Raw genomic sequence first — 57,671 nt, forward strand, 5'->3', positions numbered from 1 at the left:
CAATCAGACCCGCCATAATAATGCTGAAGGCAAGGAGCACAATGCTGAAGGACAAGCGGTTGCCCACCCGGCTCAGCTTCTGCTCAATTCCCTTCAGCTCGGGCAGCCCGATCTCCACTTTCAGCTTGCCCTTGCTGATCAGGGCAGATAATTGTCTGGCCTGGGCAGGCAGCTCCACCAGACTTTCCGCAAGATCAGCTACACCGCTGAGAATCTTGCGCTGAAGCCTGCTGCCGCTGAACCGCTGTCTAACCAGCCGTTTCCCGAAAGGCTCTGCCATCTGCACGATGCTGAAGGCTGGATCAAGGTTGCCGACGACACCCTCCAGCGTCAGCATCGTCTTGCCCAGCATCGCCAGGTCCGGCGGAATGACCAGCCGGTGCTTACGGGCAATGCCAAAGAGTTCGTTCAGCGCTTTGCCGATGCTTACCTGATTGAATGGAATATCATAATAGGCCTCACGCAGCCGATCCATGTCATCATGCAGCGCCATCCGGTCAGCCTCCTCGGGAATAACACCAAGCCGCAGAATGGCCCTAACCATAGAGTCCGTATTCTTCCGCATCAGAGCAATAACCAGAGCCGACAGGTTGTCCTTCATTTCTTCACTGAGTCGTCCTACCATGCCAAAATCAATCAGTGCCAGCTTCCCGTCTTCCATCCTCATGACATTCCCTGGATGGGGATCCGCATGAAAAAAGCCATGAATAAAGATCTGGTTCAGCATCATTTCGACAAGCTGCTGGGCAAGTGCCTTCAGCTTCACGCCTTTCAGCAGCAGCTTTTCACGGTGGTTCAGTGTGATGCCCTCAACATACTCCATAGTGAGTACACGGGTAGAACTATAATCCCAATAAATCGCCGGGATGTAGACCGGATCCTGGTCGGCGAGCTGACTTGCAATCCGTTCCGCATTGCGTCCTTCCTGACCATAATCCAGTTCGGCCAGCAAGGCCCGGGAGAATTCCTCGACCATCCGGGTAAGTCCATATTGCCTAGCCCAGTCCATTCTTCTCTCGGCCAGGGCACTGAGATCCTGAAGAATCTCCAGATCCCTTGTCATGGTCCTCATGACCCCGGGACGCTGTATCTTGACCGCTACACTCTGTCCTCCATGCAGGACAGCCCGGTGCACCTGACCGATGGAAGCTGCAGCGAGCGGGGCATTCTCAAAATAACTGAATATTTCATCAATGGACTGATCCAGCTCTTGCTCCAAAATATTACGCGCTGTTTCCGCCGAGAAGGGAGGGACACTGTCCTGAAGCTTCACCAGTTCCTGAATAATGGAATCGGGCAGCAGATCAGAGCGGGTGCTTGCCAATTGGCCCAGCTTCACAAAGGTTGGCCCCAAATCCTCCAGCACCCGGCGAATCCGCTCTCCGAGCGTCAGACTCTCGTGAACCTCCTGGGTAATCATCCGGCGCGGGAGAGATAGCAGATGGTAAAGGCCGAGCTCCTCCACCATATAGCCGAAGCCATGACGCATCAGCGCCATGGCAATAGACCGGTACCGTCCGGCATGTCTTATGCGTACCGCCATTTAATCCGTACGCGTTCCCGGCAATATCTCGCCAGGGGAAGAAGTGCCCTCCAGCTCGGCGACACGGCGTTCCAGGACTGCAATCCGTGCCTCCAGCCCGGCAACGTCACTCTGCACAGGGATCTTGAGGTCCTTCAGCACACGCTCAACCTGTTCATGAACCGCAGACTTGAACATTCCGCGCTCTTCCTCGCCCCGCTCTACGAGACGGTCGACCAGGGCCTTCGATTCGGACGGCGCAAGCTCGCCCCGCTTCACCAGCTCTTCAACTACCTTCTCTACCTTTTCCTTGCTGACAATGGTGAGGCCTACTCCTAAAGAGATTGCTTTCTTGAACAAATCACTCATGGCACTTTCCTCCCAAAGATTCCAGTTATGGATAAAGTATACCCTTTAGCGGGCCATTTCACAAAATTCAGGGCTGCTGAAGCCTGTTTGCAGGTTCATTAACGGGAATCCGCGCTGCCCAGGTGGCTGCCCGGAGGATCAGCTGGCGGATTGCAGGATGGGTGAAGGAAGGCTCATGATGCCCGGGCATCAGAAAAACCACCCGCCCAAGTCCAAAGCTATGGCACCAGGCCGCAGGCCGCATTTCACCTTCCGCTTCATATTCGAGCAATATAGTCTTATCTGTAAACGGATCGAAATCGAAGGTGTATGGCTCCTCATCGAGCTGGAAATCTTCAATACCCTCGGTAATATCATGCTCCAGCACTTTGAAGTTCAGCGGAGCATAAGGCGGATGCCCGGTAAATCTGCCGCCGATCAGCTGTGCCAGCTCATTGCGCTTGGCCAGTGAAATACCTGTATGCAGAACGATCAGTCCGCCGCCGCCGCTCACATAGCTCAGCAGACCGGCAGTCTGCTGTGGAGATACCGTCTCATTCCATAATTCATTATATGCGATGCATAGATCATAACCGGCCAGATGCTCGCTGAGCAGCAGCTTTTTATTCTCCGAACACTGAACAATCAGCAGATCATTCAGAATATCACTAACTTGTTTATCCACACCCTGCAGCGGATGGAAACGGGGATGGGTATAGTCACCCAACAGCAGACATTTTCTCTTGTCCATAGGGGGCCTCCTCCTTCTTTCTGTATCTGTAGTTGTCTTATTATTAGCGTTGTCCTGCGATGTATTTACCAAGCTCCACAAACATGCTGCCCATACGTTCATGCTCAGGCATCACAATTCGCGTTATTCCCTCTTCTTTCAGGGATTCCGAGGTAATCCGGCCTACAGAAACAGCCAGTACCTTGTCTTCAAAAGCCCGCACGAGCTCCGGCAGCTTGCCCTGCTCTCTGGCATACCCGGCCAGAAAACGGAATTGCGGAGCGCTAGTGAAGGCTACAGCGTCAACTCTTCCTGTAGTAATATCGTCAAATAGAAGGGCGAGCGCCCCCGGCTCAGGCGGTGTATGGCGATAAGGCTCTACCTGAAGAACAGAGGCTCCTGCATCCTTCAACCAGGCCACCAGATGAGGGGCTGGATCACCATGCAGCTGGAGTACAACTCGTTTGCCGCGCAGATCCCAGTCTTCGAGACCCCGGATTACTCCAGCAGTACTACCGTCATCATCGCGTACTTCAGGCTGGAGTCCCCGCTTCTTCAGCGCATTAACGGTCTTGTAGCCCCTTGCCGCTATCGGTGCTGCGGAGAGAACCTCAAGGAAGCGATCCTCTAGCTTCATTTGCGCTGCCATATCAAACAGAGCTTCTAGTCCCATCCCTGTCGTTAGAATAGCCAGATCCGGCGGATGGTCGGTCCAGGCTGTGATTCCCTCCCGCAGCGCCTCATCATCCAGAAACACGGTACCTTGTGCAGGCCGGTGTAATGCTGTGCCGCCCATATTCTGCACCAGCTTGGCCATTTCTTCAGCCTTACGCGGACCCGCAAGGGCCACGGTAATCCCCTGCAATTGCTCTCCCATATCCCTTTCCCCCTCATAAGCCCACACATTATTGCTTATCAGTATACTTGGAAAGGGTAGAAAAAGAAAAGATGCAACGCTATTCTAAGCTTACGGTTTTGTAGAATACAGCTTAAAACGTCCCACGAGCTTCTGCAATTCCTCCGCCAGATGACTAAGATCAGCCGATGAAGACGCGATCTCCTCCACCGAAGCTAACTGCTCCTCGGCAGCTGCAGAAATCGTCTCTGTATTGCCGGCTGCCTCCTGGGAGATCTCTTGAATCTCACTAATGGCTGCCTGCATGCTGACAGCTTCTGCTGTAAGCGTGTCAACGGCTCCTTCCATGGCTTCAATCTTCTCTGCCGCTCCCTTAACCGCTCTGCGGATGCGGGAAAAGGAACGCCCTGTTGAATCCACCGCCAGAATCCCCTCCGACACCTTGCTGCGGGCATCCTCTACCGTCACCGTTGCCTGCTGCATCTCTGTATTAATGGAAGAAATCTGCTCTGCAATCCGCTGCGCCGACTGCTCCGATTCCTCGGCCAGCTTGCGGACCTCGGATGCCACAACGGCGAAGCCTCTGCCCTGCTCACCGGCCCGGGCGGCTTCTATAGAAGCATTGAGTGCAAGTAGATTGGTCTGGCGTGCAATGCCGGTAATCACACCGACAATCCCGTCAATCTGGCCGGTACGGTCATTCAGCTTGTCGATCACACCGCTAAGCGCCTCCACCGTTTCATGAATGCCGTTAATTTTGTCTACCACGCTTATTACGGAGTCATTCCCCTCTGCTGCAGACAGCGAGGTTTTATCCATCATCGCCGATACCTGCTCCATGAACCCGGAGATTTGTGCCACTTCGTTTGCGGTTGCAGCAGTACTCTCAGTTCCTTTATGCACACTATTCACCTGACGCTCTGTGCCTGCGGCTACTTCCTGAATCGCTATCGTTACATGCTCAATGGCCTTCGTTGTCTGTTCCGCTCCGGCAGTCAGCTCTTCCGCGGAGGCAGATACATTGTCAGTCATCTCCTGCACACTGATAATCATCTCGCGCAGATTTACCACCATGGAACGGAAGTTATTCGCCAGAAGGCCGATTTCATCTCTATGAAACTCCCCAATATCCTCCGAAAGGTCGCCTTGGGCAATGATCTCCGTTGCTTTGCGCAGACGAATCAGCGGCTTCAAGATGGAGGATACATTGAAATAGATCAGCACCATGGCGAGCAGCACCGAGATAGAGATTACGATCAGAGCCTTATCACGAATCCCGCTCGTGGCAGCAGTGACCTCATTTTTGCTGATGGTACCTCCGATTCTCCAGCCTGTCAGCTCGTTGACCTGATAGGTCATCTTTTTGGGAGCGTCCTTGTAGGTATAATCAAATGAACCGCCCTCCCCTTCAAACATCACCTTCACAAAATCAAGCGACGATTCCTTCCCGATAGCTTCTGTGGGATGTACGAGAAACTTTTTGCTGCTGTCGATAATGAAAATGTAGCCTTGCTGCCCGACCTTAATATTGGTCAGATCCGCTAATTCGGCCAGGTTGAGGTTCAGCGTCATAACCCCTCCCCCGTCTTCAAGCATTGCAGAAACCGCCACTGCCGTTTCATTATTAACTGTCAGGAAAGCCGGTGAAATCACAGCTCCCTTGCCGTGCTTCAGCGCATTGACATAAGCATTTTCCGTTCGCGGATCATAGTCTTGCGGAAAATTGGTGTCGGCGGCATGCACCATCTTTGCCCGGCTAGTTGCAACATAAATATCCAGTACATCTGGATGAAGGACTACATACTCTTTCAATCTGTCTTTAATCGCAGCGCTTTTGTCTTGAGACAGTTCTCCATTTAGATCTGCGGAAGAAATCTGCTTGGAAAAATACTCAATATCATTTATTTTGGATTGAATATTTGCGTTAACGATCTCATTCACCACCGCCACACTTTCCGTGGCATTGTCTATAAGCTGGCCTTCCACTTTGCTGCTGGCCGAATCATAGGTTTGCCAACCTATAATAATGCTCGGCACCAGAAGGACAAGCAGATATGTGATAATCAGCTTCATACGGATTGTAAAACGGGACTTGATTTTCATATGCTTGCTCACACTCTCTCTCTTTTAGTTCTTAAGTACGACTTTTGCTTCAACTTAATATATAATTATATATCGGCCCATTAAACCCTTTTTTCTTTGCCAACTCTTCAGTATTATCATACTTATTTGTAGAATTTTCATATAAACGCAACAAAAAGACCGTTTCATGAAAACGGTCTTTTCTTATATATGCATTTCATTTTCCGGGACTGTTTCTTAATTCAAGTCCTCAGTTCAAGGCCGTTTGACCTTTTTGCTACTGCAGGATGGGCATACGCCTCCAAACACCACATGTGCATGGGTAATCGAATATCCCGTCTCCTCACTAACCTCGCCAATCCACTCCTGCGGAACCTGGGTCATGACCTCATCCACGGCTCCGCATACCTCGCAGAGGATATGCTGGTGATCATCGAGCCGGGCATCATATCGGCTGGCGGCTTCGCCCAGCTTCAGTTCGCGGATCATCTGTTTGTCCGACAGATAGCGCAAAGAGTTATATACGGTTCCATAGGCGAGATTGTGGCCCTGCTCCACCAGCCGGTTCATTACTTCTGCAGCGGTAGGGTGATCATGTGAACTCCGGACTATATCATACACGGCTTGACGCTGGGAGGTCAGATTCAGGGTTTTCATCTTTATCATCCTCTAGTTTATTTTTAGATCAAGTATAAATCCAGCAGGTACCATAGTCAATCCGAAAAGGGCAGCAGGCAGAAATCCCCCACGGAGTACCATTAGTCCTCCAGCTTCTCTTTCCGGGTTTCTTTTGGCGGGAGTGTGGTAATAAATGAGATGAGTCTTATAGTGATGGAGGAAATGAATATGGAGGAGAATAAGATGAACAGTACACCCCAGTTCTCACAGAGTCTTCCGCAATTCCCGCAATCCTTCTGGAGAGCCAGCAGTGAGATCCCTTCCTTTCCACGCCTGGCTGAAAATCATGATACAGATGTCGCCATTGTCGGCGGCGGAATTACCGGGATTACAACGGCCTATCTGCTGACCCAAGCAGGGTATAAGGTGACGCTGCTGGAAGCAGGTGAACTCTTTGCTGGCACTACGGGTTTTACCACAGCCAAAATCACTGCACAGCACGGACTGATCTATCACGATCTGGTCAAGGATTTTGGGGAAGAAGCGGCCCGGCTCTATTTCCAGTCCAACAGCGAGGCCTTGGAATGGATGAGACAGACGGCGGAAGAACTGCAATTGTCTTGCGGCCTTACACCGGAAGCAGCTTACCTCTATGCAGATAAAGACGATGAGAAAACGCTGAAGCAACTGGAGGCCGAGTACGAGGCTTATCGCAAGATTGGAATTCCAGGCGAGTGGCAGGAGCATATTTCGCTTCCCCTGATGGTCGATGGTGCCCTCAAGCTACCGGGACAAGCTCGCTTTCATCCGCTCCACTACCTTAAGGGACTACTGGACGTTATTGTGGATAAAGGCGGGATCATCTATGAGCATACAATGATTGGTGAGCAAGTGGACAAAAACGGCGGCATGCTTACACTGCATACGGAAGGCGGGAAGCATGCAATCCACTGCAGACATGCCGTGTCCGCTTCCCACTTTCCTTTTTATGACGGCGGAGCCCTATATTTCTCACGTCTGCATGCGGAACGTTCCTACTGTCTGGCTGTGGATCCGGAAACCGATTATGAGGGGGGAATGTATTTAAGCGCAGGAACCCCAGCCCGCTCGCTGCGTGCAGTGGAATGGAATGGCAAAAAACTCGTCATTGTCGGCGGTGACAGTCACAAAACCGGACAGGGCATCTGCACATTCGGCCACTATGAGAATCTGGAGAAATTCGCCGGGGAACTATTGGGCATTCGGGGTATTCCCTTCCGTTGGTCGACCCAGGACCTTGTCACTCTGGACCGTGTACCTTATATCGGCAAAACCGCCGAGGATGAGGAAATCTATATCGCCACCGGCTTCCGTAAATGGGGTATGACCACCGGGACGCTGGCAGCACACCTGATTTCGGACGGTATTCAGAAGCGCAGCAATCGATATACAGAACTATATGACCCTTCGCGCTTCAAAGCCCGGCCTTCGATCAAGAATTTCATTGTCCAGAACGCCAATGTCGCTAAGGAACTAGTCGCCGGCAAGGTAGAAATTGTGCACAAGAAGACACAGGATCTGAAGGCGGATCAAGGCGCAGTCGTCTTTCATGACGGGAAGCGCGTCGGGGCCTACCGTGATCCTGAAGGGCATCTGCATCTGGTGGACAGGACCTGCACCCATATGGGCTGTGAAACCGAGTGGAACGAGGGGGAACGCTCCTGGGACTGCCCTTGCCACGGTTCCCGCTTCTCTTATGAAGGAGAGGTGCTGGAAGGTCCGGCTACCCTTCCGCTCAACAGGCTGGAAGCTGAAGAATAAGCTGCAGCCTCTACCCCTCCTACCTGCGGCGTGATTCTCCTTTCGCGCTCGGGTATAATGGGAGCTGAATAGTTGTCTCATTAATAAGTATCGCAAAGGAGCGTGACGTTAGGTTATGGATTTGAGAGGAAAAAGTATTGTCATTACAGGCGCCGGCAAAGGGATCGGCAAAGCTCTGGCTATGGCACTGGCCAAAGAAGGTGCAAATCTGGGTCTGATCTCCAGAACTGCGGCTGATCTGGAGGCGCTGAAGTCAGCACTGACCGAAGTGTATGATGTAAAGGTAAGCATTGCAGTGGCAGACATCGCTGTCCGTGAGGAAGCGGAACGGGCTGTAGTTGCCCTGCAGAATGACCTTGGCGCGTTCGATGCGCTAATCAACAATGCCGGAATCGCCAAGTTCGGAACTTTATTGGAGATGGACCCTGCAGATTGGGAACGTCATATGCAGATCAACCTTTTCGGCAGTTACTATGTAACCCGGGCAGCTCTGCCTGCCATGATTGAGCGCAGCAGCGGCAATATCATTAACATCTCCTCCACAGCCGGAGAACGCGGCTTTGCTACCGGCTCAGCCTACTGCGCCTCCAAGTTCGCGCTCATGGGCATGACTGAGTCGCTGGCACAGGAAGTGCGCAAGCACAACATCCGTGTGGTTGCACTCACTCCAAGCACCGTTAATACCGGCCTGGCGGAGAATGCCGGCCTGAAGATCGGCGACGAGGACCGGATGATGCAGCCTGAGGATGTGGCCGAGCTTACGCTGGCCGCCTTGAAGCTGCCCGACCGCGTCTTCCTGAAAACTGCAGGATTATGGACTACTAATCCTCAATAAATGAGAGACACAGCCTATGAAGGAGGACTGGACATGATCGTAGTAACGAATACCATTCAGGTAAAAGAAGGCAACGGAGATGGCCTGGCCAGCCGTTTTGGCCAAACCAATGGCGTACAGGACATGCCTGGTTTCATCCGTCTGGAGGTATGGCAAGGCGCTCCCAAGGACGGCGTGGAAGAACTGAAAATATGTACTACTTGGGAGGATGAGGACGCCCTCAAGGGCTGGACCTCCAGCCCGGCCTTCCGCGAGTCCCACCGCGGTGCCGGCAAGAATGAGAATATTATCGCAGCCTCGCTCGACAAATACGAGTTGCTGTTCAGCCGTACGCCGGGTGAGTAGGCCTACGGACGATGCTAGGAGCGCGGGCATGCTGCTCAAGGCGCAGTAGCATCCGGCGGCACGCCCACCAACGGCATTTCTGCCGTTGGTGGCTTTCCACTAATTAAAAAGGGATGCCCAGTTGACCTATAACGGTTCAACTGGGCATCCCTATTTTGCATCCAGTAGTATGGGAAACTACGGGAGACTCCTTACCTAAGGCTCTCCAATACCATTCCTATTGTGATACTGCTCCTTATCAATCTTCACTCACAGACAGAGCCCGATCCAGCTCCTTATGCTTGCCCGGCCAGAAGGACCAGCGGCCCAAGAGTACCGTAATCGCCGGCACCAGGAATGGACGGACTACAAAGGTATCCAGCAGCACCCCAATAGCGGTGATGATGCCGAACTGCACCAGTACTTGAATTGGCAGGCTGGCGAGCACGGCAAAGGTTCCGGCCAGAATGAGCCCGGCGGAGGTGATAACCGATCCGGTCTCATTAACGCCTTCGGCGATGGCTTGCTTCAGCGGCATTACCTTACGCTTTTTCCAGATGTTCGAGATCATGAAAATGTTATAGTCCTCGCCCAGCGCAACCAGGAACACGAAGGAATATAGCGGGATCGAACCCTGGATGGCGTCTGCCCCCATAACATAATGAATAATAATCCAGCCCAGCCCAAGCGCAGAGAAGAAAGACAGGATTACGGTGGCCACCAGATAAACCGTCGCTACCAAAGACCGCAGATAGATTAACAGCAGGATGGTGATCATCCCGATGACAACAGGAATAATCAGATCGGTATCCCGCTCGCCAATTTCCTTAGTATCGTATTGCGTAGCTGTCTGCCCGCTGATCCATACACTATCCCCGGCATTGTCCAGACCGGATTCAGTCAGGGCCTGCTGTGTGGATGCCTGCAGCGCAGGGATATGATTCATGGTTTCCAGGGAATACGGATTGCTCTTGAATTCAATATCATAGCCAAGGATATTCTTGTTGACTGCCCCTTGCTGCGGATCGGACACCTTATCGATATACGAAATGCCGCTAAGGACAACTTTGATATCCTCCCCGTTCACCTTACCCTGTGTATCAATCATCAGCTTGGCCGGAGCCAGCTCACCAGGGGAGAACTGCTTGCCGATCAGGTCAAAGCCTTGACGCGATTCCATGTCCTTCGGAAAGGACGAGAGAATATCATAAGTAAACTTGATCCCGCTGGAAAAAGAGGCGAGTACGCCCAGAAGGACCACTGTTATGCCAACAATCGCCCATGGACGGGAAATGACGAGGTCACCGATCCCTCTTTTGCGTGTTGGATTGGGCTGCGGCGCCGGTTTGCCTTTGGCTTTGGCCCGGGCGGCTTCCATCTGCGGAGTACGCGGAATGAACGGGAAGAAGGAGGCCCGGCCAAAAATAGCCAGAAGAGCAGGCACCAGCGTCAGGCTCGCAATCCCCATAATCAGAATGGAGACGCTGAACGGAACCGCAAACCGGTGGTACGCACCGTATTTGGCCAGCAGCAGTGCAAACAGCGCAAGCACCACGGTAAATCCGCTCATGGCAATGGCACCGGAAGAATGGGTGATCGCACGTAGCAGCGCATGACCCTTATGTTCTTCAACCTTCAGCATCTGACGGAACCGGGAAATCAGGAACAGGCAATAGTCTGTACCCGCACCGAACAGCAGTACAGTCATTATGGAGATCGCCTGGGAATCTACGGTGATCCAGCCCTCCTGGGCCATTTTACCGAGCACTGGACTGGTAACTCCATAAGCAAAGCCCACCGCTATTAATGGGATCAAGGCCAGAATCGGCGAACGGTAAATTAGCAGCAGGAACACTAGCACCAGCACAACGGTTGCGATCAGCAGGGAGACGTCAGCGTTCTGAAACAGTCCTGTAGCATCAACAGAAATCCCTACCGGCCCGGTTACCCGAAGGCTGAGATCCTTACTGTCTGTCGTCGCCTTGACAGGATCGCCGCCTGTTTCTGTGGATATAATCTTTTTCAATTCCGTTAAAGCTTCACCGAGCTGATCACTGTCAGCCGTCTTATCAAACAGGACAGGTGTGACCAGTGTGCTGCCATCCTCGGATAACGAAGCCTTTAGCGCCTGCGGCGGCAGCTGCCCCAGTGGCGGAACATAGTTCTGATGTTCCAACGGCTGCTGCTCAAGCTTGCTGTAGACAGCAGTGATATGTACCAGATCTTCCTCGGACATTCCGCCTTCCCTATGCCATACAAGTAAAGCAGGAACGCCGCTGCCAGTCGGGAATTCCCGTTCTGCTACCACAGACGCACGCACCGATTGCGAGTTCTCAGGCAGGTTCGATACATTGTTCAGCTCCTGTGAGTTCACAGAAGGCCATAACATGGTGAGCGCTCCTATGACCGCAATCCAGACAATAAGAGTGATCCATTTGGTCTTGCTGCCTGCCACCCATTTTCCGTAGCCTGACATTCCTTTCATCCTCTCTTCGTACCCATCGATTTCAAAATGAACCGCGGGTCATTTTTATATCCTTATCATATATACCCTCAAAATTTTAATCAAACCTTTTTTTTCAAAAGATCATACCATCCATATATATATAGCCTATATTCTTTATACTTTACCGATTGACCTGTGCTGAATCACCTGTATTGTGCCATTTGTGTGCATAGCAAAAAACTCCCCATTCACAGCAAGGCTTAGCCTGCCGGAACAGAGGAGCTTTTCACGCGGCAACCGCCGCAACATAAGATATTACCTGCGTATATTAGAGTGCTGCTTAGCCTACATCCGGCAGACCTTCATCGGAGAACTGGCTGTTATACAGATCGGCGTAGAACCCGCCTGCTTCCAGCAGCTCCACATGAGTACCTTTTTCAATAACACTGCCGTGATTCATCACAAGGATCAGATCGGCGTCACGGATGGTGGACAGACGGTGGGCGATAACAAAGCTCGTTCTGCCTTTCATCAGCGTATTCATTGCTTTCTGAATTTGCACTTCGGTCCGTGTATCGACGCTGCTTGTCGCTTCATCAAGAATCAGGATAGAAGGATCGGCCAAAATTGCCCGGGCAATGGTCAGCAGCTGCTTCTGCCCCTGAGAGATATTAGACGCTTCTTCGTTCAGGATGGTGTTATAACCCAGCGGCAGCGTGCGGATAAAGTGATCTGCATGCGCGGCCTTGGCGGCCCGCACCACATCGGCCTCCGTAGCCCCTTCGCGTCCATATGCGATATTCTCGCTGATGGTCCCGTTGAACAGCCATGTATCCTGAAGCACCATACCGAATTTGCTGCGCAGCTCACTGCGCTTCATATTGGTAATATTGACACCGTCAATGATGATCTCTCCGCCGCTGATTTCATAGAACCGCATGAGCAGGTTAATCAGCGTGGTTTTGCCGGCACCGGTAGGTCCTACAATAGCAATGGTCTGTCCGGGGCTGACCTCAATATTCATATCCTCAATAAGAATTGCATCTTCTTTGTAGCCAAATTTCACGTGACGGAATTCAACCGAACCCTCTTCTGCATCCACAGGACGTTTCGCCAGGGAGGTAGTGACTTCCGGAATTTCCTCTTCTTCATCCAAAAGCTCAAATACACGTTCTGCGGAAGCAATGGTAGATTGGATAATGTTAGCAATGTTAGCCGTTTGGGTAACCGGCATGGTGAACTGGCGCGAATATTGGATAAAAGCCTGAATATCCCCGACATCGATGACTTTCTTGGTGACAAAAATACCGCCGACTACACAGACCAGCACATAACCCAAATTCCCGATGAACATCATCAGCGGCATGATAATACCGGAGATGAACTGTGCCCGCCAGCCGGAGTCATAGAGCGAGTCATTGATTTTATTAAATTCGCCCAGCGAGTGCTTCTCGCGGCCAAAAGCCTTGACGATGCGGTGACCGGTGTACATTTCCTCCACATGCCCGTTCAGCTGGCCTAAAGATTTCTGCTGGCCGATGAAGTAGGTCTGTGAACGTTTGCTGATGCCCATGATAACTACAAAACTCAGCGGTAAGGTGATTATGGTGATCAGGGTAAGCCAAGGACTGATGGTCAGCATCATGATAATGACCCCGATAATCGTCACGATAGCCGTAATAAGCTGCGTCAAGCTCTGCTGCAGGGTAGTGCTGATATTGTCCACGTCATTAGTCGCGCGGCTCAGAATTTCCCCGTGGGTCCTGGAATCAAAATATTTCAGCGGCAAACGTTCGAGCTTGCTGTTGATCTGCTCACGCATATCAAAAACAACCTTTTGCGCCACACCGGACATCACATACTGCTGTACATAGCTGAACAATGCGCTGAACAGGTACAGGCCGGCCAGAATAATCAGAATATCATTAATATAGCCAAAATCAATCTCAGCACCCGGCACGCCCATCATCTTGCCATAAGCGCCTTCGAACAGTTTGGTCGTTGCTTTACCCATTATCTTAGGACTGAAAATACTGAATACCGTACTTGCAATAGCCATAACAAATACGATAATAAGCTGCATCTGCCGCGGCCGGAGATAGCGGATCAGACGGCGCAGCGTCCCTTTAAAATCCTTGGCCTTTTCAGGGGGAAGCCCCATGCCAGGGCCACCCGGGCCACCATGACCGCGCCCGCCACCAAAACCGCCTTGCCGGCGCGGAGCCGAAGCTGCCTTACTCTGTGTGTTCTCTTCACTCATGCTATTTCCTCCTCTGACAGCTGCGAGGATACAATCTCGCGGTACACTTCACTATTGTCCATCAGCTCCCGGTGTGTGCCCATGCCGGCAATCTGGCCATCATCAAGCACAATGATCCGGTCGGCATCCATGACCGTGCTGACCCGCTGGGCTACAATCACAACAGTCGACTCTGTAGTCTCGCCTTTGAGCGCGGCCCGCAGCTTGGCATCGGTCTTGAAGTCAAGCGCAGAGAAACTGTCATCGAACAGATAAATCTCAGGTTTTCTTACCAGTGCACGCGCAATCGAGAGACGCTGCTTCTGGCCGCCGGAGACGTTGCCGCCACCTTGGGATATTTCCGATTGGAAGCCGTCTTTCATGGCAGAGATGAAATCGAAAGCCTGGGCCACCTTGGACGCATGGATGATTTCTTCTTCCGTAGCGTCTTCTTTGCCATAGCGGATATTCTCATTAATAGAACCCGTGAACAGTACTGCCTTTTGCGGGATATAGCCAATCTTGCTCCGCAGTTCCTCTTGTGTCATCTCGCGTACATCCACTCCATCCACCCGTACTGCACCTGTGTCAACATCGTAGAAACGCGGGATGAGGCTGAGCAGAGTAGATTTACCTGAACCTGTACCACCGATAATCGCCGTAATCTCACCGGGCTTCGCACTGAAGCTGATGCCTGAGAGTGCTGGCTGTTCGGCGCCCGGATAGGAGAACGACACGTTATCGAACTCTACAAAACCATGCATGCCATCGCGGCCGTCCTGGCGGGTCGCTGTAGCCGTGGTTTGAAGCTGGCCGGCGGTTGGATCTGTAATTTCAGGCTGCATATCCAGCACCTCGTTGATACGTAGCGCGGAAGCAGATGCGCGGGGAATCAGCACGAACATCATGGATACCATGATCAGGGAGAACATGATCTGCATCGCATATTGAATAAAGGCCATAAGCGACCCGACCTGCAAATCTCCGTCGCCGATCCGGATGCCGCCGTAATACAGAATGGCAATCATCGAGAAGTTCATGACAATCATCATCAGCGGCATCAGACCTGCCATGATTTTATTCACTTTGATAGCCGTATCCGTGAGATCCTTGTTGGCTTCCGTGAAGCGTTCGTTCTCATGATTGATCCGGTTGAAGGAACGGATAACGCGGATACCGGTCAGATGCTCGCGCAGCACACGGTTCAATTTGTCCAGCTTGACCTGAATCTGTTTGAAGAGCGGCAGCCCCTTCATCCCTATGAAGAGAATCGCACCCACCAGCAGTGGAATGACGACCACAAAAATCAGGGACAGCTTGGCATCCTCCGATACGGCCATGATGATCCCGCCGATCATCATCATCGGTGCACCGATCATCATGCGGAGCATCATTGTAAGTACGGTTTGTACTTGTGTAATATCATTGGTAGTACGTGTAATCAGCGATGCTGTTCCCAGCTTGTCAAATTCATGCAGAGTGAAATTCTCCACATGATTGAACATCCGTGAACGGGTATTCTTGCCGAATCCGGCGGCGACTCTAGCTGACAGATAACTGGCTATGATCGAGCATATAGCTCCGCCAGCGGCAACGAGCAGCATGAAACCGCCGATTCTCCAAATATAGCTGCGGTCCCCGTGTACAATCCCTTTGTCTACAATATCGCTCATCAGGGTAGGGAGATACAGATCACCCATCGATTGCAGGAATACAAGAATCAGCACGGCTGCGATAGCCAGCTTAAAGGGCTTCAATTGTTTCATTAATTTAATCAAGTTTCTCATCTCCGTTCATTTGTAACCGGTCCAAATTGGGCGGCGGATTGTCCTGGACGAATTGGCGCACCTTCATCAGCAGCTCCGCCAATTGGTTACTCTCATCTTCGCCGAGGTACTCCACCAGGTGGTTGAGCGTCTCGTTCATATGATCTTTTGCCCTGCAGGTAATCCTTTTACCCTGATCGGTCAGCTTGATCCGTACGACTCTCCTATCGGTTGCATCCGGCATTCGTTCCACCATTTGCTTGGCCTCAAGACTGTTAATCAGCTGTGTGACAGTTGGAGGAGTGAGTCCCAAGAACCGGCTGATTTCGGAAACCTTCAATCCTTCGGCATCTTCATGCGATCTTTTGGCTATACATATTAATAAAGTCATCTCACTTGGCTTATGGCCCTCTACCGTGTGCTGCCAATGTGTCTTACGCAACTGCCGGAGTGCGGCAAAAAGCTTGTGCGCGACTGGATTTTCAGAATTTATCCCAATGCTTCCACCTCACATTTAATTAGGTAACAAAATTATTAAACACTATACTAATTAGGTTACCTAATTATATTTTCGGTTCAGCACTTTGTCAATTCATGAATGCGTTATCAATTATTACGGAATAAAGAACGCTGCTAAATACCGCAAGTGAACATAAAAATTCCCCCGCCTGTTAAGCGAGGGAAAATGAAGCCATTGATTTAGTATGCTTTTAGTTAACGCCTATTCCGTGCTCTAATGTTGTAAATCCTCCACCATGGCTTGCTTCAACTGGTTGTCCAATAATTATGATGCTAAATAATGCCAGAATGCCGAACGCCGTTAACAGTGACTTCTTCATTTTGCCTCAGCTCCTTTATGGTTTCCCTATACTTCTTTTGCTGCTGATCAGTAGCATAATCCCTGTACGTCTCAAATAACGTTACACAATCTAGTATGCTGTTAGGACCATTCAGCCGGATGGCCAATTGAAGCGACTGCAGAATATAGTCCACCCCTTGATTATACTGTCCACGAGTCAGAAGGTACATCGAAATTTGATAACGAAGGCGAAATAAACGATCAATATTTATAGGGTCCATGAATTGTTCAAAGCGCACCATCTCCCGTGAGAACTGTGCGAGCACCTTTTCTATTGAGAACCCATACCGGTTAGCCGCCTCAACAATAACAACAAGTCCGGGCAATATCTCACCTGGGTTATCTGCCAGGAAGGTAATGTATGCGGGCAAAGCCTTTTCATTGCCTATCATCATTTCCAGTGTAAAATGGTTGGCTACGGCAAAAAGGGTGAAACCTTTCACAACATTCCATCCCTCATCATCAAGACCTTCGAACCAGCTCAGATCGGCATATCCAGCAGTATATTTCTTGGCTTCCTCATACTTTTCCAGCTTGGTGAGTGCGGTGGCTTTAATTAAATAGCCCTGACCATAATACATTACTAGCGGCCTGAATAAATCGAGGTCCTCACTCCGCCGGCTGCTCTTTTTGTTTATCTGTTCCCTATAAATCCCGTTGGCCAGCGCCCGCAATTCGTCGGCGTACTTCTCTACGTCCTTCCACTTATGGAGTGTGAAACAGACGTTAGCCAGCTTCAGCAGTCCATCGAGCTGCATATTCTCCGGAAGCCGCCCCCGATAAGGCTCGAAGGTAATGACCGCACGCAGTTGTTCCTCTTTATCCACTACCGATTCTAGCGACTTGAATATACGATATTGGCAAATAGCCATACGTTCGGAATAGCTATCCAGCTCGTTATCTACGATAATCCGGTAAAAAACCAGTGATTCCTGAACCTTCTCGTTAACATACAGCTTCTCAGCCACGGAGTACAGGATATCCAGCGGCCTTGGGTACTCCATAATCCGGTTCAGGACATCTTCAACACAATGCATTTTGCCGATTTCTGCACAGCGGATCAAAAAGGGTTCAATTCTTCTTCGGGAAATCCGTTCCTCAATAAAGCATTCATCCACATAGAGCGGATACAGCCAGCCTTCAGGAAATCCGAAAGCTCTGGTGACCGCGTCCAGTTGCCCCAGTGACATCGGTTTGGGCGGATTACCGTGCAGAATCGCACTGAGACTTCCGCGGTTCAGACCGGAAACCTTGGCAAACGAAGCAAGATTATGGCCCGAGCGGGACAGATGCTTCTCTATTTCGGAGCGTATGGTCTTCAATTTCGCCTCCACCCGGCACCTCCTCCGTCAATTTCAAGATGAAGCTTCTATTAATTGACATTATAGGTGAAGCTTATAGAAAGCACAACAAAATGACCCCAACAAAATGGGGCCATTCACTTTAGTCAGCTTTTTACCGGAGACAAGCTATTGCTGCAACGCTGCTTTGTTACGTATTCTCGGGCTGTTGGTGTTGTTTCCGAAGGTGGACCCAGCGTTCTTGCGGCTGCGTAGACTCTCCATCATTTTGTTCTGGGCCAGTACAATATACCCGTCCAGCCGTTGGCTGAGCTCCAGGACTGTGCGGTCACTGAGACTACGCTCCTGTGCAACCTCGAGCAATTCACACCTAAGACTCTCTATAGTAATAAACAACTCATCTTCTCTATACTCTTTTCCATACTCAGCCGGAGAATTCTGGTAAAGGTTCACAGTTACTCACCTTCTCTCTATCAACTTCTCCCTTATCATAATTCATGATGCCAAAAAACATATTTTGAAAAAAAAGAAAAATATGTCGATCATCACACAAATGAAATGTTCAAAGTTCAGAACGTCCGGACTCCCCGGGCGGAAGATAGCGCTCTCCCAGGACACCCATGGCAAAATGGATCCATTCGCGTGCCGCAAAGGACAAATAACGGTCTCGCCGCCAGATCATGCCCAGTTGCCAGGGAATCACAGGCTCCGTCAGAGGAACCACTGAAATCCTTGTGCGGTCCATGTCCCGGCAAATGGTCTCCGGCAGCAGAGCAATGCCCATTCCCGCTTCCACCATCCGGCTGATCAAATCCCATTGTGAGCTCTCGTAGACAACCTTTGGCTGAAAGCCCACCTTTACGCACTCCGTAATAATCCGGTCATGCAGCGCGAAATCCTCCCGGAACAGCACAAATTCCTCATCAGCCAGTTCCCGGAGCTGCACGGAGGCAGCCCCAGCCAGGCGGTGGCCTGCAGCCACTAAGAGCTCCAGCTTCTCCTCCACGAAGGTGAAACAGTGGAATATCGCTGTATTCACCGGCAGAACAATCGCACCGATATCCAGCAGCCCGGTCTCCACATCATCCTCTACCTTTTTGGCACCATCCTCATGCAGGCGGATGGTGACATCCGGGTAGCGGCGGTGAAATTCCCCGATAACTGCCGGGAAGAAGCTTGCACCCACCATGGGCGGCAGACCGATCCGGATATGTCCCTTCTTCAGATTGCGCAGACTATCCAGCTCCGATGACAGGTTCTCGAACGATTCCACAATATTCTGGGCTTTAGCCAGCAGGATCTCTCCAGCATCTGTCAGACGAATGCTTTTTCCTTCACGGTAAAAGAGATCCGCTCCTAGCTCGAGCTCCATTCCCCGGATCATTTTGCTAATGGTGGGCTGGGAGATGTACAGCGATTCTGCCGCTTTGGAGAAGCTGTTCAACCTGGCCACCTGGACGAAATACTGCAGTTGCCGGATATCCATATTTTATCGCCTCCATGTATAGACAAAAGGAATGTCACGTATTCAATCTATTCATTTTACCTATGAAAGAAAAGGATGTAAACTTTCAGTAACAAGAAAAACATTCGCTGTCCTCTGCAAGAGGCGGATGTCGTTTTGAAAGGAGCGAAGCCTTATGAAAAAGCTCGGTATAGGCTTGCTGCAGATAGCCGGACTCACCTTATTTTCAATGATGGTCAATTCCCTCACCCCATATCTCCATATTCCCATTCCCGGAAGCATCATCGGCATGATCCTTTTGTTCGCGCTGCTGGAATCCGGTATGATCCGTCTGAACTGGGTAGAAGTTGGCGCTTCCTGGCTGCTTGCCGAATTGCTGCTGTTCTTTATCCCTTCGGCAATAGGAGTAATGAATTATTCGAAACTGCTCGAAGCAGACGGCCTTCAAGTACTGGCAGTTGTGCTAGTCGGCACCTTTGCCGTAATGGCCAGCTCAGGGTTGCTGACGGGTGCAATATTTAAAGTAAAGGAGCGTAGAGGCTCATGATGACTGGACTGCTCCTGCTTGCACTGACTGTCGCTGTGTACCTGCTGGCAAAGCGGATCTACGCTTCCAGCAGCAAAATGTATGCTTCCCCGCTCATCATTACGCCACTGCTGATTATCAGCTTCCTGCTGATGACGGGAATTCCCTATGAATCCTACAATGCGGGAGGCAAATGGCTTACGGATCTGCTGCAGCCGGCAACCGTCGCCTTTGCAATCCCTCTTCATAAAAATTTCAAGGTACTCAAAAAGCACGCCGCCGAGATTGCGGCAGGCGTGCTGTCAGGAACGGTTATGGCCGTGCTCTCCTCGATGCTGCTGGCCAAATGGCTGCATCTAAGCGGCGATCTGGCCACCAGTCTGGTACCTCGTTCGGTGACTACACCGATCGCCATGAGTATCTCGCAAAGCATCGGCGGCGTTCCCAGTATTACGGCAGTCTTCGTGATTCTGACCGGTGTACTGGGTACACTGATGGGGCCTTCTGTCCTTCGCCTCTTCCGCATTGACAACGAAATAGCGCGCGGTGTATCGCTGGGAACCGCCGCGCACGGTACGGGCACCTCCAAGGCTTTCGAGCTGAGTTCGCTGACCGGCACCATCTCCAGTATCGCGATGATTCTGACGGCGCTGTTCTCTATAGGACTTGCGCCTGCTCTCCTCGCGGTTTTCCTCCACTAGGCCGCCCCGGCTTGGGCCACAAGACCTGACCACTCTACAGAGTGGTCAGGTCTCTTTTTTGTACATTTACAGCTTCATCGGCCGTCCGCTCTGCGCTGATTCATACGCTGCACATGTCACCTTCAGCGTCTTGTACCCGTCTTCGTAATCGCTAAGAATACGCGAACGGTCGCCGGTCCGGACGGCATGCAGAAAGGCTTCGCTCTCCAAGGCATAAGGGTTGCCTGAATTGGCATACTCCTTGCTGTCGCCGCTGCGGACTTCAAGCAGACGATCCGGATTCCAATCAAGCATTCCATTGTCATTATAGAAGCTAAGTCCTATCCGGCCTACTTCACCCGGCAACACACAGGTATTCGAGATATTTGCAACAATCCCATTGTCCAGCTTAAGCGATACCGTGCCGACATCCGCTACTGTCACGCCCTCATGCTGCTCATGCATGATGCGGTTACCGAACATGCCATAGACCTCCGTGACCTCTCCGCCCAGGTAGCGAAGCAGATCGACGATGTGGGTGGTCTGCTCGGTAAATTGCCCGCCGGATTGCTCCTGATTGCGCCACCAGGCTACTCCGGGCATGCCGCCCATCCATTGCCCGACAATCATCCCCACCTTGTCACCGCTGAGGGATTGCTTCAGCCGTGCAATATTCTCCTGATAACGGAAATGGTATCCAACCGAAGTCAAGAGTCCATGCTCCTTAATATCCTGCAGCAGGCTTGCTGGAATCTCTGTACTTGAGCCCAGAGGTTTCTCCACGAAAAAAGGGATATCCCTGCGGATCAGGGCCCGCTCTATCGTTCCATGAGACTGCGGAGGCACACAGATATAAACCGCGTCCAGCTTGTGTGCGTCCAGCATTTCTGTAATTTCCCCATATCCTTCAGCACTGTAGGCTTGAGCCATCTCTTCGCCTTTTTGCTTAGTACTGCCGCAGATCGCCTGGAGCTTTACATCCTCCATTCCCGCCAGCAAGTCCGCATGCACCTTGGAGAACCAGCCTGTTCCTACAATTCCTATATGAAGTGTCATCAGTTTACCTCCTGAAATTTTGGATGAATGCCTTTTCATAGATTATACCCGTTTAGACCTGGATAGTATAATCCCTCCACTCCTCAGGCAGCAGGTCCGCATAAGGCTGCTGCAGAAAACGGTCATCCGCCAGCACGATAATCCCGCTGTCACTCTCACTTCGGATCAGCCGTCCGCCTGCCTGCTGCACCTTGCACATGCCTGGATAGACATACGCATAGTCAAACCCGTTCTTGCCTTGGGACTGAAAATAACCGCGCAGCAAATTACGCTCCAGCCCCACCTGCGGCAACCCGACACCGACAATCATCACACCGTTCAGGCGGTCTCCAGGCAAATCGACCCCCTCCGAGAATATCCCACCAAGCACCGCGAAGCCAAGCAGTGTATCCGGGTTGTCCGGACGGAAAGAAGAGAGGAACTCCTCCCTCGCCTGCTCACTCATCCCGCTGCCCTGCACCAGGGTTGTGATCTCAGGGTACTTGTCCGTGAACACCTCGAAGACGTTCTGCAAGTAAGCATAGGAAGGAAAAAACACAAGGTAATTCCCCTTTCTTGCCACCATCCCCCGTAACGCATCACTTAGCGGCACCAGGGAACGGGGTCGGTCATGATAGCGGGTGGATACCGGAAGCACTGACACTTCCCACTGTTCTTGATGAAACGGGGAAGCCACTCTCAGGCTGTAATCCCCCTCCGCCGAACCAATCATGTCCCGGTAATAGGACATAGGCGAGAGTGTTGCAGAGAAGAGAACCTGACTACGAAAGCCTTTTGCCATCTGCTGCAGTAGATGTGAGGGGTCCAGATTGAACAGCTTCAGGAATACATCACCGCGCCTTACCTCGGCGTAAGTGATATATCGTTCATCATAGGTCTTGAAGGTGCGCAGCATGCCCTGAACTGCATAATAAGTGTCGAGCAGACCACCTTCCTCTTCATCCTGCTCGGTGAGGAGCAGAGAGGATGGACTCAGCAGCTCCAGTTCCGCTTCAGCGGCAAAAGCCTCCAGCAGCACGGGCAGTTCCTCAGGATATTCTGCCCATTGTCCGCCTCCCTCTTCATTGAAGCTTTTGCGCAGCGCAATGAAGAAACCATTCACCGCCTTGGATGCGGCCCCAAGCTTGCGGTTTACCGTCTTATACTGCCGCTGCAGGCTCAGAAACGGCGCCTTGGTTAGCGAAGCAGAGAACATTTCCCTGCCCCGGTCGACGAGATTATGAGCCTCATCCACCAGCAGCAGCGTCTTCTTCTTCCGATCCTCCGGCAGCCGCTTCAGGCTGATCCGGGGATCATAGATATAGTTGTAATCGCAAATGACCATATCACAGGCATAAGCCGCATCCAGTGAGAACTCAAACGGACACACCTTATGTCTACGGGCATATCCGGCGATAATCTCCTGTGTCATCAGGGTTTCATGCTCCAGCATCTCCAGTAGCGCTGCATTCACCCGGTCATAATACCCCTCGGCAAAAGGGCAGACCTCCTGCCCGCATTCCTCCTGGAAGCAAGCTTTCTCCTTGGCCGTCAGCGTAATTGCATGCAGATGAAGGCCGCTGGATACCAGCAGCAGGACCGCTTCCTGCGCTGCAAACCGGGTCACCGTCTTGGCAGTCAAATAGAAGAGCGACGAGACGATCCCCTCACCCATTGCTTTTACCGCCGGGAAGAGGGTTGACATTGTTTTTCCGATGCCTGTGGGTGCCTGGGCGAACAGATTTACACCTTCAACAGCCGTCTTATATACTGCGGCAGCGAAATTCCGCTGACCCTGACGATAGTCCGGGAAGGGAAAGGACAAGCTCCGGATACTCTCATCTCTCCGTGTCCCATGGCGTATCCTCAGTTTCGCATAGGGTGCATACCGGGCTACCGTGTCAGCAGCAAAAGCATCAAGTTCTTCACGGGTGGCCTTTCTGTACAGGCTGATCTGTTCATCACTGCCCCTAAGAACATAGGTGAGCTTCACTTCAATAGAAGGAAGTTCCTGCTCAAGCACAATCATATAGGCATACATTAGCGCCTGCGCCCAATGAACTTCCCTCCCCTCATGGGTGGAATCCAGAGGTCCGGCTATGGATTTGATCTCCTCTAAAATCAGGCTCCCATCTTCTCCGGCTAACAGACCGTCACAGCGCCCATCAATAATGAATAGAAGGTCCTCATAAGGAATCTCCGTCTTGAGGTAGACCTCTTTGCGGTCTCCTTCTTTATATTGCTTCTGAATTTGCTGGTGAATACGCGTACCCTCAGCCATCGCAGCACCGCTCCTGAAACCCGGTTCCAGGCTCCCGCTACTGAAAGCATATTCCACCAGCGTTCTTACCGACAGAAATACCTCTGGACCGTCCATGTACCTTCCTCCTTCACTGATAACCGGGCCTTTTTTTTGCAAAAGAGGCCATTTCCGTCCTTTTCCCCCGGTATACCGTCATTAATAGTTAATATTCCCGGCTTCACAAGGGAGCGTTTCAAATTACACTTTACCATGCAGTTATACGGCATTTCTTATTTTTGACAATCGTCGGCCTGCGCTGCATAATTAGGTCTATTGATAATGGAATTCATTTGTCTTGCGCTACTTCCTCCTAGCCGGGAATGAGTGTTTATTATGCAGAAAGAAGGCGAAGCTGTGTCATCCCAAAACATGAAACGATGGCTGATCAAACCATTCGTATTTTTTTCCATCCTTTTTATCCTGAAGAGTTTTCTCGCCTGGGGCGTAATCTTTGGAGATTTGGTCCCCTGGAAAACACTCTTAACAGAAATTCCGTTTGTATGGGCTCTTTTTGCCCTGATTGAACGTTTCGCTTCCAAACGGAAGCTTGGCTATTATATGACGGTCAATCTTCTTGTCACCGCTATCTTTTTTGCCGCCATTATGTACTTCAAATATTACGGTGTTATCGTTACTTACCATGCGGCGGAGCAGGTTAATCAGGTTACCGCTGTACGCAACAGCGTATTCTCGCTCATGGATCCGTATTATCTCCTGATCTTTGCCGACATCATCGTTCTGGGCTTCTATTTCTTTATTAACAAGAAGGGCCGGACCTACAAGAAGGATAACATTAATCACCGTAACGGAAAACTAACGCACAGTATTCTGTTTGCAGTCTCACTGGCCCTCTGCCTGTTCAATATCCTGCCCAACAAGGCCAGCATGAATGAGATCAAGAAGGCGCAGGAGATGGGCATTCTGAATTATGAGGCGTATACGATTTTTGCCAAAGACAGACCTGAGCTCGTGAATGCCAGTGAAATCACCCAGGATGCGATCAACAAGCTGAAGGGAATCGACACTGCTGCAGCTTCACCGTTTCAAGGCATAGCCAAAGGCAAGAATCTCATTATTATTCAACTGGAATCGTTCCAGAGCTTTCTGCTTGGGCTTAAGGTAGACGGACAAGAGATTACACCGAACCTGAACCGTCTGATGGAGAATAGCCTGTATTTCCCTAACTTCTATCAAATGGTCGGACAAGGGAATACCTCGGATGCCGAATTTGTAGTGAACTCTTCCTTCTATATTCCGCCGCAGGGTGCGGCGACTATGGCTTATGTTGACAAAGAGCTGCCCAGCCTTCCGCGCCTGCTGCAGAATAGCGGCTATCAGACCGCAACCTTCCATACCAACGATGTGGAGTTCTGGAACCGCGGTGAGCTATACAGTGCACTCGGGTGGGAACACTATTACGACCATAAGTTCTTCGGGGATGAGGACACCTTCTTCTTCGGGCCTTCTGACGAGACACTCTACCGCAAGACCTCAGATAAGCTGAAGGAAATGGATGCAGACACCCAGCCTTTCTACGCACAGGTCATTTCGATGTCCGCCCATCATCCGTTCACGATTCCTGAGGAAAAGTACAAGATGAAGCTGCCGGAACGCTATGAAGGCACGTTCGTCGGAGATTATGTCCGGTCCCAGAATTATGCAGACTATGCTTTTGGACAGTTTGTGGATGAGCTTAAGGCAAATGGTGTATGGGATAACAGCCTGATCATGGTCTATGGAGATCACATGGGATTGCCGATCTACTCACTGGATCATGATGACAAGGAGTTAATGACAGAAATTTACGGTCATGATTACGAATATGCGGATATGCTCAATATCCCTCTTATCGTCCATGATGAGGGGACGATTCGGCCGCAAACACTAGACCATGTTGGCGGTGAAGTGGATATCATGCCAACCGCTGCCAGTCTGCTGGGCGTATCCATGGACGATAATATTCACTTCGGCCAGGACATGACAAGCCAGTCCTACAACCTGCTGCCGCAGCGTTATTATCTGCCTACCGGATCCTTTATCGCCAGCTCCGGTCTGCTGATCCCCGGCAACAGCTTTGAGGATAATACACAGTTCACTCTGGCCTCAGGAAACAAATCCCCTGCCGGAACAGAAGATGAGTACAACCGTGCGCTTCGCCTGCGCCAGCTGTCGGACAGCTATGTCATGCAGCTCCCGGACAAAGTAAAGTCTGCAGAATAATATAATGCTGTAAAAGCCGTGCCCCGGAAATCCGGAGCACGGCTTTTTTTTGACATTATAGAGGTCGGCGATATTTTGTTATCGGGAGCGGTATTGTCTGCCCTACTGAGGTCAGCGTTCCTGCTGTTCCAGCATCAGATAATAGTCAGCAAAATTCTGCAGCTCCTCCGGATTCAATATGGCTAAGTGTTCGCTTAGCAGCAGTAAGGAGCGGTATCTCGCTTCCTCCAGCAGTTTTTCCCCCTTGGCTGTAAGGGTGACAATGACGGCTCTGCGGTCTTGTTCATCCTGATCGCGAACACTAAGGCCCAGCAGCTCCAGACGATCAAGCATTACGGTAACCGCACTGGACTTGACCTCCATTTTGTCCGCAAGCTGGATCACCCGGGCATTCTGCTCCTGGGCAATCATACGAAGCAGGCCAAATTGCGGTACGGTAAGTCCGATTTCTTTGTGCAAAGACATTTGTGATGTGATTTTCCGTTGTACCTTCCACATGGATAATCCCAACCGTTCTACCAGCGGATCGATGGGTTGTGACATTCCTTTCAGCTCCAGTCCGTTTGTCCTTGTTCCAGCGTAACATTATTACAGACCATGGTTCAATGTTTTTATATGTGATATTTCTTACATTATTCGTCATTTTCCGACACAAAAAATACAATATTTTCTTATACCTCTAATAAGCTATAATCGTAGAAGCAATACAGCGCTATTGCTGAAAACATTAGAAACAGGGTTGGTGATAGAAATAATGAAGCTGGCAACAAAATTAACCTGGATGATGCTTATTGTGTTGCTTCTGGTTGGGTCCTCCATTGGATTCTTTGGTTACCGTGCGGCTTTTCATCAGGTGGACGAGGCTGCTGGAATCGAATTGGTGGGCTGTGCCAACATCACAACTGGCCTGATTGATCCTGCAGACATTGCGGCACTTGTTGGTGGAGATAACAGCAAAGTGGCTGCTATTGAAGACCGGATCGGCTGGATTGTGGCACACAAGCCTATCTTTAAAGAAGCATTCATCCTTTCACTGGACGGTAAGATCCTCGCCGCCGATGCCAGCTTGAAGAAAAGAGGCTACAAAGCCGGTGATCCCTTCTATTTTTCAGAAGAGGATAAAGCCATGATTACTACCATGAAGCATTCCGCATACTCCACTGTTTATACATACCAGGGCACATCGCTCAAAACCGGATATGGCCCGATTTATCAGGATCATGACCCCAGCAAGCCTATTATTGCGCTAATGGCGATCAATTTTGACGGCCCTTTAATCCAGGAACGGACCATGGACATTATTGTTCAGCCTTTTATTATCGGCGCATCCATTCTGATCGTAGCCATACTTGCCGCTTATCTGTTGATCCGCCGCATGGTCAGCCCGCTCACCAAGCTGTCGGGTTCCGTGAATACTATTGCACGAGGCGACCTTACCCACGAACCACTGCTTTTCAAGAGCAAAGATGAAATCGGGACACTGGCCCGCAACTTCAATGATATGACACTGAGCCTGCGTGAGCTGATCACCCAGGTAAATGATACCTCCATGCAGGTTGCCTCTTCGTCCCAGGAGCTGTCCGCCAGCGCCCAGGAGACGAACCGCGCCGGGGAACACAGTGTGAATGTTACTATTGAGCTTGCCGACGGGGCGAATTCCCAATTGAAGGAACTGGAAGGAAGCTACAAAGCAGTACAGGATATGTCCCGCTTCATCGCGGAGATCGCCGACAATGCCGACAGTGCTATGGATACTGCTGCGAGTAACGCCCTCAAAGCCCGCATGGGCCGGCAGTCCATTGACTCCACAACCACACAGATAGGTGTAATGAGCGGAAGCATTCAAGATCTTTCCGACATTATCACTACACTGGGCAGCCATTCCAAGGAGATTGAGAACATTGTTGGCACGATCGCCAGCATCGCCGAAGAAACCAACCTGCTCGCACTGAATGCGGCCATAGAAGCCGCCCGTGCCGGAGAAGAAGGCCGGGGCTTCGCTATTGTCGCCGGCTCCGTCCGCAAGCTGGCTGAACGCTCCGCCAACTCTGCGGCACAAATCGGGGAGCTGGTTAACCTGATTATTGGCCAGATGGACAATGCAGGTGAGACGATGAAACGCTCTACGGAAGAGATGCTGCAAGGGAAAGAGCTCATTGCCTCTGCGGGGCAGTCTTTCTCTGAGATCGAAACCTCAGTCTCCGACATGTCTTCCCAAAGCCAGCAGATTTCAGCGACTGTCCGTGAGCTGGGAATCCTCTCTGGCGGGCTGGTAGAAGCGATTCAGAATATTGTCAGTATCTCTAATCATACGGCTGCAGGTGCCGAGACCCTCTCCGCCTCTTCCCAGGAGCAGCTTGCAGCGATGGAGGAAGTAGAATCCTCTGCTGCTTTCCTCTCTTCACTGGCAGAGAAGCTTCAGGATCTGGTAGAGAAATTCAAAATCTAGGTGACTTTTCAATTTGTATAAGCAAAAAGCGCAGAGCTCCGATGAGGTTCTGCGCTTTTTGCTGCCTGAGGCAGGTTATTCCTTATGTATTTCATTATGCCGTGTTCTCAATGAACCATTGGCCCAGCTCGCTTACAGGCATCGGTCTCCCGTAATAAAAGCCCTGCATCACCCGGCAGCCCAGGGATTGCAGAAGTTCAATCTGCTCAGGCGTTTCCACGCCCTCCGCCACAACCTCCATGTTGAGATTGCTGGCGATGGCAATGATATTACTGATGATCGCCTTCTTGGAATGCATCTTACTCTTGCGGATGAATACCTGGTCAATCTTCAGTGTATTCACTGGGATTTCATCCAGATTGCCCAGAGAGGAGAAGCCGGTTCCAAAGTCATCCAGTGATACACGAACCCCTAGATTCCGCAGCTTGGAGAGTTGGGCTACCGTCTCTTCCATATTGTTCATTGCAATCGATTCGGTAATCTCCAGTTCCAAGAAGTGAGGTTCCAGACCGGCGCGCACCAGCGCTTCCTCAACCACTTCATACAGGGAGCCGCCTTCGAACATCCGGGCCGACATGTTAATGGAGACGGCAACACTCGCCACCTTCGCTCTGTGCCAGAGCATATTCTGACTGCATACATCATGTAGCATCCAATACGTAATGGGTACGATCAGTCCAGTCTCCTCGGCAATCGGAATGAATTCGGCAGGTGAAATAATGCCATGTTCCGGGTGTCTCCAGCGCAGCAGCGCCTCCAGACCAACGGTTACATTCAGAAGAGAATCCCATTTGGGCTGATACACGACCATAAATTCCGAACGGGCCAGCGCCTTACGCAGATCCTTCTCCAGCGACATCCTGCGGAGCTGATTGCGGTTCATTTCCTGATCGAATATGCTGAACTTATTCTTGCCGGAATCCTTGGAAGTATAGAGTGCGGTGTCAGCAGCCTTCATCAGGGCTGAGCGGTCAGTCCCATGGGCAGGAGCCATACTGATCCCTACACTTGCTGTTACGTACAACTCATTCCCCTCAATACTGTAAGCCTTCTTCAATTCCTGCAGGATATGGTGTGCGTCCTCCTGGGCATCCTCAGTAGTGCAGACCGGAATAGCTATCAGAAATTCATCTCCTCCCAGCCGAAAAACCTTGCCCTTCGTACCAATCACACATTGTAATCTCTTCGCAACCTCCTGAAGCAGCATATCGCCAATATCGTGTCCCAAGGTATCGTTAATGGACTTAAAGCGGTCCAAATCAACAAAAAACACAGCACCAGAGTGCCCGCCAAAAAATTCATTCTTGAAGTACCGTTCCAGCCCATGACGGTTCGGCAGCCCGGTCAATGGATCATGATAAGCCATGCGTTCCAGCCCGTGCCGGTCCAGAAGAACCGCGCCGCCCGATACAGCAAGCATAAAAAAGGTGACAAGCGAAACTCCGGTCAGCAGAATGATATTCATCTCCTCAAAAAAAGGTTGCGTACCAAGGCGGCTGTATTCCTCCAAATGACTGGCCTGCAGGCTGATGTAATGCATCCCCGTAACCGCAGTCCCTATGAACAGTGACGAGTACAGCTTCCAGCGGCTGAAACCCGGATAGTCTTTGAACCTGCGAAAGAGGTACACCCCAGCATACGAGGCTGAACAAGCAACGGCAACCGAAAGCACTTGAGCAGGTATCTCATACAGAATTCTCGCCTCCATCTTCATGGAGGACATGCCCACATAATGCATAGCGGAAATCCCGCTGCCGAGAATCAAGCCGCTTAGAAGCAAGCGTCCTTTTCTCTGGCGGGGCATAGTAGCCATCCATAGGGATACATAACAGGCAAACATACTGATGAACAGCGAGACAACAGCTACGCCACCTTGATAGCTAACCTCGAGAGGCAGTGGGCTAGCCATCATCCCTACAAAGTGTATGGCCCAGATTCCGCTGCCAAGCACACAAGCTCCGGAGAGCAGCCACAACCGTCTTACGTTTCCCGACGTACGGGAAGCCTGTGATATCAAATTTAGCGCCGAATAGGCTGCAGAAGCAGCTAGCGTAAAAGATAGCAAAACAATCCATAGGTTATATTGGATTCCCATTTGATCCATAGTCGACCTCTTCATCTGTTTAATTATCATCGCCGCCGCAGGTAATCCCTGTAAGTTAACTTTAGCTGTATTCTACCTTGTATTTGATACACTGTCTAAGTAAATACTGGAACTCGGACTTATGGTGTGCCGGCAGCAAATGTCCATCTTACGTATCCGCATTATGCGCCAATGGTCGGAACCTGTCCCGCATGCGAATCTTCCCGCGGAAAGGCTGCGCGCCAAACCCACACATTTGCAGCTGCCAGAATTACCAAATAGATGTACACCCCAGGCGCGAAAAGGGTGAACACATAATGAAGGCCTGCCAGTCCCATTAGGATAAAGATCATTACAAATCCACTCACCGAGAAGTCCTTCTGCTTAGCCGCCTCGTATTTCTCCGAGAATGGCAGCGCCTGCGGCAGCACCCGGAAGCATATGATTGCAAATAACGGCAATGCCAGCATGACATCGGCCAGATCCGGAAGAATCCGGGCACCGAACAGCCAGAGGAATACAGCCGATTCCAGAACAAATAGTGGAAGCATAAGCCGCAGCAGCGCTGCCTTGAGCATCCCACGGTACACGGGAGCCGTTTCGGGCAGCGGAATCGTTCTGTAAATCCAGGCTCCCTTGTAACTGGCTGAATAGCGGAGCATTTGTACTACAGTCAGCAACAGCAGGGCACTGAGATAGATGAACAAATAGGCCTTGGATTCTGTGCGCACCGTCGAATCACTGCTCCACACCTGGTTGAATATGAAGATAAAAGGGAGCACCAGCGATAACCCGACAGTCGGGTATACCTTCAGCTTGAAATCTCGTTCATTCCTCATCATAGACCATGTGAACCGGAAGAACATCGCCTCTGCCTTATCCCTACATACAAGTTCCGACACCAGGCGGGGATAACGGCCACTGTCTCTGCCGGCAGCCCCCTGCTCCGCCAGCTTCTGCAGGCTCCGCTCAAACAGCGGCATCAGCCGGATATATGCAGCAAGCAGCAGCAACGGGATCATGACAGCCAGCACTGCGAGCACGATAAACTCTGTCCCCATACTACCGCCCACCAGCACCTCAAACGGGGCAGCGAACCACACAGGTGCAATGAAATACTGCCACCATGCAGGCTGGAAGGAGGCTGTCAGATCCGTCATATTGAACAGACGCGGAACCAGCTGATACCCTATCACAACCCCTACGGATAACATGATTTGTATATAGTTGATAATATCCTTAAGTTTCTCCCCATCAAAGACCCTCATAATCAGCAAGTAGAGCAGGGCGGTAAACACGAGAATAAAACCATCCATCAGCAGAATTCCCGCTGCATAGATCAGGAAGAATAATATTCCCTGCTTGAACAAAGCCACCACAAGCGAGGGTGCCGTTAGGGTTAGCGTCAGCGTAACCAAATAAATCAGAATATGGAGACTCTTAGCCATATTTAGAGTCCTGCGGTCCACCGGCTTGGAGAACAGAATGTTCTTGTCCCGTAAATCCAGCATTACTGAAGAGAAGTCAGAGATCAGAGTAGTCGTGATCATGAACATGACCACAGCAAACAGGACGCTCATTGTCAGCATGTAGTTGCTGTCCGGAATCACGAATAGAATCAGCATAAGTCCGAGCAATAAGTAGATCCACTGCACCCGTAGCGGAGACCCCTCGGTTCCCTGGGCATTCTTCTGTGTTCCCAGCACTGTCGGTGTCCGCCTTCCGTCCATGGTCAGCTTCACTTGCAGAATACTGCGGAGCATATCATAATCCACGCCAGCCCTCTTGAAGATGCCCTGCAGCCGGTCAAGCAGCTTCAGCACCTTGAAATCATTCATGCGGAGCACCTTCTCCAAGCACAGCCACAAACTCGCCGGCGATATCCCGGTACTTATCGAATCCGGTCAGCTGATTAAAGATATCCTCAAGCGATCCCTCCCTGCTCTGCTCCTGAAGCTGTGCGAAGGTTCCGTCCGCTACAATGTCCCCGCCATTGATCAGGATGATCCGGCTGCTGATTTTCTCCACAACATCCATGATATGCGAAGAATAAAAGATCGTTTTGCCCTGAGCTGCAAGCGAAGCGAAGATCTCTTTCACGACCATGACACTGTTCGCATCAAGACCGCTAAGCGGTTCGTCGAGAAAGAGAATATCGGGATCATGCAGCATACTTGAGATCAGCAGCACCTTCTGCTTCATCCCCTTGGAATAGGAAGCAATCCGCATATCGTAGGCCTTATCCAGATTGAGCAGGCCCATCAGCCGTTCCGCCTTGGCATCGGCTTCATTCCGCTTCATACCGTACAGCTCGCCAATGAATGTTAGATACTCCCGGGCTGTCAGGCTGTCATAGAGCTCAGCAATCTCGGGCACATAGCCAATTCTCCGCTTGTAGGCGATATCTCCATCCGCAATATCCCTGCCAAAAATCCGCACCGTACCCGTATAGCCTTCCACCAGACCCAGCATGATTTTTACCGTGGTGCTCTTGCCTGCCCCATTTGGGCCGATATAGCCGATAATCTGTCCCCTGTAGACTTCGAGGTCGATCCCCCTCAGTACCATCCGGTCGCTGTAATTCATCCATAATCCTGATATCGAAATCACCGGCTCCTCTGTAAGTCCCATAACCTGCTCCTCCTTCAAGAATACGCTGTATAATTCCAAATTTATGTAATTACCAATATAAATCCTATTCTATCAAATTTCAGACCGTTCACCTATAAGGAATTGCAACAAGAACACTTGATAAAAAAAAGAACGGCCAGCGGCCGCTCCCTTCAGCATTCGATATGTCATCCTCACCTGAATATTACAATTATGCCCTATTCCGATCCTGCTTCAGACTGATTCTCTCCCGCTGCCGGGCGGACGCCAGGCACGTCTCAATAAGCATCATATTCTGCACCGGGTCCCCGGAGGCAAACATTGGCTCCGCCCCAAAGACGGCGGCGGCAAAATCATCAGCCTGCCGGACATACGGATTGGCGCCCGTTGCCCGGGCACGCCGGACTTCCCCTCCGGAGTATACAAAAAATTCAGCATCGTCAAATCTGGCATTGAAGGGCATCGGAATCTCGATCCGTCCGTCCGTCCCCAGGACCTCCAGCAGCTGCCGGTTGTAGGCCCACATGCCGCAGTCGAAGATCAGACTGGCACCGCCAGGGAACTCGACCAGCCCGGAAGCCATCATATCCACATGGTCATGCTCAGGGGAAAAGATCGCTTGTACCGTAGCCGCCTCCGGCTCCGCACCGAATAACAGCCGCGCGGCACTGAGCGGATAGCAGCCGACATCATACAAGGAACCTCCGCCCCACGCTGATCGGAAGCGGATATTAGTGGTGTCTTCAGCATCGTTATATGTAAACGTCCCGCGGATGGACCGAAGCTCACCGATTTCACCGCTGAATATAACCTCCCGCACCTCGGCAATCCGCGGATGATGCCGGTACATATAGGCTTCAGCCAAATGCACCTCTGCCTTCCGGCAGGCCTCCACCATCTCCGCCGCCTCCTGGCTATTCAGGGCAATGGGCTTCTCGCAGAGCACATGTTTGCCTGCTTCTGCCGCGCGGATCACCCATTCCCGGTGAAGATGATTCGGGAGCGGAATATATACCGCATCCACGTTCGGATCGGCTAATAGCTCCTCATAACTCCCGTATGCCTGCGCCACGCCAAATTCATTGGCGACGGCGCTGCTTTTGTCCAGACCACGGCTAGCCACCGCCTGAATAACGCCTGTCTCCGATTCCTGGATGGCCGGCATAACCGAACCTGTCGCAATTTGGGCACAGCCCATGATTCCCCAGCGCAGCTTTTGTGTCATCGTGCACACCTTCCCTTGTCATAGATTTCCTGCCTGTCCTTAATGAAAACAATAGCATAGAATCCGGCATATCTCTATTTATGGAAACGGCAATTATAGCATCACATTCAGCAGAACAGCCATACCCAGCACCACGATACGGGCCAAGCTCATCAGCACAAAATTTTTGACAGATAGAATGAAGGTGGTAGCCTTCTCCTGCTTGCGGGTGAATTCCGCAATATTCCGCCGCAGCGGAATCAGTGTCAGCAAGAGCAGAGCCACCAGCACAGGGTTCACTCCAAGCAGCAGCAGCACGACAAGGTCTGCATACGAGACATAATACAGCAACTTAAACAGCAGGAGCGCGTTACTGCGTCCGATATACACAGGCAACGTGTACCGCCGGTTATCTATGTCATCCTCTATGTCACAGATATTGTTGGCCAGCATAATTCCGGCAATCCCGAGAATCGCCGGTATGGAGAACCAGAAGAGATACAACACCTCAAGCATGTTAACATGCAGACTGACCCAGCCTTCGGAGAACAGGAGCGTTACCACACTTTGATCCGAGTGAATATAGGCCGAGATGAAAATGATCACAAAACCCATAAATAACCCGGAGAACAATTCGCCCAGCGGCATCCGTGAGATCGGTATCGGACCGAATGAGTACAGAATGCCGATCAGGAAGGACAAGCCTCCCAGCAGAAATACCAGCAACCCGGTCTCGGCAACCAGCGCAATTCCGCCGCCCACCGCAAGCACCAGCAGCACAGCAATGGTAATAACGACCGTACTCTCTTTCAGCTTGTGGCGAACAATAGCATTATGCGTTTCATAGCCGTAGCCATGCGTTTTGGCTGCCTTTTTAAAATCATAATAATTGTTGATTGCCGTTGTCGCCATATCAAAGCTCAGCAGGGACACCAGCATCAGCGCAAAGCGAAGAACATAGAAATCCTCAAAACGGTACAGGGCATACAAGGTCCCCAGCATAAAAGGCAGCATGCTCGCCACCTTCGTGGGCAGCTCAACAAATCGCAAGAAACTTTTTACATTCACGGCCATACATCCTTATCTGTCAAATAAGCGCGGTTATGCTCCGGTAGTGGTAATCGTAACCGGGGACCATTCAGCAATCACTGTCTGTCCATGCGCGGACACGCTGCCTTCGGGCGTCAGATCCTTTTCCGTCATGATTCCCAAGGCAACGGTAAAGCCGTTCAATTTGATCGGCACGTGCTCCCGGCGCACTTCCCTGCCGTTCACATAGAATAACGCCTCATCCTTGCCGCGGTGGTATGAGATCTTGTAAGTGTTGAATTCACGTGGTTTAAAGTCGGTATCCTCTGCAAAAATGCAGAAATACTTGGTTCCTCCAGTATCGGGAACCTGAACACCCGGGAAAGGCAGGATGCCGTAGACACTGGCATATTGATCATTCCCGGCAAAAAAGTCCAGCGCGGCCCCTGTTGTGAAATCAAGGAGATTCAGCGAAACATAGCCGTCATAGAGGTCGCCTGGCGCGGTACCCTGTGTACGGGCGCGGATCTGAAGTTCAAAGCTGATCTCCCCATCCTCCGGTACCTTCACCGGCTCTGCAGAATAATACATATGCTTCGCATTGTCGAGAATCTGCACCTGATTATTCTGACGGCTCAACTGTGCACGCACATACAAATACCCATTGCGTACAATCACTACAGCCTCCGGCTCGCGGTAAGCCCAGAAAGAACCGTCCGGCAGGGTGAAGCCGCCTGTCTTCCAGACCTTGCCCTCTGACAGAATCGTATGGAAATCTCCGAGTACAGTCTGCTGGCTTACAGCTTCTGAAGTATTCTCACTGACGGGTATGTTGTTGTCCATAAGTTCACTCTCTTTCTATATATAGTGGCTGCAGAAGTTAGATCAGCCCTTGGATAAGCAGAGCCACAATCATAATTGCTCCACAGCGTACAGATGCCTTCAGCGACGCGCCCATCAGCGGCAGATAGGCTGCTGAGGCATTTTCCGGTTGCAGACTACGATAGACATGCATCGGTGCAATGGCAGTCAAGAGCGCCAGAAGGGCGTATACAGGTAGCACACCCAGCAGAACACAAATGATCAGCGATACATAGGAGGTATAGAGCAGAACATGCGAGAAGACCAGTGCCCGGCGTTCTCCCCACACGACAACCAGGGTCCGTTTGCCTGCCTGTTCATCCGCTCTCCAGTGCAGAAAGTGATGATTGAACAGCAGCAGGGTAGTGAGAAGTCCGACTGGCATCGACAGCAGCGCCGCCTTCAGGCTGAATTCGCCGGTCTGCACAAAATAAGCACCCATTACAGGCATCAGTCCAAAAGAGAGGAAAATAGCCAGTTCGCTATATCCCTTGCCGCGATAGCCAAAACGCAGCGGCGGAGCAACATAAAAATATGCGATTAACGCTCCGCCCGCCACAAACCATAGGATCTCCCAGCCGCTGTAAACGCTGAGCACCGCTCCACAGAGCACAGCAAGCGCAAGCAACCCCCATGTCAGATAGGTGAAGACCCGTTCGGACAGCACACCTCCCGACAGAAATCCCGAGTTGGTCGTGATCACCCCTGGTGTATTCAGCGCCTCCGTATCCGTTCCGTTGCGGAAATCCCATATATCATTCACCATGTTGGAGAACAAGTGGGCCGCAGCAGCTCCGATAATCGTGACAACAAATAAAAACGGGTGAAAATCCCCCTCCCATACATATGCCCCGACAGTACCCAAGACAACTGGTATTAACATAACGGGGATAACTTCAAACCGTGAAGCCTTCTTAAATAGAGTCCATTTATTCATACAGAGGCTTTATCTCCTTCTATTATTAATTAATAATAATTATCGTTAGACTATTATACATCAAAATTCGACATATCGGACAGAAAATCGCTGCAAAATATTCCCTTATCATGGTACAATATTTGTTATAGTACTTATTTCCTATTGATCTGAAATACTTTAAAGGGGAGCATCATGAAGCTACGCAAAAAAATTGTAATCTTTACTTTTGTTGTTGCCTTGCTTGCCTTAGGGGTTACTTACCTGCTTCTGCACCTCACCATGCTAAACCGCTTCGAGAAGCTGGATGAAGCCGCCCTAAAGGATAGCCTGGCGGATACACTATCCTCTTATCAGGAGGAACTGCTTGATATGAAGACCAGTATGCTGAATTATTCACTCCGGGATGAGACTTATGGATTTGCAGAGTCGGGCCGTACGGCCGAAGGTTCCATTGCCGCAAATGACGCTATTATCCGCAGTATCTTCAATAGGACTACCTATGAAGTCAATCACTTCGATATGATTGCCCTGCTGGACAAATCGGGACAGCCTCTATATGGCGGTACATATGATTCGAACTTCAGGAGTATTTCCCCATTGACACCGGAGTTCCATACCCTTTTCAGATTGATGAACAGCCGGCTGCCGGCCCTTTCCGGTCCAAATGATAGTCAATCCGGAATTGTGATTCTGGATAAGGGTCCGATGCTGGTTACCCTCACGCCCATTGTCAACAGCCTCAAAGATCAACCGGTAATCGGCACAGCCATTGCAGGAAGAATGCTTAATCAGGAGGAGATCACCCATATCCGGGCTGACGGTTCCTCCAGTATTCAAATGACAAGAGTGACCTCAGGAATGCTCGCACAAAGCGGAGGAAAGAAACTCTGGATGAGTCCGGTATCCAGCAGCATGATGTCGGTTCATACCATCGTAGACGATCTGTTCGGTAATCCGGGCATGGTCATTACACTACATCAATCCCGCAGGATCTATGAGAGCGGCCAGGACTCCGTCTACAGCTTCCGGCTGTTCTTCTTTTTGATAACTATCCTTATCTGCATAGGAAGCATGGCCTTCGTGAACCGCTCCATTCTGGGAAGAATGTCCTCATTAATTACTAATATCCGCGCTATTGGCAACAGTAAGGACTTATCCATTCGGATCCCTAGTACCGGAAAAGATGAATTCAGCGACGTAGAGCATGCGTTCAACCGGATGATTGATTCTCTGGAGCAGGCACAAGATGATCTCCGCCATCAATCGATGCTTGATCCGCTAACCCAGTTACCCAACCGTGCGCTCTTTTTCGCGAAGCTTAACGCTGCGATTGACGCCATGAAAGGCAGCAGCCGTCAGATAGCCCTCGTCTTTATCGATCTGGACCATTTCAAGACCGTGAATGATACGCTTGGCCATGATTTCGGCGACACCATGCTCAAAGAAACGGCCTTCCGGATTACGCAGGTTGTCGGCCAGCATGATGTGGTGTCACGCCTAGGCGGCGATGAATTCACTATACTCCTCTCAGACATCCCCGATTCCGTCTCCATATGCGACCGGCTGTCGAGTATTCAAGAGATTCTTTCCATGCCGCATCATATCCAAGGGCATCTCCTCTACAATACAGCAAGCATTGGTGTCAGTATCTATCCTCAAAACGGGGAGGACGCCGACTATCTGGTGAAGCAGGCCGATCTGGCGATGCTCCATGTCAAAGAGACGGGAAGAAACAATATTCTCCAATACTCTGAAGACCTGGAAGAGAGTATCCGGCGTAAAAAGGTATTGTCCCAGCTGCTGTTGTCTGCTGCCGCTAATGATGAATTCGAGGTGCATTACCAGCCAATTCTTAATAGTAGGGATCTGCAGGTGCATAAAGTGGAAGCCCTGCTGCGCTGGACAACCCCGTCCCATGGGGCCATTTCTCCCGCAGAGTTCATCCCGCTCGCAGAAACCAGCGGCTCCATTGTCAGTATCGGGGGCTGGGTGCTGCGGCAGGTCTGCGCCGATGTGCAGAAGTTTCGGGAGCAAGGCCTGTTCCTAACAGCTGCAGTTAACATTTCAGCGGTCCAGCTGATGCAGCCCGGACTGCTAGATCTGCTCCTGGAGCTGCTTCATGAATTCGGGCTGCCCCCTTCCTGCCTGGAGCTTGAAATCACAGAGAGTGTACTCGTCTCCGGCGACAGCATCTTCCAGTCCCTGCAGCAGCTTAGAGCAAATGGATTCCGCATTTCGCTTGATGACTTCGGCACCGGATTCTCGTCGCTCAGCTACCTGCGGCGGTTCCCTGTCGATGTGATCAAAATTGACCGTTCGTTTGTCTCCGAGATGACCCCGGACCCACAGGGGGATGTTCTGGTCAAAGCCATTATCGAGCTGAGTCACAATCTTGGACTGTGCGTGGTGTCCGAAGGCATTGAGCATCCGGGGCAGTTCCAAATGCTGCGAAGCCTGGGGAGTGACGAGCTTCAGGGCTACTATATCAGCAAGCCTGTTAAGGCTGGGGATATCCCTGCTTTTTTGTTACAGGAAAATTCAGAAAATGAACAGTTCCTTTATAGGCAAGTTTCAGACGATATGATATGATAGGCAAGCTGATAACAGCACCGCTTTTGGGTGCTGTTATCCTATGCGAACACTTATGAAAATTGGAGGCATTTATTGTTATGTCAGCGCAATCGCCAAACACTCAATCCGTCAAAATCATCACCGCCGACCCTAGCGCCATCGGCCTGTTCGGATTAGCTATCGTTACCCTGGTCGCTTCTTCACAAAAGCTCGAAATTACAACAGGTCTCAGCTACTGTATCCCATGGGCAATCTTCCTTGGAGCCTTCGCCCAGCTGTTCGCATCCATTCAGGATGCTAAGCACAACAACACCTTTGGCATGACTGCTTTTGGAGCTTATGCGTTCTTCTGGTTCGGCATGGCCGCAAGCTGGCTGATCAAGCTCGGGGTATTTGGAACAGTTCTGGCGGAAGGTATTGATCCCAAACAGCTCGGATTTGTTTTTCTAGGATATCTGGTGTTCACACTATTTATGACGCTTGGTGCAGTAGAAGCAAACCGCGTTCTGCTCATCATCTTTGTGTTAATTGATTTCCTGTTCCTCGGCCTGACGATGGATTCCTTCGGGGTCGCTGCTGAATTCTTCCATAAGGTAGCTGCCTGCTCGGAGCTGGCTATCGGCGTTGTATCCCTTTACGGCTGCGGGGCATCAGTGCTTAACGCTCATTTCGGACGCACTTTCCTGCCAATCGGAGCTCCGTTTGGAATCTTCAAAAAATAGATTTTTAACCGCAACGGATAAATACAATCTGCTCTGATGCAGAACGTGTTTATCCGTTTTAATTTTGCCGGAATCCTGTAACCTTCCCCCTTGCACAAAGATGATAAAGATGACATGCTATAGAGACACCTACGACATATATCGACATTTTTCCTGCGGTGCTGGAACCGGCGAAGCCTCTTATACTGGACGGCTTAGTCCCTTTTACTTGTAACAAATGTAATGTTGAATTTTTTCGATATCGGAGGCACTCTATGGCTTTCATTAATAAAAAGCCTTTAACGATCATTCTCGGCTTCTTAGTCGTGCTTCAGCTCTCTCTGTTCTATTACTATTCTTTATCATTAGACCGGGAATATCGGGCAGAAAAAGCCGACCTCTCCTCACAAGCAGTCATGCTATTATCGAACCTTGAAGAGCGAGTCTCGATTGTCAAAGGCGTTAGTTCCTTTATTCAAACGGTCGGCTTTGATGCTGATCCAACCCTGATTAACCAATATCTAGTCACCGCATACCGCAACAATTCAAACAACGTTATGAATATCATGATCGCTCCGGACGGCCTCATCCGCTATTTATATCCTCTACCCGGCAATACAGCGATTCTGGGCAAGAGCCTGCTGCTCGATTCAGCACTCTCCTCACCCGGGATGATACAAGAAACGATACGTTCCCGCGGCATTACAATAGACGGACCACGGACACTGGCCCAGGGTGGCTACGGTATGGTGATCAGACAAGCTATCTATAAAGACAGCTCCTTTGCCGGCATCGTCTCCGTAACCTTGAAGATTGATAACATTGTGGAGCAGCTTCCGCTGAAGGATACCCAAATTTCTGTCACCGCAGACAACCATAGCTTTCTGTTCGGCAATCCTTCCCATACGGAAGGAGGACAGCTTACAGTTCCGGTTACCCTCTATAATCAGCATTGGCTCATGAGCATCCCCTTGCCCACACAGAAGAAATGGGAGGTGCTGCGCAGTGTGCTCTGGATTGATATCGCCTTCTTGCTTGTCATAGCATTTATTCTCTATATCTTCTGGCACCAAAACCGTTTCAACCGTGACCTGGAACGTATCGTCAACATACGTACACGGGATCTGCGGGTGTCCAAACGTCTGTATGAGAAGCTTGCGCATTACGATAGTCTAACTGAAATACCCAACCGCCGTTATTTCATGGACGAATTCGAACGCCTGCTGCAGTCGGCAGAGCTGACCCAGACTTATACACTGTTCTTTTTCGATCTCAACCGCTTCAAAGAAATCAATGATACACTGGGTCACTCTACCGGAGACCAGGTAATCAAGACGCTTGCCAACCGGCTGAAAAGCGAAAAGTTGCCCTTCAAATTGTTCGCACGGACCGGCGGTGACGAATTCGTCATGATCTTCTCCGACCTTTCCCGGGAGGATATTCACGTCATAGCCGGTCAGATCAGCGAGCTGATCTCGGAGACGCTGCTTATTTCCGGTGCGTATTTGAGCTTATCGACCAGTATAGGTATATCCCTGTATCCGGAGCATTCGCTGAACAAGGATGATCTGCTCAAATTCGCAGACATGTCAATGTATCAGGCCAAACTTCAGGAAGATGCGAACTACTTTATCTTTGATTGGGAACTGCGTGAGAAGCTGGAGCAGAAGACGATGATCGCCAAGTATCTGCATACCGCCCTGGAGCGTGAAGAGTTCGTGCTTCATTATCAGCCGCAGATCAACGCCGTTACCGGTAAAATGATCGGCCTGGAGGCACTGATCCGCTGGAATCATCCGGAGAAAGGATTAATTGGGCCAGGGACCTTCATTGCAGCCGTGGAAGAAGCCGGACTGATGATTCAGCTTACAGACTGGGTGCTCCGCGAAGTGTGCCGCCAGCTCTGTGAATGGAGAGTGATGGGGCTCCCGCTGCTTCGGACCTCCATCAATATCTCCAACAGCTGGTTCTACAACCGCAACCTGATCGAGAATCTGCTTGCCGTTCTTGACCAATATGGATTGGAGACGAGTGTGCTGGAGTTCGAGATTACGGAGAGTACGGCTCTCCTTGAAGAGCATTATCCGCTGCTGCAGCAGATGCGGGATCACGGCATCGTGGTCTCGATCGACGACTTCGGCACCAAGTATTCTTCGCTGAACTACCTGAAGCATTTTCCCGTGAACAAAATCAAGATCGACCGCACCTTCATCACCGGCATCGGTGTCAGTTCGATTGATGAGACGATTATCAAGTCCATTGTATTCGTTGCCTCGCAGCTTGGTTATGACCTGATTGCCGAGGGCGTGGAGACACAGGAGCAGCTTGAATTCCTCATTAAGCATAATTGCCCGCATATTCAGGGCTTCTTTTTCTACCCGCCGCTGCCTCCCGAAGATATTCATAAAGTTGCTTCATAAGCTTTAGCCAGTATAATAAAAGAACCGGCTGTGCCGTCCTTCAACGGACGGTAACAGCCTGATGTTAAACCGAAAGGAATTTGAGAAACATATGAATACGCTAACAACCCCAGAATGGATTGCAACCCTTGCTTTCGCGCTGATTCTTGCCTTAATCGCATTTCGCGTGATCCGCGGCATGCCAACAATGGCTGGAGATATTACCGCTTTCCGTAAAAGAACTTTGGTCTGGACTCAAGTCGCGCTTGTACTGACAGTGCTCCAGCTCAACTTCAAAGCAGGGGACTGGCGTTTTGGGATCATCCTCGGTCTCATTGTGCTGTTCACCGGCAGTATTTGGCTGGCCGCCCGCCGTTATGACTTGCGCCACCCCAAGAATATAGAATCTGCAGAACAGGATTCAAGCGCGGAATAGCCTGAGCATTCTCAAGTTCACATTCTATAGGGAGGGATTCTGTGACACACAAAAACAGCCACGGGGTCTACGGCTTCCGCTTCAATGAGCCGGACCGTCTACCGCTCTGCAATCTCTTTGCAGTCGGACATGAGATCGTGACAGATTCTTCCTATCACTGGAATGGCATGAGCCGTACGGATGGCCCGCTGCTGCTGTTCCAATATACCGTAGAAGGACAAGGAATGTTCGAGACAGAGCTGGGGACCCACCGCATCGGCCCCGGGCGGGCGTTCCTCACTGAAATCCCCGGCAGCCACCGTTATTACCATCCGGGTGATTCGGTGCCATGGGAGTTTTATTTCCTGCTCTTCAGGCCGCAGCCTCTTCTCCCGCTATGGGAAGACATTAAGTCCAAGCTCGGAGAGGCGCCGGCCATTGTCCCGGGCAGCAGGCCAATCCGTATCCTGCGCGATATTGTCCGTGAAGCCCATTCGGGAAGAATCTCAGATCCCTACATTGCCTCCTCCCTGCTGCATCAATTCATGATGGAGCTCGGCAGACTCTCTTTGGGCGGACCACGGGATGCAGTGGAATGGCCTGCTGCTATTCGGGATTCTGTCCAATTCATCGAAACCCACTACAGCTCCATGATCGGCCAGGAGCAGCTAGCCGAGCAAATGGGACTCTCCAAATTCCACCTGCTGCGTACATTCAGCAAATATGTCGGCCTGACCCCCAATGAATACTTGAACCGGACCCGGATTGAACGCGCTGTAGAACTCCTGAGCACCACCGACTGGAGCATTGAGAGCATTGCATCCCAGGTTGGATATTCCAGCGGCAGCTATTTCATCAAGGTGTTTCAAAAGCTGACTGGCCAGACGCCAGGCTCGTTCCGTTCGGGAAGCGGCGGGTTGAATTACAGCCGCCTCTTTTTCTAAACTGAGCTCTATCCCTCCAAATAGAACGTGGTTAAGGCATAACTGCGGACAACCTGTGACCGGAAGCATACTTCTCCTCTCCACAACCATACTAATGACATCTTGGGTGTCTATGGAGGGATAAGAGGAATGGGTAAACGAATGAACCTGCTGATGTTCAGCGGGGAGTATGACAAGGCAATGGCGGCGCTGATTCTAGCCAATACCGCCCGGGATATCGACGTCGAAGTCACGATGTTCTTCACGTTCTGGGGATTGTTCCTGGTACGGGATCCGGACAAAATGACACTGGAGGATAAAACGATTTACGAAAAGCTCATGGATGTGATTACCCCGAAGGGGCCGGAGCAGCTTCCGCTCTCGCGGATGAATTTCAGCGGCCTCGGGAAGATGATGCTGGAAGAAATGATCGAGGATCAGGGGGCGCCGAAGCTGATTCATTTTTTGAAGGGAGCCCGCCACAAGAACATCAAGTTCTATGCCTGCAAGCTCTCTGTTGAAATTATGGGCTTCAAGCCGGAGGAGCTCCTGCCTGAGGTCGAGATTATTGATGCCGCCACTTATCTGAAGGACGCGCTTGAAAGTGATATGCAGCTGTTCATCTAGCCCGACTCTTACGGTCGGGTTCTGGGCTTTAACCTATTTCTATAAGCGGGCATATACTGGGCCATAAAGATATCATTGGCTGGAGGGATTGTCCGTGCTGAGTATCCACCGCACCACTATAGCAGAGGAGCCCGCTTCCTTGCAGGAGCATTTCGCAGCTTTTCGTGAGCATACTATTGGGAGCAGGCATGTGATTTCAACGCCTTATGGCCGGCAGCCGCTGCTCTATGCTGATTGGACAGCCAGCGGAAGGCTGTATGAACCCATTGAGCGTAAAATCCAGGAGAGCTTCGGACCCTACGTGAGCAACCCCCATACAGAATCCAATACCACCGGGCTGACAATGACCGAGGCTTATAATGAAGCGCGGAGAATCATCAGGGACCATGTGAACGCAGGGCCCGGTGATGCTCTGCTTTTCTGCGGAAACGGCACTACAGGCGCAGTAAATAAACTGATGAGGCTGATGGGCCTGAAACTTCCCGAGTGGCTGCAGGGAGAGTATGTGTGCCCCTCTGAGGATCGTCCGGTCATCTTTGTCAGTCACATGGAGCATCACTCCAATCTGCTGCCCTGGCAGGAAGGCATCGGTGATGTCATCACTGTCCCTGCCGGATCAGATGGAACGGTTGACCTGCGGCAGCTGGAGCATCTGCTGATGCTCTACCGGAACCGCCGCTTCAAGATTGGCTCCTTCACGGCCTGCTCCAACGTCACTGGAATCCTGACTCCTTATCACAAGCTCGCTGCGGCGATGCACCGCCACGGCGGAGTCTGTTTTGTTGATTTTGCTGCCAGCGCTCCATATATATCCATCAATATGCATCCTGACGATCCGCTCGAGCGGCTGGATGCTGTTTTTTTCTCACCCCATAAATTTCTGGGCGGTCCCGGCACAGGCGGAGTACTTGTCTTCGATGCAGATTTAAAGAGAGGACGGCAGCCGGATGAACCCGGCGGGGGAACCGTGATCTGGGTCGATGCCTGGGGAGGGCGCCGCTATATCCATACGGTCGAGATTGGTGAAGACAGCGGGACTCCGGGGTTCCTGCAGGCCTTCCGTACAGCGCTGTGCCTGAAGCTGAAGGATGCCATGAACGGAGCCGGCGGATTCATGATGAAGAGAGAGCAGCAGCTGTGCAGCAGACTGCTCTCCGGACTCGGAACAATCCCGGGCTGCACGATCCTTGCAGGAGAACATAAGCAGCGCCACGGCATCGTATCCTTCAATTTACAGGAGATTCATTATAATCTCGTGGTCAGATTGTTGAATGACCGGTTTGGCATTCAGGCACGCGGAGGCTGCTCTTGCGCTGGACCTTACGGTCATCATCTGCTGGGTCTTGACCGGGAACACTCCCGTGAATTTATCCAGGCTATTTATGCTGGCGATCAATCCCTCAAGCCTGGTTGGGTCCGCCTCTCCCTTCACCCTATTATGACTGATAGTGAGGTGGAGCGAATGATAAGCGCCATCCGCTGCATCACCTGCAACATCGGGGTATGGCGGCAGGATTACCGGTATAACCGCACTACTAACAGCTGGCTTCATCTTTCCGAAGAAGACGGATCCAGAGCTCCCGTCCGGGATTTATTCGTGTTGTAGCGATTCATCTGCAGAAAGAATCTTCTCACCCACCCGCGCGGCCCGGGCGAACCGGGCCTCAATAGCCTTAACCCCCCAGAGCGATCCCCCAATAAAGAGTAGTACATAGAGAATTTCCCCGGGATTCCGGATGAACCGTTCCATGTCATTTCCGATATAAGTGACAGCGAATACCATAATGGCTTTGCCTGCACACAGCGCAATCAGATACGAGCGCAGCCGCATCTGGGCCAGTCCGGCCGCCATATTGATTACAACAAACGGTCCGACCGGGAAGAGGCTGAGCAGAAAAACATAGCTGAAGCCGCTGTTGCGGACCCAGGTCATGCTCTTCGCCACTTTGGGCCGCAGCGCCCACTTCCGCAAGTAGGGGTGGGAGGCGATTTTACGGATAATCAGGAATGTAGTTACACAGCCCGCAACCAGTCCGAGCCATGAATACAAAAAGCCCAGCCACAGCCCGTACACTGCCCCATTGAGCCCTACGATTGCAATCGTCGGCAACGGCGGCACGAAAGATTTCATAAAAGTGAGACCTACTCCCGGAAGAGGCCCCAGGGACCGGTATTGCTCCAATAGCTGCCGAAGACGCTCCTCCGTAAGCCAGGACATTATATCTAAAGAAAACATTGGATTTCAGCTCTCCTCATCCATAGTTGAAATTGCTTAACATTGAGCCTCAATTATACAATACTTTTCGCTGGATGCGGTGTCTTGACGCACAACGGATGAACACGCGGACAACCAAAAGGCTGTGATCCCAAGATCACAGCCTTAACGTTTATGACAACTTACATATGCGTTTCTATGTGGACAACTGGTTTCGTTCCGGCAAAAAGCAGTGTCGTCACATGCTTGCGCGCATCGGCTGTGAGCAGCAGCAGCTCTAGAGAGCTTTTAGCCGGATCGCTGCTGGTGAACTTCACTTTCGCTCCATCCAGATCTTCATGTATACCGGTTATGGAGTAACCCTGCAGCAGCAGAGCGTCAACCTCCTGCCGTTCTTTGTCGAACTCGGCATATGCAGACATTCAGACCACTCCTCCGCTGATTTCGGCTTGGGCAGGACGCGGCGCTTCCGCTTCGAACCGTTTGCGGTGCAGGTATTTGCCTGACCCGGCCTTGCCGACAAACTGCTTGTCACGGATGACGAATTCACCCCGGCTGAGCACGGAGACGGGCTCACCCTTGACCTCCATGCCTTCAAAGGGATTATAATCCACGTTCATATGATGGGTCCCAGCAGAAAGGGTTCTTTCTACTGAAGGGTCGAATATAACGAGATCTGCATCACTGCCTACAGCAATGGTGCCTTTCTGCGGGAACAGCCCAAACAGCTTGGCGCTCGATGTTGAGATTATATCCACAAATTTATTAAGAGAAATGCGGCCTTTCTGTACACCTTCGGAGTATAGCACGCTGAACCGGTCTTCAATGGTTGGTCCGCCGTTCGGAATCTTCGAAAAGTCGCCCAGACCCAGATCCTTCTGTCCCTTGAAGTTAAATGAGCACTGGTCGGAGCCGATCGTCTGCAGCGTACCGCTCCAGAGCGCATCCCACAGCACCTCCTGGTTCCACGCTTCGCGCAGCGGCGGGGACCAGACATACTTGGCCCCCTCGAAATCCGGCTTCTCCAGTGCCGTCTGATCGAGTACGAGATACTGTGGACAAGTCTCACCGTAGACACGCAGCCCTTTACGGCGGGCTTCAGCGATCTTCCAGGCCGCTTCAGCACAGGTAACATGCACCACATAGAGCTGCGAATCGGTCAGCTCTGTCAGCGAAGCGGCCCGGCCGGTAGCTTCCCCCTCCAGCTCCGGAGGCCGGGTCAAGGCGTGATAGATCGGGTCGGTGTTACCGGCGGCCAAGGCCTGCTCCACCAGATATTCAATCACGTCGCCATTCTCGGCATGGACCATGACCAGTGCACCTTCCCGCTTGGCAGCCTGCAGCGTCTTGTACAGCACGCCGTCATCGGCCTGGAAGGTATTCTTGTAAGCCATGAACACCTTCAGCGAGGTGATGCCTTCCTTCTCAATAATCTGCGGCAGTTCGCCGAGCACGGCATCGTTCAGCTCGGAGACCATCAGATGAAAGCTGTAGTCAATGACAGCCTTATCCACCGATTTGCGGTGCCAGGTGTCTACAGCCTGCTGCAGCGGCTGGCCTTTGGTGGTCAGGCAGAAGTCAATGACCGTTGTCGTCCCCCCGTAAGCGGCGGCAATGGTTCCGGTCTCGAAGTCGTCGGCGGTTACCGTGCCGCCAAAGGGCATATCCAGATGGGTATGGGGATCGATGCCCCCCGGAAATACATAATGGCCGGAAGCGTCGATGATCTCCGCACCTGGTGCTTCCAGATTCAGACCAATTCCGGTGATAATCCCGTCTTCCACCAGGATATCTGCCTTATAGGTGTCGGCTGCGGTAACTATAATACCGTTTTTGATGATCTTCTTCATCCTTATACCACCTCCGCTTCCGAATATGCGCCGTTCAAGCCGCTGATCACTTTATTCCGCTGATTCCAGGTCATTGGCGCTGCTCCGCTGTCCAGAGCGACCATATCAATCGCACCGTCTGCCGGGCAGACAATCGAACACAGATTGCAGCCTACACAGTCTTCCTCACGCACCTGCAGAATCGCCTTGCCCTCGGCATTCGTCAGCATATCGATACATTGATGCGAGGCATCCTCGCAGGCAATATGGCATTTATTGCAGTTGATGCAGTTCTCTTCATTAATCCGGGCCACAACTTTGTAATTCAGGTCCAGATCGCCCCAGTTGGAGTACTTCGGTACCGACTTGCCGATCAGCTCCGTGACCGAAGCAAGGCCTTTGTCATCCAGATAATTGTTCAGACCGTCGATCATCTCCTCGACAATCCGGAACCCGTGATGCATTACTGCCGTGCACACCTGGATGCCCGTTGACCCCATTAGCATGAATTCGACTACATCCTGCCAGGTGGAGATGCCGCCGATCCCGGAGATCGGTACACCTACACCGCGGTCGCGGGCACATTCAGCGACCATACTGAGGGCTATCGGCTTCACAGCCGGACCGCAATAACCGCCATGCGCACCTTGACCGCCTACATTCGGAATCGTATTCCAGCTGTGGATGTCCACGCCAGCCAGGCTGTTGATCGTATTAATCAGACTGATCGCATCCGCGCCGCCCTTGACCGCGTGACGGGCTACAACCGTAATGTCAGTAATGTTCGGCGTCAGCTTCACTATGACGGGTGTTGTCGCTACTTCCTTCACCCAGGTCGTCTGGGCTTGCACCAGATCAGGCTGCTGGCCCGAGGCTGCACCCATCCCGCGTTCCGCCATGCCGTGCGGGCAACCGAAGTTCAGCTCCAGCCCATCTACGCCGACTGCCTCGACCCGCTTAACGATTTCATGCCACTTCTCCCGCTTGGGCTCCACCATCAGGGAGGCGATAATCGCGTGATTCGGAAATCTTTTCTTCGTCTCGTAGATCTCCTTCAGGTTCACCTCAAGAGGACGGTCTGTGATCAGCTCAATGTTGTTAAAGCCCGCTACGCGCTGTCCGTTAAAGTGTACCGCTGCAAAACGTGATGAGGTGTTAATAACCGGCTCTCCGAGCGTCTTCCACACCGCACCTCCCCAGCCTGCTTCAAAGGCACGCTGTACCTGATAACCGGTGTTGGTGGGCGGTGCAGAGGCCAGCCAGAATGGATTGGGTGACTTGATTCCTGCAAGATTGATACTCAAATCTGCCATTAATGTTCCCTCCCTGTCATGTAAGCCCGGCTAATCAGCCGGCCTTGTATTCGCACAGCAACCCCAATTTATACAACAGAGCCAACCACGCTATCCTGCAGGCCCGACATTTGCTTCATAATGGCATAAGCGGCATCCTTGCCCTGCTGGGCAGCGGAGACTACCATCGCTTCACCTTTGCCCGAGCCGAAGACGATATCCCCGGCGGCATAGATCTGCGGATCGGAGGTCCGGCCGGTATGCTCATCTATCTTCACAACGCCCCACTCGTGGGCAAGGCCCAGCGCTTCTATCAGATCCACCCGCCGTTTCTGCCCGATCGCCACCACAACCGCATCCACCGGCATGAGGAATTCAGAGCCTTCTACAGGCATCGGCGTCAGACGCCCATCCTTGCCGGTCTCACCGGTCAACTTCATCTGTACACACTCCAGAGCGGTCACATTGCCCAGTTCATCCCCGATGATCCGCTTAGGCAGGGTCAGCCAGCTGAATTCCACGCCTTCCTGCTTGGCGAATTCATATTCAAAATCATAAGCCGTCATCTCCGCCAGCGTCCGGCGGTAGACCATCTTCACATTCGCGGCGCCCAGCCGCACCGAGCAGGTAGCTGCATCTATCGCCGTGTTGCCTGCACCAATGACGGCAACCCGCTGGCCCATTAGCTCCAGTGTCGGTATCCCCGTCTTCGTGCTTTCCACGAGTTCAATAGCATCGTAGACCCCGGAAAGCTTTTCTCCTTCAATACCGAGCGGCGGAACATAACCCATCCCAGCAGCCAGCACGATGGCATCATACCCGGCCTTCAGTTCTTCCACGGAGACATCCACGCCCACTTTCACTCCTGTACGGATCTCGACGCCCAGCTTCTCGACCTGTTCCACTTCCCACAGCGATATGGACTGCGGCAGCCGGAATGAGACGATTCCGTGTGTATCCAGTCCGCCGGCAAGCTCCTTAGCTTCATAGATCACCACACCATAACCTTCACGCGCAAGCTCCCTGGCTGCAGACAACCCGGCCGGACCGCCGCCGATCACCGCGACTCTTTTGCCATTCGGGACGCCTGCCTTAAATAAATCAGCCTTAGTATTGATCGCCCAATCGGTGGCATAACGCTGCAGCAGCCCGATCTGAATCGGCGCAGAAGCGTCATTCAGTACACAAGCGCCTTCACACAGTTCTTCCGTTGGACAGACACGCGCACAACTGGCACCAACCGGATTGGCGTCCATGATGGTCTGAGCCGAACCCTTCAGATTGTCTGTGGCAATACGTTTAATGAAAGAGGGGATATTAATGCTGGTCGGGCAGGCCTTGATGCACGGGGCATCGTAACAATACAGGCAACGGTTGGATTCTTCGATTGCGCCTTTGCGGGTAAGACCAGGTTCAGCCTCGGCGAAATTGCGCATGAACATATCAGGCGTGAATGTGTATAACGGAGAAGTGTGCTCCATCCGTATCCCTCCTTCTGTATGAGTGGCTCGGCATTTACATCATGTTTGTGTTATATAATATAACATAATTACGGGTATTGCCTTAATATTTTGCTTACTTCTCAAGATTATTGTAGTAAAATGAACAATAAACCTGACTTCACTTTTCTTTTTCATCGTAACAAGTTAACTATCCTTACATGCTATATTTAAAACTATATTGAATTCCTTTTTTCGTTACATTAGACAGATTGTCTAATTTCAAAAGTGTATTTTTTACCTGTAAGAATAAGCCGGGAGTAGCACCACACGAGTCAGGGCAGCGGTTCATACATCAAGCGAGGGGGAAATTTATGGATTGGGAGCTTGTATTTACAATTCGGGATGCACTCAAAAGACCGCTGTTCGCGGAAGCGGAAATCGTCGGCGGAAGAACAGGCCTAAGCCGTGCCATCCGCTGGGTGCATGTGCTGGAGAGCGCGAGCTTTGAAAGTCTGATCCACGGGGAAGAGATGATTCTGACCACCGGCATAGGGGCAAGCGCCGATCTGCCCGCTTCCTTATCCTTTATGCAGAATCTGATCGATAAGAACGCAGCCTGCTTATGCATTGAGCTTGGTGTTTATTTCAACAGCATTCCGCAGGAAATGATTGATCTCGCCAACCAGCATGACTTCCCGCTGATTATTTTCACCCGTACTGTGCGCTTTGTAGATATCACCCTTGACCTGCATTCCCTCATTATCAACCGCCATCACCGCATGCTTCAGGAGCTCGAAAGTATCTCCCGTGAGTTCCACCGCCTGACGCTGACCTCTCAGGGCACACTCAAAGTTCTGCAATTGTTATGCAAAAGCACCCGCACGCAAATTGTATATATGCAGCCGCAAGGGAAACCCTTGTTCTTCCCGGCGCTTTCGCCCGAGGATCAAGCCCCTCTCCTGCGCTTCTTCGAAGCCTTCGGCGAAGAGATGGAAGGTGTGCAGCCGGATGCCGCCCCATATATCCGCGACTATGGCCATAAGACGATTGCGTTGAAGCCGGTAGGCGCGCTCGATCAGACCTGGGCTTATATTCTGATGGTCTGTAATCATAAGCCGCAGGAATTCGATTGTCTGCTGCTTGACTCTGCTTCGCTCTCGATTGCACAGGAGCTGCTGCGCACACGATATATGGAGGAACGCAAGCTGTTCTCGGAGAATCTGTGGGTGGATGAGCTGATTGGCGGACGGACCCAGGATGACAACCGGCTTAAAGGACTTGTGGGTCCAGACTTCAATGTCGTGAATGAGCTACCGTACCGTGTATGCCTGATCGAAATTGAAAATCCCCGTGACGTGAAATGGAACAGCTCGGAGAACGACTGGGAGTCGATTACCTTTCACCTGTCGCTCATCCTGCGTTCCATCTTCGAGAAGTATTCCCTGCGCCCGCTGATTACGCTGAAGAATAACCGCCTCACCGTCATCGCCCTCGACATCCAGTCCAAGCTGCCCGGCAAACTGCGGCTGCAGCAGGCACTGGATGCACTGCAGCATATCCGTTCCGACGAGAAGCTGAAGGATCTGCAGCTTGTAATCGGAGTCAGCAAGTCCCAACGGGGCCTGAAACACGCCTATGCGGGTTACCAGGAAGCCGTACAGGCACTGTCTCTCTATTCTTGTTATCAGAAGTCTATACTGTTCTATGAAGAGCTCGGCGTCTTCCAGCTGCTGCTGAGCCTGAATGACGGCAAGACCCTGGAGAACTTCATCCGCAGCTATCTCGGACCTCTGATTGACCATGATATCGCCAAAGGAAGCGAGCTCCTGCTGACCCTGCGTGTCTACCTCGACCACGACGGTTCCAAGCAGATCGCCGCCCGGAATTTATTCATCGTCAGACAGTCCCTTTACTACCGGCTGGACAAAATCACCGAGCTGCTGGGCGAAGACTTCATGCTTCCGGAGAACCGCATCTCCATACAAGTTGCCCTGCGTGCCTATCAGCTGCTGTATCCCGAGAAATTCACTCTGCCCAGCTCCCGTTCAGCACAGATTTAACGGTGCCAATGATGAACTGGATATCCTCATCGGTGGAGGAGAGCGGCGGTGCAAGGGTAAGCACATTATTGAAGCCCGCTACTGTATCGCCGTTCTTGCCGATGATCAGGCCCTTCGCTTTACACGCAGCGATAATCCCTTTAACGACAGCCAGATCGGCAGGTTGCTTGGTGACCTTATCCGCCACCAATTCAATACCGATAATGAGTCCGAAGCTGCGGATATCTCCTACGAGCTTGTGGTCCAGCAGCTCTGCGAACTCTGCAGTGAGCTTCTTGCCCAGAATATCCGCCCGTTCGACCAGGTTTTCCTGTTCCAGGATTTCCAGATTGCGCAGAGCAAGCGCACAGGCTGCCGGATTGCCGCCAAAAGTGTTCACATGGCGGAAATGCCCGTAGTCGTCGCCGTTATCCTTGAAGGCCTCATAGATATCCTTACGGACGGCCGTTGCCGACAGCGGCAGGTATGCACTGGTCAAGCCCTTCGCCATGGTGATCATATCCGGCTTCATACCAAAATTCTGATGCCCGAATTTACGGCCGGAACGTCCAAAGCCGCAGATCACCTCGTCAATAATCAGCAGGACTCCGTGCTTGCGGCAAATCTCCTGAACCCGGTCCAGATAGACCTGATGCGGCACAATGACGCCGCCGCCAGTAATGACCGGCTCCATAATCACCGCCGCTATCGTCTCCACACCTTCCCAGATGATCGTATCCTCAATGGCCTGCGCACTCTGAAGGTTGAACTCTTCCACAGTCATACCGGCCGGACGGCGGTAGCTGTCCGGCGGAGCCACATGCAGAAACCCGCCGCTCAGCGGTTCGTATTTATATTTCCGCTGCGCCTGTCCGGTGGCCGAGAGCGCGCCAAGCGAGCTGCCATGATAGCCCCGATAGCGGGCGATGAACTTATGGCGGTAATGCTGGCCGATCTGCTGCTGGTATTGGCGGGCTATCTTGAAGGCTGCTTCATTGGCCTCTGACCCGCTGTTGGAGAAGAAAATAACATAGTCGCCTTCGAGCCATTCATTCAGCTTCTCGGCCAGGGCGATTGCCGGCATATGGCTCTGGGTGAGCGGGAAATACGGGAGACTTAAGAGCTGATGATAGGCAGCCTCTGCCAATTCCTTACGTCCATAGCCGACATTCACACACCACAGGCCGGACATGCCGTCCAGTAATGTGTTGCCGTCGATATCCGTCACCCACGAGCCGCTGGCTGATGCGGCGATCATCGGCGGATTCTTTTCATTGTAAGGGGTAATATTATGCCATAAATACTGCTGATCCTTCTGGATAGCCAGCTCGCTATCGTTCCCCAGGCTTTGCATGACACACTCTCTCCTCTCAACATTCCATAGTAGTTTAATAACGCGCGGTAACCATTTTCTTGCGGGTATAGAACTCTACACCATCCCTGCCGTTCGCATGCAGATCTCCATAAAAGGATTTCTTGTACCCCGAGAAAGGAAAAAAGGCCATCGGCGCAGGCACGCCCAGGTTAACCCCCAGCATTCCCGCATCAATCTCTTCCCGGAATTCCCGGATCGCCTTGGCGCTGTCCGTATAAATGCAGGCCCCGTTGGCAAAAGGGGACCGATTCGTCACCGCTATGGCTTCGGCCAGATCTTTGACCCGCACTACAGCCAGCAGCGGCGCAAATATTTCATCCTGCCAGATCGTCATACCCGGCTGCACACGGTCGAAAATGGTCGGGCCGATGAAATAACCTGCTCCGCCTGCCGCACTATCCAGTCTGCCGTCGCGTACCAGCTCCGCCTGTTCTTTAACCCCCGTGTCGATATATGCAATCATACGCTCCTTGTTGGATTGGCGAATCACCGGGCCAAGGAACACGCCCTCGTCCTTGCCGTTGCCGATCTTAAGGCTATCCGCAGCCTCCTTCAGGCGGCTTACCAGCTCATCTGCGATCCTCTCATGCACAACGACTACCGAGCAGGCCATACAACGTTCACCCGCTGAGCCGAAGGCGGCGGAAGTGATGTTTTTGACTGCGTTGTCAAGATCGGCGTCGGGCAATACAATGGAATGGTTCTTAGCTCCGGCCAGTGCCTGTACCCGCTTACCGAACGAGGTTCCGTGCTTATAGACATACTCTGCAACCGGCTGGGAGCCTACAAAGGATATGGCTTTGACCTCCTCATGCTCGAGCAGGCCGTTCACCACCTCATGTGCCCCGTGCACCACATTCAGCACCCCTGGCGGAAAACCCGCTTCTTCGAACAGCTCTGCCAGCCTGTTCACCAGCAGCGGCGTGCGTTCGGAGGGCTTCAGAACAAAGGTGTTGCCGCAGGCAACCGCCAGCGGGAACATCCAGCAAGGCACCATCATCGGGAAGTTGAATGGTGCGATTCCACCAACTACCCCAAGCGGGTAGCGGTACATGCCCGACTCAACGCCTGTAGCAATATCCGGCAGCTGACTGCCCATCATCAGTGTAGGAATGCCAGCGGCAAATTCAACACATTCAATGCCGCGCTGCACTTCTCCGTGCGCTTCCTCCAGGCTTTTGCCGTTCTCCAGCGTGATCAGTCCAGCCAGCTCGTTCCAGTGCTGTACCAGCAACTGCTGGTACTGGAACAAATAGCGGGCCCGGCGCGGTACGGCAACCCTTTTCCAGGAGGAATACGCCTCTGCCGCCGCCTTCACCGCATCATCCAGCTCCTGCCGGCTAGAGATCGGCACATACGCAATAACCTCGCCGGTCGCCGGATTGAACACCTCTTCCTGCTGTCCGGAGGAAGACTCCACCCAGACGCCATTCACGTAGTTCTTTACTTTCTCCGTTTGCCTTACAAGCAGAGACATTATCTGCACCTCTTCCCCTCTTCCGGGCTGCTGATTATAATAGATGACCGCCCCATCCGGCGGTCATCTATTATGAATATAAGTGTACCTTTGTTATTTTGCCGCCATCTCCACAATTTCGTTCGTATAGGCCTCATCCACCTTGGGTGCTGTCTTGATCACGCCGAACTTAAGGGCAATATCTGCCGTCTGCTGGAACGCCGCCGCATCGGTATAACCCATCTTGGATGCGTCGAAGCCTTCCGGCTGAATCAGCTTGGCCACCTCGGTCATCATCGTCAGCTGATGCTCGCGGGTGGTGCTGCCTTCCTCAGCCAGCTTCATCACACTGTCCACCGCCGCTTCCGGGTCAGCAATCGCGTCCTTCCAGCCTTTCAGGGATGCACGGACAAACTTGGCTGCTGTTTCCTTATTGGCTTCAAGCCATTCCTTGTTGGCAAAAAGATTGTCTTCCAGCATAGCCACACCTTCATCATTCATATCGATTACATTCAGATCCTCTGCCTTGATCCCTGATTCCAGCACGACCTGATATTCGTTATAGGTCATGGCCGAAGCCGCGTCGATCTCGCCGCCGAGGAACTGGTCCATCGTGAAGCCCTGCTTCGTAAAGTTCAGATCCTTATTCGAATCCAGCTTATATTTATCGAACAGTGCCAAAATCTCAAACTCGTTGCCGCCCATCCAATTACCGACCTTCTTGCCCTTCAGGTCAGCAGGTCCGCTGATACCTGCGTCCTTCTTGGATACCAGCACCAGGCCGCTCTTCTGGAAGATCTGCGCGATCTGCACCAGCGGCATTTCCTGCTCCTGGCTGGTCAGAAGACTGGCCACCCAGTCCACGCCGATATCCGCTGACCCACCTGCAACCTGCTGCTCAGGCACAATGTCCGGCCCGCCAGGCAGAATCTCTACTTTGAGCCCTTCTTCAGCATAGTAGCCTTTGTCCTGGGCCAGGAAGTAACCGGCGAATTGCGCCTGCGGCACCCATTTCAGCTGCAGCTTGACAGTGACTGGATCTGCAGCCGGCTCTGTAGTTGCCGCTGCTTCGGGCGAAGCGGAAGCAGCTGTTCCAGTCGCCCCTTCAGCCGCCGGAGCTGTATTATTATTCTTGTTCCCACACCCAGCCAGCAAAGAAATTATCAGGATTAACGCTACTACCAACACCCCGCCACGAAACTTGCCCTTCTTCCCGTTCATCAATATAACTCCCCCTACCCGTTTGAGTTTTCCTTTCGGCTGAAGCCACAGCATGGT

The 57,671-nt window shown here is 51.7% G+C and carries 46 protein-coding genes (1 of these 46 only partly in view); 15 read left to right on the forward strand and 31 right to left on the reverse strand.

Annotated elements, in window-relative coordinates; translation table 11 throughout:
- The 6 genes from AC0MA3_RS06105 to AC0MA3_RS06130 all read right to left on the reverse strand — a co-directional run.
- Positions 1 to 1,543: the 5' portion of an ABC1 kinase family protein gene (locus AC0MA3_RS06105; protein WP_474655508.1), read on the reverse strand. Its footprint begins 128 nt before the window's first position; 1,543 of the gene's 1,671 nt are visible here — the first part of the coding sequence; it begins with the start codon at positions 1,541 to 1,543; the stop codon falls past the left edge of the window.
- On the reverse strand, positions 1,544 to 1,891 hold the full coding sequence (locus tag AC0MA3_RS06110; RefSeq protein ID WP_379156955.1) for a phasin family protein: 348 nt from the start codon (positions 1,889 to 1,891) through the stop codon (positions 1,544 to 1,546).
- A gap of 67 nt (positions 1,892 to 1,958) precedes the next feature.
- Positions 1,959 to 2,621 (reverse strand): ThuA domain-containing protein, encoded by a 663-nt coding sequence (locus tag AC0MA3_RS06115; protein WP_379156952.1) that lies wholly within the window; start codon positions 2,619 to 2,621, stop codon positions 1,959 to 1,961.
- A 43-nt stretch (positions 2,622 to 2,664) separates the two neighbouring features.
- Complete coding sequence (locus tag AC0MA3_RS06120) at positions 2,665 to 3,477, reverse strand: uroporphyrinogen-III synthase (protein ID WP_474655509.1); 813 nt, start codon at positions 3,475 to 3,477, stop codon at positions 2,665 to 2,667.
- Between the two features lie 90 nt (positions 3,478 to 3,567).
- Positions 3,568 to 5,571 (reverse strand): methyl-accepting chemotaxis protein, encoded by a 2,004-nt coding sequence (locus AC0MA3_RS06125; protein WP_474655510.1) that lies wholly within the window; start codon positions 5,569 to 5,571, stop codon positions 3,568 to 3,570.
- A gap of 222 nt (positions 5,572 to 5,793) precedes the next feature.
- The gene (locus AC0MA3_RS06130; RefSeq protein ID WP_474655511.1) at positions 5,794 to 6,195 is read right to left on the reverse strand and encodes a Fur family transcriptional regulator; all 402 of its coding nucleotides are present in this window, start codon (positions 6,193 to 6,195) and stop codon (positions 5,794 to 5,796) included.
- A 204-nt stretch (positions 6,196 to 6,399) separates the two neighbouring features.
- Between AC0MA3_RS06130 and AC0MA3_RS06135 the strand changes: the two genes are divergently transcribed.
- From AC0MA3_RS06135 to AC0MA3_RS06145, 3 genes are all read left to right on the forward strand, one after another.
- Entirely contained in the window at positions 6,400 to 7,956 is a 1,557-nt protein-coding gene (locus AC0MA3_RS06135) for an FAD-dependent oxidoreductase (protein ID WP_474655734.1), read from the forward strand.
- A gap of 115 nt (positions 7,957 to 8,071) precedes the next feature.
- Positions 8,072 to 8,791 (forward strand): 3-ketoacyl-ACP reductase, encoded by a 720-nt coding sequence (locus tag AC0MA3_RS06140; RefSeq protein WP_379156936.1) that lies wholly within the window; start codon positions 8,072 to 8,074, stop codon positions 8,789 to 8,791.
- Positions 8,792 to 8,824: 33 nt separating this feature from the next.
- Positions 8,825 to 9,136: an antibiotic biosynthesis monooxygenase gene (locus AC0MA3_RS06145; RefSeq protein WP_474655512.1), complete on the forward strand. Its 312-nt coding sequence runs from the start codon at positions 8,825 to 8,827 to the stop codon at positions 9,134 to 9,136.
- Positions 9,137 to 9,374: 238 nt separating this feature from the next.
- On the opposite strand, the gene AC0MA3_RS06150 is transcribed toward AC0MA3_RS06145, so the two are convergent.
- The 7 genes from AC0MA3_RS06150 to cidR form a co-directional block, all read right to left on the reverse strand.
- A complete protein-coding gene (locus AC0MA3_RS06150) occupies positions 9,375 to 11,600 on the reverse strand; it encodes an MMPL family transporter (protein WP_379156930.1) in 2,226 nt (741 codons plus the stop codon).
- 301 nt (positions 11,601 to 11,901) lie between these two features.
- A complete protein-coding gene (locus tag AC0MA3_RS06155) occupies positions 11,902 to 13,821 on the reverse strand; it encodes an ABC transporter ATP-binding protein (protein ID WP_379156927.1) in 1,920 nt (639 codons plus the stop codon).
- Complete coding sequence (locus tag AC0MA3_RS06160; RefSeq protein WP_474655513.1) at positions 13,818 to 15,578, reverse strand: ABC transporter ATP-binding protein; 1,761 nt, start codon at positions 15,576 to 15,578, stop codon at positions 13,818 to 13,820. Before AC0MA3_RS06160 ends, AC0MA3_RS06155 begins: the two co-directional genes overlap by 4 nt.
- Positions 15,571 to 15,957, reverse strand: a complete 387-nt coding sequence (locus AC0MA3_RS06165) for a MarR family winged helix-turn-helix transcriptional regulator (RefSeq protein WP_474655514.1) — start codon at positions 15,955 to 15,957, stop codon at positions 15,571 to 15,573. Before AC0MA3_RS06165 ends, AC0MA3_RS06160 begins: the two co-directional genes overlap by 8 nt.
- A 401-nt stretch (positions 15,958 to 16,358) precedes the next feature.
- Positions 16,359 to 17,759, reverse strand: coding sequence for a DNA-binding protein (locus AC0MA3_RS06170; RefSeq protein ID WP_474655515.1), 1,401 nt, complete (start codon positions 17,757 to 17,759; stop codon positions 16,359 to 16,361).
- A gap of 135 nt (positions 17,760 to 17,894) precedes the next feature.
- Positions 17,895 to 18,179, reverse strand: coding sequence for a Spo0E family sporulation regulatory protein-aspartic acid phosphatase (locus AC0MA3_RS06175; protein ID WP_379156916.1), 285 nt, complete (start codon positions 18,177 to 18,179; stop codon positions 17,895 to 17,897).
- Between the two features lie 109 nt (positions 18,180 to 18,288).
- Entirely contained in the window at positions 18,289 to 19,212 is a 924-nt protein-coding gene (gene cidR, locus AC0MA3_RS06180) for a cidABC operon transcriptional activator CidR (protein ID WP_379156913.1), read from the reverse strand.
- A 154-nt stretch (positions 19,213 to 19,366) separates the two neighbouring features.
- Here cidR and AC0MA3_RS06185 point away from each other — a divergent pair, with 154 nt between their 5' ends.
- On the forward strand, positions 19,367 to 19,738 hold the full coding sequence (locus AC0MA3_RS06185; protein WP_379156910.1) for a CidA/LrgA family protein: 372 nt from the start codon (positions 19,367 to 19,369) through the stop codon (positions 19,736 to 19,738).
- The gene (locus AC0MA3_RS06190; protein ID WP_474655735.1) at positions 19,738 to 20,418 is read left to right on the forward strand and encodes a CidB/LrgB family autolysis modulator; all 681 of its coding nucleotides are present in this window, start codon (positions 19,738 to 19,740) and stop codon (positions 20,416 to 20,418) included. Before AC0MA3_RS06185 ends, AC0MA3_RS06190 begins: the two co-directional genes overlap by 1 nt.
- 66 nt (positions 20,419 to 20,484) lie before the next feature.
- On the opposite strand, the gene AC0MA3_RS06195 is transcribed toward AC0MA3_RS06190, so the two are convergent.
- Both AC0MA3_RS06195 and AC0MA3_RS06200 read right to left on the reverse strand, forming a co-directional pair.
- On the reverse strand, positions 20,485 to 21,453 hold the full coding sequence (locus AC0MA3_RS06195) for a Gfo/Idh/MocA family protein (RefSeq protein ID WP_474655516.1): 969 nt from the start codon (positions 21,451 to 21,453) through the stop codon (positions 20,485 to 20,487).
- A 52-nt stretch (positions 21,454 to 21,505) separates the two neighbouring features.
- Complete coding sequence (locus tag AC0MA3_RS06200; protein WP_474655517.1) at positions 21,506 to 23,809, reverse strand: ATP-dependent DNA helicase; 2,304 nt, start codon at positions 23,807 to 23,809, stop codon at positions 21,506 to 21,508.
- Between the two features lie 258 nt (positions 23,810 to 24,067).
- Here AC0MA3_RS06200 and AC0MA3_RS06205 point away from each other — a divergent pair, with 258 nt between their 5' ends.
- Positions 24,068 to 25,954, forward strand: coding sequence for an LTA synthase family protein (locus AC0MA3_RS06205; protein ID WP_474655518.1), 1,887 nt, complete (start codon positions 24,068 to 24,070; stop codon positions 25,952 to 25,954).
- A gap of 111 nt (positions 25,955 to 26,065) precedes the next feature.
- On the opposite strand, the gene AC0MA3_RS06210 is transcribed toward AC0MA3_RS06205, so the two are convergent.
- The gene (locus AC0MA3_RS06210) at positions 26,066 to 26,497 is read right to left on the reverse strand and encodes a MarR family winged helix-turn-helix transcriptional regulator (RefSeq protein WP_474655519.1); all 432 of its coding nucleotides are present in this window, start codon (positions 26,495 to 26,497) and stop codon (positions 26,066 to 26,068) included.
- Between the two features lie 211 nt (positions 26,498 to 26,708).
- On the opposite strand from AC0MA3_RS06210, the gene AC0MA3_RS06215 reads away from it, so the two are divergent.
- Entirely contained in the window at positions 26,709 to 28,403 is a 1,695-nt protein-coding gene (locus AC0MA3_RS06215; protein ID WP_474655520.1) for a methyl-accepting chemotaxis protein, read from the forward strand.
- 94 nt (positions 28,404 to 28,497) lie between these two features.
- On the opposite strand, the gene AC0MA3_RS06220 is transcribed toward AC0MA3_RS06215, so the two are convergent.
- The 7 genes from AC0MA3_RS06220 to AC0MA3_RS06250 all read right to left on the reverse strand — a co-directional run bounded on the left by AC0MA3_RS06220 (position 28,498) and on the right by AC0MA3_RS06250 (position 37,127).
- On the reverse strand, positions 28,498 to 30,507 hold the full coding sequence (locus AC0MA3_RS06220; RefSeq protein ID WP_474655521.1) for a bifunctional diguanylate cyclase/phosphodiesterase: 2,010 nt from the start codon (positions 30,505 to 30,507) through the stop codon (positions 28,498 to 28,500).
- Between the two features lie 161 nt (positions 30,508 to 30,668).
- Positions 30,669 to 32,324, reverse strand: coding sequence for a hypothetical protein (locus AC0MA3_RS06225; RefSeq protein ID WP_474655522.1), 1,656 nt, complete (start codon positions 32,322 to 32,324; stop codon positions 30,669 to 30,671).
- The gene (locus AC0MA3_RS06230) at positions 32,317 to 33,117 is read right to left on the reverse strand and encodes an ABC transporter ATP-binding protein (RefSeq protein WP_379156886.1); all 801 of its coding nucleotides are present in this window, start codon (positions 33,115 to 33,117) and stop codon (positions 32,317 to 32,319) included. The genes AC0MA3_RS06225 and AC0MA3_RS06230 overlap by 8 nt, the downstream gene beginning before the upstream one ends.
- 190 nt (positions 33,118 to 33,307) lie before the next feature.
- Positions 33,308 to 34,321 carry a Gfo/Idh/MocA family protein gene (locus AC0MA3_RS06235; protein ID WP_474655523.1) on the reverse strand — a complete coding sequence of 338 codons (1,014 nt, stop codon included), beginning with the start codon at positions 34,319 to 34,321 and terminating at the stop codon, positions 33,308 to 33,310.
- Between the two features lie 93 nt (positions 34,322 to 34,414).
- Complete coding sequence (locus tag AC0MA3_RS06240; protein WP_474655524.1) at positions 34,415 to 35,368, reverse strand: 1,4-dihydroxy-2-naphthoate polyprenyltransferase; 954 nt, start codon at positions 35,366 to 35,368, stop codon at positions 34,415 to 34,417.
- A gap of 33 nt (positions 35,369 to 35,401) precedes the next feature.
- Entirely contained in the window at positions 35,402 to 36,172 is a 771-nt protein-coding gene (locus AC0MA3_RS06245) for a DUF6081 family protein (RefSeq protein WP_474655525.1), read from the reverse strand.
- A 37-nt stretch (positions 36,173 to 36,209) separates the two neighbouring features.
- Positions 36,210 to 37,127: a prenyltransferase gene (locus AC0MA3_RS06250; protein ID WP_474655526.1), complete on the reverse strand. Its 918-nt coding sequence runs from the start codon at positions 37,125 to 37,127 to the stop codon at positions 36,210 to 36,212.
- A gap of 174 nt (positions 37,128 to 37,301) precedes the next feature.
- Between AC0MA3_RS06250 and AC0MA3_RS06255 the strand changes: the two genes are divergently transcribed.
- The 7 genes from AC0MA3_RS06255 to AC0MA3_RS06285 all read left to right on the forward strand — a co-directional run bounded on the left by AC0MA3_RS06255 (position 37,302) and on the right by AC0MA3_RS06285 (position 46,351).
- Positions 37,302 to 39,698: an EAL domain-containing protein gene (locus AC0MA3_RS06255; RefSeq protein WP_474655527.1), complete on the forward strand. Its 2,397-nt coding sequence runs from the start codon at positions 37,302 to 37,304 to the stop codon at positions 39,696 to 39,698.
- Positions 39,699 to 39,778: 80 nt separating this feature from the next.
- Positions 39,779 to 40,402: an acetate uptake transporter gene (locus AC0MA3_RS06260; protein ID WP_379156869.1), complete on the forward strand. Its 624-nt coding sequence runs from the start codon at positions 39,779 to 39,781 to the stop codon at positions 40,400 to 40,402.
- Positions 40,403 to 40,656: 254 nt separating this feature from the next.
- Complete coding sequence (locus AC0MA3_RS06265; protein WP_474655528.1) at positions 40,657 to 42,801, forward strand: bifunctional diguanylate cyclase/phosphodiesterase; 2,145 nt, start codon at positions 40,657 to 40,659, stop codon at positions 42,799 to 42,801.
- Between the two features lie 91 nt (positions 42,802 to 42,892).
- A complete protein-coding gene (locus AC0MA3_RS06270; protein ID WP_379156863.1) occupies positions 42,893 to 43,216 on the forward strand; it encodes a hypothetical protein in 324 nt (107 codons plus the stop codon).
- A 41-nt stretch (positions 43,217 to 43,257) separates the two neighbouring features.
- Positions 43,258 to 44,139: a helix-turn-helix transcriptional regulator gene (locus AC0MA3_RS06275; protein ID WP_474655529.1), complete on the forward strand. Its 882-nt coding sequence runs from the start codon at positions 43,258 to 43,260 to the stop codon at positions 44,137 to 44,139.
- A gap of 129 nt (positions 44,140 to 44,268) precedes the next feature.
- Positions 44,269 to 44,745 carry a DsrE/DsrF/DrsH-like family protein gene (locus AC0MA3_RS06280; RefSeq protein WP_379156856.1) on the forward strand — a complete coding sequence of 159 codons (477 nt, stop codon included), beginning with the start codon at positions 44,269 to 44,271 and terminating at the stop codon, positions 44,743 to 44,745.
- Between the two features lie 94 nt (positions 44,746 to 44,839).
- Entirely contained in the window at positions 44,840 to 46,351 is a 1,512-nt protein-coding gene (locus AC0MA3_RS06285; RefSeq protein ID WP_474655530.1) for an aminotransferase class V-fold PLP-dependent enzyme, read from the forward strand.
- Here the strand turns inward: AC0MA3_RS06285 and AC0MA3_RS06290 are convergent.
- From AC0MA3_RS06290 to AC0MA3_RS06310, 5 genes are all read right to left on the reverse strand, one after another.
- Positions 46,337 to 46,981: a TVP38/TMEM64 family protein gene (locus AC0MA3_RS06290; protein ID WP_474655531.1), complete on the reverse strand. Its 645-nt coding sequence runs from the start codon at positions 46,979 to 46,981 to the stop codon at positions 46,337 to 46,339. The two genes, AC0MA3_RS06285 and AC0MA3_RS06290, sit on opposite strands and share 15 nt — an antisense overlap.
- A 161-nt stretch (positions 46,982 to 47,142) precedes the next feature.
- Complete coding sequence (locus AC0MA3_RS06295) at positions 47,143 to 47,382, reverse strand: hypothetical protein (protein ID WP_474655532.1); 240 nt, start codon at positions 47,380 to 47,382, stop codon at positions 47,143 to 47,145.
- Entirely contained in the window at positions 47,383 to 48,810 is a 1,428-nt protein-coding gene (hydA, locus tag AC0MA3_RS06300) for a dihydropyrimidinase (protein ID WP_474655533.1), read from the reverse strand.
- Positions 48,811 to 48,812: 2 nt separating this feature from the next.
- Positions 48,813 to 50,102 carry an NAD-dependent dihydropyrimidine dehydrogenase subunit PreA gene (preA, locus tag AC0MA3_RS06305; protein WP_474655534.1) on the reverse strand — a complete coding sequence of 430 codons (1,290 nt, stop codon included), beginning with the start codon at positions 50,100 to 50,102 and terminating at the stop codon, positions 48,813 to 48,815.
- A 68-nt stretch (positions 50,103 to 50,170) separates the two neighbouring features.
- Complete coding sequence (locus AC0MA3_RS06310) at positions 50,171 to 51,562, reverse strand: NAD(P)-dependent oxidoreductase (protein ID WP_474655535.1); 1,392 nt, start codon at positions 51,560 to 51,562, stop codon at positions 50,171 to 50,173.
- Positions 51,563 to 51,894: 332 nt separating this feature from the next.
- On the opposite strand from AC0MA3_RS06310, the gene AC0MA3_RS06315 reads away from it, so the two are divergent.
- Positions 51,895 to 53,583 (forward strand): PucR family transcriptional regulator, encoded by a 1,689-nt coding sequence (locus AC0MA3_RS06315; RefSeq protein ID WP_474655536.1) that lies wholly within the window; start codon positions 51,895 to 51,897, stop codon positions 53,581 to 53,583.
- Here the strand turns inward: AC0MA3_RS06315 and AC0MA3_RS06320 are convergent.
- From AC0MA3_RS06320 to AC0MA3_RS06330, 3 genes are all read right to left on the reverse strand, one after another.
- Positions 53,549 to 54,916, reverse strand: a complete 1,368-nt coding sequence (locus AC0MA3_RS06320; RefSeq protein ID WP_474655537.1) for an aminotransferase — start codon at positions 54,914 to 54,916, stop codon at positions 53,549 to 53,551. The two genes, AC0MA3_RS06315 and AC0MA3_RS06320, sit on opposite strands and share 35 nt — an antisense overlap.
- A gap of 34 nt (positions 54,917 to 54,950) precedes the next feature.
- A complete protein-coding gene (locus AC0MA3_RS06325) occupies positions 54,951 to 56,414 on the reverse strand; it encodes a CoA-acylating methylmalonate-semialdehyde dehydrogenase (protein ID WP_474655538.1) in 1,464 nt (487 codons plus the stop codon).
- 93 nt (positions 56,415 to 56,507) lie between these two features.
- A complete protein-coding gene (locus AC0MA3_RS06330; protein WP_474655539.1) occupies positions 56,508 to 57,614 on the reverse strand; it encodes an ABC transporter substrate-binding protein in 1,107 nt (368 codons plus the stop codon).
- Between the last annotated feature and the right edge of the window lie 57 nt (positions 57,615 to 57,671).

The organism is Paenibacillus sp. LS-5, assembly GCF_056121505.1.

Bases quoted from the DNA above. Each gene is read 5' to 3' on its own strand.
- AC0MA3_RS06110 (WP_379156955.1), bottom strand. From the start codon at position 1,891: ATGAGTGATTTGTTCAAGAAAGCAATCTCTTTAGGAGTAGGCCTCACC.
- AC0MA3_RS06145 (WP_474655512.1), top strand. From the start codon at position 8,825: ATGATCGTAGTAACGAATACCATTCAGGTAAAAGAAGGCAACGGAGAT.
- AC0MA3_RS06230 (WP_379156886.1), bottom strand. From the start codon at position 33,117: ATGGGACTTACAGAGGAGCCGGTGATTTCGATATCAGGATTATGGATG.
- AC0MA3_RS06260 (WP_379156869.1), top strand. From the start codon at position 39,779: ATGTCAGCGCAATCGCCAAACACTCAATCCGTCAAAATCATCACCGCC.
- AC0MA3_RS06220 (WP_474655521.1), bottom strand. From the start codon at position 30,507: ATGGATCAAATGGGAATCCAATATAACCTATGGATTGTTTTGCTATCT.
- AC0MA3_RS06290 (WP_474655531.1), bottom strand. From the start codon at position 46,981: ATGTTTTCTTTAGATATAATGTCCTGGCTTACGGAGGAGCGTCTTCGG.
- AC0MA3_RS06310 (WP_474655535.1), bottom strand. From the start codon at position 51,562: ATGGAGCACACTTCTCCGTTATACACATTCACGCCTGATATGTTCATG.
- AC0MA3_RS06235 (WP_474655523.1), bottom strand. From the start codon at position 34,321: ATGACACAAAAGCTGCGCTGGGGAATCATGGGCTGTGCCCAAATTGCG.
- AC0MA3_RS06250 (WP_474655526.1), bottom strand. From the start codon at position 37,127: ATGAATAAATGGACTCTATTTAAGAAGGCTTCACGGTTTGAAGTTATC.
- AC0MA3_RS06280 (WP_379156856.1), top strand. From the start codon at position 44,269: ATGGGTAAACGAATGAACCTGCTGATGTTCAGCGGGGAGTATGACAAG.
- AC0MA3_RS06135 (WP_474655734.1), top strand. From the start codon at position 6,400: ATGAACAGTACACCCCAGTTCTCACAGAGTCTTCCGCAATTCCCGCAA.
- AC0MA3_RS06205 (WP_474655518.1), top strand. From the start codon at position 24,068: ATGCAGAAAGAAGGCGAAGCTGTGTCATCCCAAAACATGAAACGATGG.
- AC0MA3_RS06315 (WP_474655536.1), top strand. From the start codon at position 51,895: ATGGATTGGGAGCTTGTATTTACAATTCGGGATGCACTCAAAAGACCG.
- AC0MA3_RS06120 (WP_474655509.1), bottom strand. From the start codon at position 3,477: ATGGGAGAGCAATTGCAGGGGATTACCGTGGCCCTTGCGGGTCCGCGT.
- hydA (WP_474655533.1), bottom strand. From the start codon at position 48,810: ATGAAGAAGATCATCAAAAACGGTATTATAGTTACCGCAGCCGACACC.
- AC0MA3_RS06225 (WP_474655522.1), bottom strand. From the start codon at position 32,324: ATGAATGATTTCAAGGTGCTGAAGCTGCTTGACCGGCTGCAGGGCATC.
- AC0MA3_RS06295 (WP_474655532.1), bottom strand. From the start codon at position 47,382: ATGTCTGCATATGCCGAGTTCGACAAAGAACGGCAGGAGGTTGACGCT.
- AC0MA3_RS06195 (WP_474655516.1), bottom strand. From the start codon at position 21,453: ATGACACTTCATATAGGAATTGTAGGAACAGGCTGGTTCTCCAAGGTG.
- AC0MA3_RS06150 (WP_379156930.1), bottom strand. From the start codon at position 11,600: ATGAAAGGAATGTCAGGCTACGGAAAATGGGTGGCAGGCAGCAAGACC.
- AC0MA3_RS06190 (WP_474655735.1), top strand. From the start codon at position 19,738: ATGACTGGACTGCTCCTGCTTGCACTGACTGTCGCTGTGTACCTGCTG.
- AC0MA3_RS06115 (WP_379156952.1), bottom strand. From the start codon at position 2,621: ATGGACAAGAGAAAATGTCTGCTGTTGGGTGACTATACCCATCCCCGT.
- AC0MA3_RS06265 (WP_474655528.1), top strand. From the start codon at position 40,657: ATGGCTTTCATTAATAAAAAGCCTTTAACGATCATTCTCGGCTTCTTA.
- AC0MA3_RS06140 (WP_379156936.1), top strand. From the start codon at position 8,072: ATGGATTTGAGAGGAAAAAGTATTGTCATTACAGGCGCCGGCAAAGGG.
- AC0MA3_RS06325 (WP_474655538.1), bottom strand. From the start codon at position 56,414: ATGTCTCTGCTTGTAAGGCAAACGGAGAAAGTAAAGAACTACGTGAAT.
- AC0MA3_RS06320 (WP_474655537.1), bottom strand. From the start codon at position 54,916: ATGCAAAGCCTGGGGAACGATAGCGAGCTGGCTATCCAGAAGGATCAG.
- AC0MA3_RS06245 (WP_474655525.1), bottom strand. From the start codon at position 36,172: ATGGACAACAACATACCCGTCAGTGAGAATACTTCAGAAGCTGTAAGC.
- AC0MA3_RS06210 (WP_474655519.1), bottom strand. From the start codon at position 26,497: ATGTCACAACCCATCGATCCGCTGGTAGAACGGTTGGGATTATCCATG.
- AC0MA3_RS06185 (WP_379156910.1), top strand. From the start codon at position 19,367: ATGAAAAAGCTCGGTATAGGCTTGCTGCAGATAGCCGGACTCACCTTA.
- cidR (WP_379156913.1), bottom strand. From the start codon at position 19,212: ATGGATATCCGGCAACTGCAGTATTTCGTCCAGGTGGCCAGGTTGAAC.
- AC0MA3_RS06330 (WP_474655539.1), bottom strand. From the start codon at position 57,614: ATGAACGGGAAGAAGGGCAAGTTTCGTGGCGGGGTGTTGGTAGTAGCG.
- preA (WP_474655534.1), bottom strand. From the start codon at position 50,102: ATGGCAGATTTGAGTATCAATCTTGCAGGAATCAAGTCACCCAATCCA.
- AC0MA3_RS06130 (WP_474655511.1), bottom strand. From the start codon at position 6,195: ATGAAAACCCTGAATCTGACCTCCCAGCGTCAAGCCGTGTATGATATA.
- AC0MA3_RS06165 (WP_474655514.1), bottom strand. From the start codon at position 15,957: ATGACTTTATTAATATGTATAGCCAAAAGATCGCATGAAGATGCCGAA.
- AC0MA3_RS06155 (WP_379156927.1), bottom strand. From the start codon at position 13,821: ATGAGTGAAGAGAACACACAGAGTAAGGCAGCTTCGGCTCCGCGCCGG.
- AC0MA3_RS06270 (WP_379156863.1), top strand. From the start codon at position 42,893: ATGAATACGCTAACAACCCCAGAATGGATTGCAACCCTTGCTTTCGCG.
- AC0MA3_RS06200 (WP_474655517.1), bottom strand. From the start codon at position 23,809: ATGGACGGTCCAGAGGTATTTCTGTCGGTAAGAACGCTGGTGGAATAT.
- AC0MA3_RS06215 (WP_474655520.1), top strand. From the start codon at position 26,709: ATGAAGCTGGCAACAAAATTAACCTGGATGATGCTTATTGTGTTGCTT.
- AC0MA3_RS06255 (WP_474655527.1), top strand. From the start codon at position 37,302: ATGAAGCTACGCAAAAAAATTGTAATCTTTACTTTTGTTGTTGCCTTG.